This is a genomic window from Paenibacillus sp. FSL F4-0100 (assembly GCF_037993005.1).
Lineage (GTDB): Bacteria > Bacillota > Bacilli > Paenibacillales > Paenibacillaceae > Paenibacillus_AQ.
The window spans coordinates 721,168-778,838 of record NZ_CP150303.1; the positions used below are offsets into that span (position 1 = coordinate 721,168).

Sequence of the window (57,671 nt, forward strand, 5' to 3'; positions counted from 1 at the left end):
GTGAACGGTATGTTGAACAAGATGACAAGGCTGAAAGTGAGGGAGTATCGATGAAAGCACAAGAAACCGTTCAGTCGGCAAAAGGAAGCGGGAGCCCCCCCATTCCCGTGAGATCCAAAACGAAGTGGGGGCGGATATGGTCGGATGTTTCGCGCGACAAATATTTGTACGTGCTGGCCTTGCCGGGTCTGATCTTTTTTATCATTTTCAAATATATTCCGATTACGAATCTCGTAATTGCCTTCCAGGAGTATTCTCCATACTTTGGGGTGCTCGGAAGCCCCTGGGTAGGGTTTGAGCATTTCACCCGGTTTTTCTCCAACCATGATTTCTGGATGCTGCTGCGTAATACGCTGGCGATCAGTTTTCTGAGCTTGATTTTCTTTTTTCCGGCACCGATCATTCTATCTTTGATGCTGAATGAAGTGCGGAACTCCTTCTATAAGCGGACCATTCAATCCCTGGTGTACATCCCCCATTTTTTATCCTGGGTATTGATCTACGGTCTAACCTACCTCATGTTCTCGCAATCGGAGGGCTTGTTTAATAAGTGGCTCATCTCCATGGATTGGGAGACAATCGATATTCTCTCCAACCCGAACTATTTCTGGGGTATGCTGACGGGACAATCCATCTGGAAGGAAGTCGGGTGGGGGACCATCATCTTTCTCGCGGCTATCGCTGGAGTAGACCCGCAATTATATGAAGCAGCCGTCATGGATGGCGCGGGCCGTATGAGACGGATGTGGCATATTACCCTGCCGGCGATGCGCAACGTGATCCTGATTCTGTTGATTCTCCGTCTGGGAACGATTCTGGATACGGGATTCGAACAGATTTATCTGATGATGAATGCACCTGTCACCAATGTAGCCGAAGTGTTCGATACCTATGTATACCGGGTGGGGATTCGGCAGGGTGAGTTCAGCTACAGTACGGCCATCGGATTGTTCAAATCGATTGTCGGCGTCATCCTGGTGGTCACGGCCAACCGGTTGGCGAGACGGTACGGTCAAGAAAGCTTGTACTAAAGGATTGGCGAAGAGACAAGGAGGAGTAAAACATGCATGAGAAAGGATGGAAAACCAGGCTGTTCGGTTTTGTGAATAACGGACTGCTGCTGATCATCGGTTTGGCAACGATATTTCCGATTTACTATACCGTTATTTTGTCGTTTACCGATCCGGTGGAATATTATCAACGAAGCTTGATATTATGGCCGCGGGTTTGGACGCTGGATGCTTACAAGCATTTACTGTCCAACGGATTGTTTGTCACCTCGATTTCCGTGAGCGTGTTCCTGGCTACGGTTGGCACGCTGCTCAGCCTGCTTGTTACCGGGGGCTTGGCTTATGCGGTGTCCCGTAAACGCCTTCGGTTTCGCAAGGCCATCATGATTATGATCCTAATCACCTTTCTCTTTACGCCGGGATTGGTGCCGCTGTATTTGGTCGTCCGCAATGTGGGACTCATTGACAGCGTCTGGTCGCTGATCCTGCCGAGCTTGACCAGCGCATGGTATGTGCTGCTCATGAAGGGATTCTTCGACAGCATTCCGGAAAGTCTGGAGGAAGCCGCGATGATCGACGGCTCGAATGATATCGGCGTATTCTGGCGAATCATTCTGCCGTTGTCGCTGCCGGCGTTGGTGGCGTTTGGATTGTTCTTTGCCGTCGGCTATTGGAATACGTACTTCAACGCACTGATGTTTATTAACGACCAGAAGATGTGGCCGCTGCAAGTATTGCTGCAAAATATGCTTGTGGACCCAACAACGATGGGATCGGGGAGCGGCGGCGGATTCGCCTTCCAAGTGAACCGTCCCGTCCCAACAGAAACGTTGAAGATGGCGGCGGTCGTGATTGCAACCGTTCCGATCATGTTAGTGTATCCATTCCTGCAGAAGCACTTCGCCAAAGGGGCGATGGTAGGCTCTGTCAAGGAATGATCCGATATACGGTCTAACTGCCATCATGATCAGTCAGACGAGATGTAAATTAAAAGGGAGGTCTAATGATGAAAAAAAAGGAAACCAAGCCGGGCAAGTCGTTTTTAAAAATGTCGGGGGTGCTGCTCTTGGCAAGCTCGCTCTTGCTTAGCGCATGCGGCAGCCGAGACGGAAGTGCACCGAGCGATAACGGAAGCGGAACAGACAACAGTGAACCAACCAGCATTACGATACAGACCCTGAATTATGCCACCGAATTTATAGACAACACCAATGTACTATGGAAAGAGCTCGAGAAGCGCACCAATACCAAGCTGAATATTACGTGGCTGTCGCCGTCCACGGCCGAAGAGAAGATCAATGTCATGCTTGCATCCGGCGATCTTCCGGAGGTTACTTTCGTGGAAACGATGCAGAACCCGCAGCTGCAGAAAATGCTGAAGCAGGGCGTCTTCTGGGATCTGACGCCGTTTCTTAAAGACTATCCGAGTTTGAACCGCGAAGAACTGAAGGAAATGTGGGAAATCACCAAGGTGGATGGCAAGAACATCGTCATTCCTCGTTATTATCCTAGCTATGGCGGCGGAGTGTTCCCGATGATCCGCAAGGACTGGCTGGATGCCCTTAAGCTGGAAACGCCCAAAACGCTGGATGAGTTCCATAACGTGTTAAAGGCTTTTAAGGAACAGGATCCGAATGGTAATGGACAGGCCGATGAGATTCCATATGCCGCAAATCCGGGGGCTCTCGCTTATATTTACAATATATTTAATGAAACGCAAGGGTCCTGGAAGCTTCAACCCGATAATACCCTGACTCCGATTATGACGTCGGACGAGTCAAGGGAGGCCATGCTGTGGATCAAACAGGCTTATGACGAGGGCTTGTTCCCCAAAGACTTCGCGATCATGAAGTTCTCGCAGGTGATGGATACGATGCGAAGCGCCAAGGCAGGGGTAGGGGGCATGTCCATGAACCATGCCTGGGTGACCGGCGAAGCCGTGAAAGGCGTTGACCCCAAGGCGGATCTAATGCCGCTTGCTTACTTGGAGAATGCAAACGGGGTGAAGTATACGCCTTCAGGATCGCCGTACTATGGAGTGTACCTGATTCCGAAGAAAGTGCCGGAGGCGAAAGTGAAGAAAATCCTCGAGTTTTTCGATTACGGTTATAGTCAAGAAGGCAATGAGATGCTGACCTACGGAATCGAAGGTGTCCATTATAATGTGGAGAACGGGAAGAAGGTTGCAACGCCGCAGGCCGCCGTGGATAAGACGGGTGACGGCAACTTGAACAATATGATTCACCTCGTCAGCGACGATATGGCCATCAGCGCGGTAGGGATGCCGGATGAAGTATATGAGCGGAACGTAGAGATTGTCACAGAGCGCAAGACGGTCAAGGTTCCGAATCCTTCGGGAGAGCTGTATTCGGAAGCCTATAACAAATACTATCCCGAGATTTCCAAGAAGGTGGAGGATATGCGGGTCATGGTCATCACGGGCAAAGAACCGGTTGAATCGTACGATAAACTGATTGAAACGATCAAGAGTGATCCGAAGATGAAGGAAATTACAGACGAGATGTCAAAGGCGTATCAGGAGAAGTACGTTAAATAATGGAATCCAAAACCACAATGCTGCAACTTGCATTGTGGTTTTTTGGCGTGAATAACAGGAATAGCTCCTCCATGTTATATTTCTGATGTCTAATATTAAACATCCTATAATTTTACATTAAAGCATAAAATATTACATGAGGGGAGGATATAAAGTCATGGAAACGAAGGAAGGCATAAAGTTTAATATCGAGCAAGAACGGCATAAGCTTCATAAGATGAAGCAGCGGTATCGTGATTTTAATCATCCTAAAGTCCTCGGTCAATCGATCGTGCTTGATGAGTTGATTAATCAATATAACCGATTTCTTAAAGAAAACAAGCCGATTGCGTAAACAACCGACTTAAAGCTGAATGAAGATTCTTTTTATAGATCGTAAAGTCTCGCGGCGTTCTCATAAAAAATCCTGCGAGCCTCGGATATGGACAGCCCCTGAAGCTCCGCCCATGCCGCAGCCACAGCAGCCGTCATCCGAGGATGGGTCATCTGTCCGGTGAACGGACCTTCGAACGGCCAAGGACCATCGGTTTCGGTCATGACGAGATGATCCGGATACCTACATGCCATATCCCGAATTTCTTCCTCATAGAGGATGTCAGGCGTGAAGGAAATATAGTATCCGTTACCGGCCATCCGCTGCAAGGTGTCACGGGAGCCCTTGAACCAATGGAAATGGGCACGAGTGACGCCGTATTTTTCGAGCAAATCACATGCGATATCCGCATCTTCATATACAGCGTGCAGAATCACCGGTTTATGATGCTTTTTAGCAAATGCTATAAATTGCTCCAATAGATAGGCGTAAGGGCGGTTATCCCAAGGTCGGCCCTTCGATTCAGCCTCCAGCCTGGCGTAATAGGGGAGACCCACCTCTCCTACGGCGACCATCTCATCGGCATGCTCTGCCATCCAATCCAGCAGCTCTTCGGTTTCGTTAGTGGAAGGGAGGTGCTGCTCCGGATGATAACCGAAAGCCGGCCGCACCATCGGTCCGTACTGCCTGGCCAGCTCCAGGTTTCGCTTGCAGGAAGCCAGATGCATGGAGACGGAGATAACGGATTGAACCTCATGATGACGGATATCCGCGAGAATCGCTTGTTGATCGGATAACGAATAGCTGTCCAGATGAATATGAGTATCCAACAGTGGGAAATTGGCTTCACTTTGCGTAAATGATTTCATCGTTACATAACCTCGCTTGTAAGCTTCCACGAAGCGCTTGGCTAATCATGGATGTATGTATTCCGCTGGCCTTAATCGGTCAGCGCTTATGCTGTTCTTCCCGCATGATGGCGGAAATTTCGGTTTTTAATGCGATGAAGGACGGATCCATCAGGATGTTTTCCCGGCGCGGGCGGGAGAAAGGGACTTCTACCCGTTTCAAGATGGTTCCGGGCCGGGCTGACAGGATATAGATGCTGTCCGAAAGGAGCAGCGCCTCCTCGATATGATGGGTAATCATCAGCACCGAACGGCGCGTATCCTCCCAGATATCGAGCAGCCAGCGCTGCATATCACTGCGCGTCAGCGCATCCAATGCGCTGAACGGTTCGTCCAGGCACATGACTTCCTGGGGACTCATCAGTGCGCGCAGAAAAGCCGCCCGCTGCTGCATTCCGCCTGAAAGGGTGTGCGGATACGCCTTCTCGAAGCCGGTGAGGCCGGCCCGTTCCATCCAGCTGCTGGCATGTTCCCTGGCAGCAGCTTTCGTGGTGCCTCTCAGCTCCTCGGGAAGGAGCACATTGTCCTCCACCGTACGCCAAGGGAACAGGGCTGGCTGTTGAGGCATATAGGCGATGCGGCCTTTTTCCCCGGTCACGTCCTGACCATCCATGAGGACCGAACCCGTATCCGGAGCGGTTAATCCCCCGATGATATGGAAGAGTGTGCTCTTTCCGCTGCCTGAAGGACCGATCAAGGAGACGAATTCCCCGGGTTGTACCTGAAGCGAAAGGCCATCCAGCACATGCACTTCGCTGCGCCGGTCGCGGAAGGTTTTCCGAAGGCTGCGAACCTCGAGGGCAGGTGCTGATGAGACCGACGCAGTGGACGGGTCAGCCCCGTTCTGGAGCGGCAGGGGTATTTGATGTGTCATATCGATAAATGGCCTCCTTTCATATAAGATTCGAAATGTCTATTCACAGGGGGCTCAACCTTTTCGATTCCAGCGGATGAGCCGTTTCTCCAGCAGGGTGATCAGCAGCACCATCAGCAGGCTGAGCAAGACGATGACCAGGATGGCAACAAATACCCGATCCGTGCGGTAGCCGGATTTTTGCAGCATCATGTAGTAGCCGATTCCCCGGTCCGAGCCGATCCATTCCCCGATAACCGCCCCCATGACCGAATAGGTGGCCGCAATTCGAATCCCGGAGAAGATGGAGGGAAGGGCATGCTGCAGCTCCAGCTTGGTGAAAATTTGCCACGAGGTAGCCCCCGCCATCTGCATATAATTCATCATGGTGCGGTCGGTACGTGCGAGTCCATCCAGGGCCGCAACAGCGACAGGGAAGAAGCAGACCAGCGTAATCACGATAACCTTGGGCAGCATGCCGAAGCCGAACCAAATCATGAGAAGCGGGGCTAGGGCGATTGTCGGCACATTTTGGCTAAGAATAAGAAGCGGATAAAGGGCGGTTTTGAGAAAAGGCACCATGTGCAGTGCCAGCGAGATGATTAGACCGATTGCCGTACCGATTATAAAGCCGATCAGGGTTAATTGCAGGGTGGCCGCTGTATGCTGGAAGAGGCCGGAAGCTCCGGTAACGGCCTCATGCCCGATGGCCGTCGGTGCAGGCAAAATAAAGGGTTCAATGTCGAACACGGATACTGCCGCCTGCCATACCACCAAAAAGAAGAGAACCGCCACAACGGGCGGCCAAACAGAACTCCACCAGCTTCTCATGGACGGTATTTCTCAGTCAGCTTATCCATACTGATGCCGCTTGGATGATGCGCGATTTTGACCTGGGATATGATGCTGGGACTGCCCGCATTAACCAGCGCCTCGTGCATGCGCTCAACGATCCTGAGCAGCTCGGAGAGCTCTCCCTCCATGGTCGTTTCGAGTGCATGAACCTCGTATTTCACGCCTGATTCCTGAATAACCTTGATCGCTTCATCTACATAAGGGATGCTGTCGGTCCCGTTTGGCGTTCTCGGTATTACTTGAACGCTCAAGAGAGTATTCGCCATATAAACTCATCCTTTCGTGCAAGCTGTATTGTAATGGAAGAGAGGCGGCCTGCTGCAAAGGCCGTCTCTCTTCTTTTATATAGAAATAACCTTATGGCTTCTCCGGTAAAAATTCATTGGTAAATGCGCTGTCAGCGTCAAGTTCCTTCTCCAGCAGCTTGCGCTCAAACATCCAGTCTGCGTACCCCGACCATACTTCGGCTTTCTGTTCGCCCCAGCGGGATGCATCATCCTGATAACGGGGGCTCAGCCATTTCTGGCTGGCTAGAACCAGTTCGGCATCCAGGTCGGGAACAGCCTTCGTCAGCAGGGCTGCCGCATCTTCGGGATGTTGAATCGTATAGTCGTATCCTTTTGAAGTCGCCCGCATGAACGCTTTGACAAGCTCAGGGTCTTCCTGGATCTGCTTCTCGTTCGTTACGATCACCGGTGTGTAATAATCAAGCTGCTCAGAGTAGTCCTTCACATAAATCATGTCAAGCGGCTCATTGCGAAGCTCGGCTTCAATACCCGTCCAAGCATAGAAGATCCAGGCAAAATCAATGTCGCGTTTGACGGCCGTAAAATAATCGGCATCGCCCATATTGACCATATTCACCTTGCTGACATCGGCACCATCGATCTCCATGATGGACTTCATAACCGCTTCCTCCACAGGCGAGCCCCAGCCGCCATAGGATTTCCCTTCAAAATCGCCTGCCCTCAAGATGCCTTTATCCTTGGGAGCCGCAAAGCCGGATGTATTATGCTGAATGATCGCTGCGATGGAAACGAGCGGCAATCCTTGGGTTCTGGCCAGCGTTACGCCTTCCTGATAACTGATGCCGAACGGCACGTTTCCGGATGCGACCAGCGTGTCCGTTCCGCCTGCTCCCGGCTGGACGATCTGGACATTAAGCCCTTCTTCCTCATAATACCCAAGCTCCTTCGCTGCATACAGGCCGGTGTGATTCGTATTGGCGGACCAATCGAGCATCAGCTGTACGTCACGGAGCTTCCCGGAAGTCTGACTGTCCTCACCTGCTGCGCCTGTCTTCTTGTTCTCTCCGCTTGTACCGCATCCGGACGCAACCATCAGCAGGACGCAAGCGAGAAGCAGCGGAATCCATCTTCCCTTCTTCATCGTTTCTTCTCTCCTTTAAGTTCTCTTTCTATTACCTCGCAACTCCACAAAAAAACGCCCTGATGATATCAGGACGCATGACGGCGTAAGTGTATACCACGGCAAATAAAAGCTGCCGCAAACATGGGCTTCCTACGCTGGCATTACCCAGATCAGGTGTAAGGGTCAGTATCATATCGGATACACTCTCAGCCGGCCAAATTCCAGCTCCCCCGGTATTTATGAAGTTTCGATCATTACATCCGCTATTATAGTCCTAACACAGCAGACCTGTCTAGTTCGAAGAGGCGCGAACGTGACAGGTCTTTGTTAGAACACTAATGAAATGGGAGAATTAATTGATGCTATGAACCTTTCACAAGATAAAGTATTTGAATACGGCTTCTACGCAGAGATTAGCGCTGGAAGAACTCAATCCATTCTCCTTCGGGACCGTGCACGAAGAAATAGCGGTACCCGTTCGGAAGCGTCACGATTTCCTCGTCCAAGTGAGGAACGTCAAGTCCCTGCACACGGGCATATTCCTCTTCAATGTTATCCGTGCTGACTGCAAAATGATGTACAGTTCCTTCCGAAGGGAGCGTGTCGCTGTATCCCTGAATAAGCTCGACTTCCGTCTCGTTGCTGCCGTTAAATCCTAGGAACGCCAGCTGGATAACGCCATTAGTATGGGTCAGGCGGTCCTTCAGCTCAAGTCCGACTACGGATGTATAGAAGGCGATTGTAGCTTCAAGGTCCCGGACAACAATACCAACATGATCCAATCGTTTCTGTGACATGGTTCAACACCCCTTCCGATTCATATAAGATATGACTGAAATATTATCATATAATTCCTATACGTCAAATAGGTTTTATGTTGTTCGTGCACAGACTAATAAGATGATTTTTCTTTCATTTCCTCATCTTTACTTTTGGGTGGGCAAAAAGTATCATGAGAAATAGATATGTTAATTCAAAAGACCTAACACACTTAAAGTGAACCAGCTTACCTTTTGGCCGAGGAGGAATGCTTATGAGTCCAACTCCAGCAGATCATCTGTGGATTCGACTCGCCATAATATATGCATTCATTCAGATAATGATCGCTCTGTGGATGCCTGATGCTTTATCGCTTCAGCGTGTACTAGTCATTATTTCTCCTGCAGCCGCTTCCGTTTATTTAATGCGGCGGATCCGTCGGCGTTTTGAGGTTCATCTTCGCAGGTTTTGGCTTATTGTGAGTCTCGGATTGATGGGGGAGGCAGTGGCCCGAACCCTCCACGCATGCAATATCTGGTTTGGAAAAGAGAGCGCTTTCCTGTCAGTTCTAACCCATTTGTTCTGGGGGCTCGAACTTATCCTGTTCGCAAGTTCTCTCATTTATTTATTCCGGCATGTTCAGGGTTCGTTTCGGGGGCTGCGGTTTATGCTGGATATCGTGATTGTTGGCATAGCGGTCATGACGGTAGGATGGGAATATTTCATCAAGCCTGAGCTTCAGGGTCTGGCCCATGAGGCAGCATGGGGAAACCTTTGGGTGGACATGCTGTATCCACTGTGCGCAATGGTACTTATTTTTTTTACAATGGTGTTGTATTTTAATACCGGACAGTTAAGGAAATGGGCGGCCATCCTGCTATGTCTTGGCGGAAGTACATTTATTGCCGGAGATGTTCTGTACATCTATCTCGTTGATCTTTTGGATATCGAGGTTCGCTCTTACCTGTATCCACTCTATACGTTATCGGTATTTTTCATTAGTTTCGCAGGCGGACATTCCGCTCCTGATACCCGTAATCCATCTGTTGGCGAGCGGGAGCCTCGTTCAACCGGAAACCTGATCGTAAGGTACCTGCTTCCCTACAGCGTGCTCGGCGGGATGTTTGCCCTTATGGCGCAGCATTTTGGAGGGTGGACTGGACTGTTTACCGGCCTTTCCCTGTGCGTTATCCTGATCTTGTTCAGGCAGATTTTGATCCAGTTCGAGAACGACCGATTGTTGGACCGACTGCATGAAAGTCTGATGCAGAGTGAATCCCTGGCACATCGCGATGATCTTACGGGGCTGTATAATCGTCGTTATTTTAATGCAAGGCTGTCAAGTTCGCTGAAGGAGGCGGACCGCACAGGTTCCCGTGTAGGCTTGCTGTATATGGATATGAACCGTTTCAAACGAGTCAATGACCGATACGGCCACCGTGCTGGCGATTTGTTGATACGAAAGGTTGCAGACCGGCTTCAATCACTCGAATCCAAGGGAGTTTTGGTTTCCCGTTTAGGTGGAGACGAATTCACCGTCATGATCCATCCGGCAGGCGATGATCAGGAGCTGATTTGGATGGCGGAGGAGATCTGGACGATGCTTAGTGAGCCGTACGAGTTGGAAGGGCATGAGGTCCGAACCACGCCGAGTATCGGTATTGCGGTTTATCCAGATCATGCCAGAAATGACCAGGAGCTGATTGGTCGTGCGGATGCAGCGATGTATGCGGCGAAGGAACGGAACGCCCCCTGGCATTTTGATGTAGAGCGGACGATGCTGCTGCAGCTTTTGGATCAAAAGGTGAGTAGATGAATGTATGACCATAGTATCGACAATAGGTTGTTAAAAGCAATATAAGTCGATTTTTGTAGAATTTGGCGCAATCATTGCACGAATCTTGCGCATTTCTCTTAAAATAGGTCATAACTTCGATATAAAATCCATAAAATGCAAAGAAATCATATTCAAAATGCCGATAAGAAGCATAGTGAGAGCTAGCTTGCCAAGGAGGACGAACATGATTTGCGACAATTGCAGCACCTTTGAACCGATTGAGGACCAGGGGACCATTCATATGAAGCCTGCAAGTGGTGAGCTTATTCAGTTGCTGGCAGTGAACGGCTACACGGTACAAGAGAACAATGAGGGTTGTGCTGTGAACTACAAGGTACGTGCGGACCTGATCTCTATGATGAAGTGTCTGCAGCCCCTTCCGCTGAAGATTCGTCAAGAGCTGTCCTTCTGTGTTACCGGTGGAGAAGCTCCGCAAATCCGGCATTCGTGGACCCCTATGCAGAAGTTCGAACTGCAGATGGAGCATTACGATATGGTGAGTATCATTTTACATAAGCAGTTTACGAGCTACATGCAGCCCATCGTGGATACATCCGAGCAGATCGTGGCCTACGAATTTCTCCTTCGTCCGGTAGAGTGGGGAGCCAGATTCCAGCCGTATGAGCTGTTTGAGACAGCCCGTAAAACCGGGTTGCATGCATTTCTGGACCGGGCAGCACGAACCAGTGCCATTGAGACGAGTGCCGAGTGGCTTCCTATCGGCGTGAAGCGATTCGTGAACTTCCTGCCATCCTCCATATATGATGCGGAGATGTGTCTAAGCCACACCTTTAATACCATAGACAGGCTCCATCTGGATCCGAGGGATTTCGTATTTGAGGTCGTGGAAACCGAGAAGATTGATGATGTGAAGCATTTGCAATCGATTTTCGAGGTTTATCGCAGTCATGGAATCTCGGTAGCCATGGATGACGTCGGCGCAGGGTATTCCACATTGGAACAGATGATTAAGCTTAAGCCGGATTATGTGAAAATCGACCGGAGTCTGATCGACCATTGCGATCGTAATCCCGCCCAGCAGAAGCAGCTCAAAATGATCACCAACATGGCTCATGATTTTGGGGCCATGGTGCTGGCTGAAGGCATTGAGAGACGGGAGGAGTTTCATTTTTGCCGAGAAATCGGGATCGAGCTCTCGCAGGGGTATTTGTTTGGGAAGCCATCTGAACGGCCTCCGCGTGACCTCATTCTCAACTAATCTATTCATAGCATACATAATCGGCAATTCCCCCGCCATCTTGATGCGGAGCTTTGGCATCTGGTTGCCGGAGCCTTTGGCTGAGTTCAGACAATACAGATGCTTGGCATGGATGAAGACGGGTCCTTCAAGAAGGAGTAATGATGATGTCTGAAGGAGCCCGCTTTCTGTAAAAACAAGAGCCTTGGAGTGTTCTCCAGGGCTCTTGTTTTTACATAGTTCGGGGTAGCCATTGATTGAACAAGCATGCCTGTTATCTTGCGGCTGTTACCTCTCCAAATCCGCTGATACTGTATTCCTTGCCATTCACGTTCAGGACAGCCGGCGTATCCGTTTCGTTCACGATGATGGTTTCCTTGCCTTTGACGTTGACCTTCAGGCGGGACCCGCGGAACATCACCTTGAAGGAGAAGGAAGACCAGTGGCCTGGAATGAATGGATTCAAATGCAATACGCCGTCCTTCACGCGCAAACCGCCGAAGCCATGCACAACGGACATCCAGGTTCCCGCCATACTGGTTGTATGACAGCCGTCCTCGGTATCGTTGTTGTAGTTATCCAGATCCAGGCGAGCTGTACGGAGGTACATCTCGTACGCCTTCTCCTGGTACCCAAGCTCGCACGCGAGAATGGAGTGTACGCATGGCGAGAGGGAGGACTCATGTACCGTGAACGGTTCATAGAAGTCGAAGTTGCGTTTTTTCGTAGCCAAGTCGTACTGATCGCCAAGGAAGAACAATCCTTGCAGCACGTCAGCCTGCTTAATGTATACCGAACGCAGAATGCGGTCCCAGGACCAGTTCTGATTCAGGGGCAGGTGGGCTGGGTCCAATTGCTTCACCGGAACAAGCTCCTTGTTGAGGAATCCGTCCTGCTGCAGGAATACGCCGAGCTCCTCATCTACCGGGTAGTACATTTTGCTGATGATATCCTGCCATTTGGTTGTCTCGACATCCTGCAGCGCAAGCTTCGCCGTAAGCTCGGCATAGCGGGAATTCTCGTTCTCTTTCAAATATTCGAGCACGTCGAGCGTGTATTCCATCGTCCAGCTGGCAATCCGGTTTGTGTACCAGTTGTTGTTCACGTTGTTCTCATACTCGTTCGGACCGGTAACGCCGAGCATCATATACTGATCCTTCGCCGGCACGTAATTCACGCGCTCTTCCCAGAAACGGGAGATTTCCACGAGCACTTCCAGACCGTATTGGCCGAAGTAAGAGAAGTCGCCGGTATAGTTGACATAGTTGTAGATGGCATAGGCAATCGCCCCGTTACGGTGAATTTCCTCAAAGGTAATCTCCCACTCGTTATGACACTCTTCGCCGTTCATCGTCACCATAGGATAGAGAGCGCCTTTGGCAAAGCCGAGCTTCTTGGCGTTTTCCTTCGCTTTTTCCAGGTGCTTATAACGATAAATCAGCAAGTTGCGCGAGATGCTGGCATCCGCGGTGCTCAAGTAGAACGGCAGGCAATACGCCTCGGTATCCCAGTAGGTGCTGCCGCCGTATTTTTCCCCGGTGAAGCCCTTCGGCCCGATGTTCAGGCGGTCGTCTTCGCCGCTGTAGGTTTGGTTCAACTGAAAAATGTTAAAGCGGATCGCTTGCTGGGCCGCCACATCGCCTTCAATGACGATATCGCTTTCCTTCCATTTGTCGCCCCATGCATCCGCCTGCTCCTTCAGCAGCAACTCAAATCCGGTCCGGGCCGCCGGCTCCAGCACAGCACGTGCAGCATCCACCAATTCGCCGAATCCATGATTGCGGGAAGTAACATTAGCCACATATTTATAGATGGTGATGGCTTCACCTTCAGACACCGGCACGCTTACGCGGTTTCCCGCATATTTCTCTTTCTCCACCAGTTCGGCTTGAAGTTCCAGCTTCTCGCCGTTCTTTAAAATCGCATAAGACATGGCGGAGGTTACATGGAAATCAAGCTTCTTGGTTTTTACAGTCAATGCGGCCGAACCTTGCGCAGCTTCCTTGAATACTTCAAGCCAGAATTTCTCGTCATAGTTGGAGTCCTTGTTCTTCACATCGCCATCGAGATATGGCGTTATCGTAAGCTCTCCAGCGAAATTGAGTGGAGTTACGGTATATCGAATGGCACCAATCTCGTGGCGTACAATGCTGACAAAACGAACAGCTTCAACCTTGAGTTCTTTGCCGTCTTCCATGACAGCGGTGAAACTGCGGGAAAGGAAGCCTTCCTTCATGTTCAGCTCACGCACAAAATCCTTCACCGTGCTCTTAGCCAGATCAAGCGGCGCGCCGTCGATTTCAATGCCGATGCCAATCCAGTTAGTGCTGTTCAGCACTTTGGCGAAATATTCAGGATAACCGTTCTTCCACCAGCCTACACGGGTTTTATCCGGGTAATACACGCCGGCCATATAACTGCCTTGCAGGGAGGAGCCGCTGTAGGATTCCTCGAAGTTGGCGCGCTGGCCCATAAATCCATTCCCGATACTGAAGATACTCTCCGAGATCTCATGCGTGTGAGGATCAAAGCCCTCCTCAATAATTGACCATTCATCAAGCTTTAAATATTGTTTCACAATCATCGGCTCCTTTGTTTTTAGGAAAAATGGTTGCAGATCTATATGGGATGAAACTACCAGATGCAGTAAGCATGTGTATGCATTCGCTTACAACTCCTGTAGACGATCCACTGTGAATCCTTCCAGGGAGGGAAGAACGATGTTGGCCCGCCCTAAGGTTTCAGGGGAACCGATGCCGACGCTGCGCATTCCCGCGCGCGTGGCAGCTTCGATACCGGCTTCAGCATCCTCGAATACGACGCAGGCGTCAGGCCGGGCGCCAAGCTCATGAGCGCCCATCGTAAATACCTCTGGATCTGGTTTCGCTTGGGCAGTCTTCGTTCCATCGATAATGGCGTCGAAGTAAGGTGTGAGGCCGGTATTGTTCAGAATTAGCATGGCGTTTTTGCTGGCGGAGCCCAGCGCAACCTTGATGCCGCGGTCCTTCAGCGCTTGGATAAATTCGAGGGCTCCAGGCAAAATCTCGGATTCATCCATGTTGGAAATATACTCGACATACCAGGCGTTCTTCTTCTCGGCCAGTGCCAGCTTGGCGCCTTCATCCAGCTTCACTCCGCCAACCTCGAGCAGAATATCGAGGGAGGCCATGCGGCTTACTCCCTTCAGGCGTTCATTGTCCTGCTCCGTGAATTCAAAGCCGAGTTCCCCGGCAAGACGCTTCCAGGCAATGTAGTGATACTTGGCGGTATCTACCAGAACGCCGTCAAGATCAAATAAACAAGCGGATATGGATGACATGAACATCCTCCTTAACGAATTAGTGCAAACGTTTGAACCAAGCTGCAAAAATAAAGGAAGCACCACGATGCTTCTTTATTTTGAAATACTTCGTGTATCTTCCGCATTTTGGAAACACATTGTGTATCTTCCGCGATTCGATCCGGACCTTAAGATTTCGGCAGCGAAAACATCGAGGATTCGCGGATCATCAACCGGTGCGGAATGATATAACGGTGCGGCAGTATCGTGTTGTCATCGTTTCGAATGGTCTGGATCAGCGCTTGGGAAGCGGTATAACCCAGGTTATAAATCCCGATGTCCACACTGCTTAGCGGCGGGGTCGATAGTTCGGTCAAAGAGATATTGTTGAAACTGATAATGGATACATCTTCGGGTACCTTATACCCCAGCTCGTGCAGTCCCCGAAGCACGCCGAAAGATACAATATCATCAACAATGACAAGCGCCGTCGGACGTTCAGGCAGGTTCATGAAAAAGGACATGGCGCGATAGCCGCTCTCCTGAAGGAACTCGCCTTCCACAATCCACTCTTTTCTCATCTCCAGACCCGCATCGGCAAGCGCTTTGCCATAGCCTTTCATCCGGTCCTGAGATACGATCAGGTTAGGCGGGCCGCTGACAAAGCCAATCCGTTGATGTCCAAGGGAGATTAGATGCTTGGTTGCATCATAGGCAGCCTGCACATTATCGGTATCGACGGATAACAGATCCGGGTATTTCTCGCTCCGGCCGACAAGCACGAACGGATAGTTGTTGGACTTGAGAAAATCAACCACCTTATCGTCCTGCCTGGAGTATAGCAAAATGGCGCCGTCGACGCGGCGACCGTTAAGCAGCCGGGATACGGCTTCGACCTCTTCCTTCTCGTTGCCGCCCGAACTGAGAACGACGTCGTATCCGGAGCGGTTCGCTTGGGTGACGATACCGCGGATCAGTTCCATGAAGAATAAGTTGAGGAACAATTCCTCCGCAGGTTTCGGCAGAATGACGCATATGCTTTCCGTCGTTTTGGAAACAAGGCTTTTGGCCATAATATTGGGATGATAGCCCATTTCCTCCATGATCTCTTTCACCTTACGCGAGGTTTCGCGGCTGATTCTAGGATGATTGGAAAGCACCCGCGAGACGGTGGAGGGGGATACGCCCGCTCGTTTTGCGACATCTTTAATCGTTACAGACATAATAGGACCTCCAGTGGAACCGTTTGCGTTTTTTTGAAAATAAGAAAGCGACTACTGGAGTTCTCTCTTGCTTCAGAAGAGTAACTTCCGCTAATCGCGGACCGTTCTGCTTTATTTAATTGTGGGTCTGTCAGGCCCTGAGTATACATGATACCTATTGATCTAAAGCCATATTGATCCTGTAAGTTAAACGGTTTCACACTGCTATATTAACGTTAATCGATAGGCTTGTAAATACGTATCCAAGTCAGTCCAGCGCAATTATTTCACAAATGCATCAAAAAAGAAGCAAGGGTTAGAAAACTGGAGAAAGGCCGGTATTATGGCCAGAAAAGTCCGGAAAACAACTTAAAACGGCATTGTGCAAACGATTTAACAAAACAAAGAAGTGAGTTATGATATGGATGGATAAAAATGGGCCGCCATCGGCGGAATAAGATGGAATTCAAGTTGGACCACGAAATGTAACCGTTTTACTGGAAAGCACTAGTGGTTTTGAATACAAACGTTTGCGCTTTCCCGGAATGCTGTAGAGATATGAAGAGATACATTTGAATACATAAATGCAGTAACTGGATGAACTTCTGCTGCTGCAGCGAACAGGAGGTAAATAATGTGATACGTTTTACATGGGGAAAACGCAGAGCTCTGCCTATATGGCTTGTCGCCATTACGCTTACCGGAAGTCTGCTGGCAGGCTGTAGCGGTACAGCGGCTCCACCGCAAGAGGACGCCAAGCCGCCAGCGGCGCCGGAAACGAAAGAGTCGGATCCGAAAGCGCCCGCAACAGTGGAGACAGAGGAGGCGGATGAGCAGCCCTCCGACGTCTATTATGAAATTTTCGTGCGCTCATTCTATGATTCCGATGGGGATGGGATCGGTGATTTACAAGGCGTCATTGAGAAGCTGGATTATCTAAATGACGGAAATCCGGACACTACTGACGATCTTGGCGTGACGGGGATTTGGTTGATGCCGATCAATCCTTCGCCAAGCTATCACGGCTATGACGTGACCGACTATCGTTCCATCCATCCGGAGTACGGGATGCTTGATGACTTCAAGACGCTGCTTGCTGAAGCGGATAAGCGCGGGATCAAAATTATTATGGATTTGGTAGTCAATCACACAAGTACGGAGCATGCCTGGTTTAAGCAGGCTGCGAAAGACAAAGCTTCGGCGACCCGCGATTGGTACATCTGGGCCGAGGATCAAGGGAAGACCCCTTCGGGGGCCAGCGCAGCCGGCAGCGGCTCGCCTTGGCATGAGATGAACGGTGCCCATTACATGGGCACGTTCTGGGGCGGAATGCCCGATCTAAACTTCGATCATCCCATGGTCCGCGAGGAGATGAAGGATATCGGGAAGTTCTGGCTGGAGCTCGGTGTCGATGGATTCCGGATCGATGCAGCCAAACATATTTATGAGGATCTGATGTCCGATAAGGGCGAGGCAACCACGGCCAAGAATACGGCCTGGTGGCAGGAATTCCGCGCCAGCATGAATGAGGTGAACCCGGACGCTTATATCGTAGGTGAGATTTGGGATAATTCCGCAGCGGTCATTGCCCCGTATCTCGATAAAGCGTTTGATTCCGGGTTCAATTTTAGCCTGGGCGAGAGCATCATCGGTGCTGCGATGAACGAGAAGGATAACAACCTGGCCTTCACCCTGGAGCGGACTTATGGTTTGTTCAGCCAGGTATCGTACGGCAAGTTTACGGATGCCGCATTCTTGACGAATCATGACATGAACCGTGTCATGTCGCAGCTGAAGGGCGATGAGAACCACGCCAAGATGGCCGCCGGCATTCTGTTGACCATGCCGGGCAATCCGTTTATCTATTACGGAGAAGAGATCGGGATGAAGGGTGCGAAGCCGGACGAACAAATCCGCGAGCCGATGATCTGGTCCAATACGGGCAGCGATAAGAGACAGACGACCTGGGAGCCGCTTAAGCATAACCGGGGCGATCAGGTACAGGGCGTGGAGCAGCAGACGGGCGACCCGGATTCTCTGTTATCCCGGTACCGCACGTTGATCCGTTGGCGGAATGATATGCCTGCGCTGAACAGCGGTACGATTGAATCCTATGCTTCCGGCAATGGGCAGGTGATGGCTTATATCCGCCGTACCCAGGACAACAAAGCCCTTGTTGTCCATAACCTGTCAGGCGAAGAGCAGACGGTCGATTTGGCGGCAAAGAGCGGGGAATCGCCATTCCAATCCTTGTCGAAAACAACGGATGATAGAGCGACATTAAACGGCAGCAGCTTAACGCTGCCGCCTTATACGACCGTCATATTGGAGTAGGTCGCAGCTTGTCTATTGCAGTGGAACACCCAAAGACCCCGAGCCCCTTGGAAGGAGGTATGCTCGGGGTCTTTTTGACCGTTAGGATGCCCTCCGCATGAGCCTGGAAGGCGTAAATGCCTAGGCTTGAAACTGCCGTAAATATCTGGCTGTTAGGGAATGCGGGTTCTTCAGCAGATCGGCCGGTTTGCCAGAGAACAGGATATTCCCGCCGTCTTGCCCCGCGCCGGGTCCCATGTCAATAATCCAATCGGCCTGGCTGATGATATCCAGATTATGCTCGATCACAATGACCGTGCTGTTCTGACGGACAAGGCGGTTGATGATGGACATTAGCCGCTCGCAATCGGACAGATGGAGCCCGGTCGAGGGTTCGTCCAGTACATAAATTTCACCTTGCTTATCAAGCTCGGCCGCCAGCTTCACCCGCTGCCGTTCCCCTCCCGACAGCGTGCTTAAGGGCTGACCGAGCGTCAAGTAGCCCAGTCCAACATGCTGAATGCGCTGAAGTGCGGCCACGATTCCTTGTTCCGTGAAATAATCCAGCGCTTCGTCGGTGGTCATGGCGAGCACGTCACTGATGTTTTTACCGCGAAGTTGATAGCGCAGAACGTCGTCATGAAAACGGCGGCCCCGGCAGGCTTCGCAAACGGTAACAAGGCTGTCCATAAAAGCCAGATCCATCGTAATCGTGCCGGAGCCGTTGCACACCGGACAAGCCCCCTTGGCATTAAAGCTGAACAGGGATGGGCTTACCTGATTCTCGTCGGCGAACAGCTTGCGGATGGCATCAAAAATGCCGGTAAACGTAGCGATATTGGAGCGGTTGGATGCCTGAATCATGTCCTGATTAATAATGATGGCCTCCGGATAAACGTTTGGCAGCACCTGGTTAATGAGCGTGCTTTTTCCTGACCCGGCAACGCCTGTTACCACTGTCAGCACCCCGGCTGGAATGCTCACAGACACCTGCTTCAGATTGTGAAGGGAGGCGTCCTCAATGTGCAGCCATCCGGCCGGCTCCCGCACTGAGGACTTTAACCGGGCGCGTTGACTCAAATATTTACCTGTCAGTGTGTTTGCGTGGCGCAACCCTTCCGGGTCCCCCTCATACACAATCGTACCGCCAGCGGTGCCAGCTCGCGGCCCCATATCTACAATATGATCCGCAATCCGGATGACGTCCGGATCATGCTCCACGATGATGACCGTGTTTCCCTTATCTCGAAGCTGTCGCAGCAGGCGGTTCATGTTGTGCACATCGTGCGGATGCAGGCCGATGCTGGGCTCGTCAAAAATATACGTTAAATCCGTCAAGCTGCTCCCCAGCTGGCGGACCATTTTGATGCGCTGGGACTCGCCGCCGGACAGGGTCGAGGTTTCCCGGTCCATCGTCAGGTAGCCGATCCCGACCAGAAGCAGCTGCTCCAGCCGAGTTATGCAGGTTTCCACGATGGTTGCTGCCGCCGGATCCTGGATTGTGTGCAAAAAGGCGATCAGCTCATTGACCTGCATCCGTGCACAGTCGGCGATGGATGTGTCATTGATTTTGCAAGCGAGCACCTCCTGATTCAGTCTTCCGCCGTGGCATAACGGGCAGGCGGTCTCGGCCACCACTTGTTCAATAGCTTCCCTGTACGTCCTCGCATCCCGCGAATCCTTGCTTATGAATGTTCGCTCCAATCGGGGAATAATGCCTTCATAATACGAGGTGGGCGGCCATTCCTCCGTCGGGTTCGGCGGTTTAAAGCCGGTTTTGTACAGCAGCGTGTCCCATTCTTCCTCGGTGTAATCCTTCAGCTTCTTATCATTATCAAACAGGCCTGTGGCGACATAACGCTTCCAGCGGAACTCTCCCGGCCGGAATGTCGGGAACCGGATGGGGCCTTCGTTCAGCGATTTCTCCTTATCGATCAAGTTCTCGATCCGAAAGCTGTTCACTTTGCCCAGTCCCTCGCAATGAGGGCACATGCCTTGCGGGTTGTTAAAGGAAAATACGTCCGAATATCCGACGAAGGGCCGACCGATCCGGGAGAATAACAAGCGCAGCAAGGAATGGATATCGGTGATGGTTCCAACGGTTGAACGGGCATTGCCGCCGATTCTTTTCTGATTGACTACGATCGCGACCGACAGGTTCTCAACCGAATCGACCTCAGGCTGCCCGTAATGCGGGAGGCGATGACGGATAAAGCTGGAATACGTCTCATTCAGCTGACGCTGGGATTCCGCGGCAATCGTATCGAAGACCATGGCGGATTTGCCGGAACCGGACACGCCGGTGAATACCGTGATTTGTTTTTTGGGAATGGTCAGGCTCACGTTACGCAGGTTTTTGTTTCGGGCACCGTTTACCTTGATGAACTGTTCCATGTGGTTGCACATCATGAGGGCTCCTTTCTTGTATCGTTTTGACCTGGACACAGCAATAGCATATCTTATAAACATGACAATTCTTGTCTAGTTATTGCGTGTGAGGTGGGTATTATGTCAAAAGCGAAACAGCTTATGGATGTCATCATGTATGCCAATGCCAAAAGGAGTTTTACCGCTCAGGAAGTGGCCGATGAATTCGGCGTTTCCGTTCGCACGGCGCACCGATATCTTACCGAAATCAGCGATATGGGCGTTCCCTTATATACGGAGCAAGGTCGGCACGGGGGATACCGTACATTGAAAAGTCGCGTTCTTCCGCCGATCTTATTCGATGAAGATGAAGTGTTTGCTATATTTTTTGCCTTTCAAGCCTTGAAGCGTTATACCTCGTTACCGTTTGAGCTGAATATCGACTCCGCCTCCCGCAAGCTGCTGGCCGGATTTCCGGAGGATACCAAAATGATGATCAGCCGTCTGGAATCGGTGCTGACGTTCTGGAGTCCAAGCAGAACCGCAGGGTCCCCTTATCTAAAAGATGTCATTGAAGCCGCTCTTCATCAGCGGGCTGTACGGATCAGCTATCGTTCCAAATCGGGCACGAGCGACCGGGAAGTGCTGCCGATCGGCGTTTATGCCCAGGATGGTTTATGGTATATGCCCGCGGTGGAGCACCAGAAGGAGGGTGTGCGTGTGTTCCGCATGGATCGGATGGAATTCTTAGCCCTAACCGATCACACCTATGAGGTGGACTTTAGCATGCAAGAATGGCTCGAGGACTATCCCATTCGGGAGCCGGTTCGATTATATGCCGAGCTGACAAGAGAAGGGGCGAGACAGTGCGAGAGCATTGCGTGGCTGGAGAACGAGGTGGTCATGCAAGATGAGCATCAGGGCATTGTGGACACCATCGTAGATCGCAATGATTTTGAATATGTCGCTCAGGTCTTCCTGCGTTTGGGTATGGAGGCGAAAGTCATTGAACCTCAGGAGATCGTGGATATGCTGAGGGAGAAGGCAAGGCAGCTGAGCCTGCATTACGGAGTGGCGGATACATAGGTGCCAGGGTCACCTAAGGGCCGTAAGATCAAGTGGCGTGAAATGTTTGGAGTGAGATTCAGAGAAGGTTGATGAAGGATCAAGGTAGGTTAGCGAATCAGATGCCTGCACGCTTGGTATCCCATGATACAATGACAAATGATGGATCAATATATACATAAATAGATACGGGAGTTTTTTTCCCTAAAAGATATGAATATTGGCACGAGAAAGGAAGATGGATCATGAGCGCATGCATTCTATATATCGAGGACGACCGGGAGATCGGCGGGTGGGTCAGTGAATTTCTCAGGGATAAGGGCTATGAGGTGCGGTGGCTGCTGACTGGAGAGAAGGCCGTAGAGGAAGCGGCTCCGTGTGCGGTCGTTGTTCTGGATGTCATGCTCCCGGGGCTTGACGGTTTTACAATAGGGCAGCGCCTCAAAAAAGCCTATCCTGGACTGCCTATCCTGATGCTGTCGGCCCGCACCTCTATTGACGATAAGCTGCAAGGACTTGAGTTTGCCGATGATTACTTAACGAAGCCTTTTCACCCGGACGAGCTGGCTGCCCGTCTGGAGGTGCTTCTGCGCCGGTCTGTCGTGAAATCAGCGGAGCCCATGAGAGTAAAGCACTTATCCGTATATGAAGCCGAGAATCGGATCGTGAACGAAGATACCGGCGAGGAGACGCTGCTGACCGGCAAGCAGTATCAAATCTTTATGTACCTGCTCCAGCACCAGGGGCGTGTCATGACCAAGGAGCAAATTTACGAATCGGTTTGGGGAGAGTCTTATATTGAGGGGGACAAGACGCTCATGGTCCATATCCGGTATCTGCGCGAGAAGCTGGAACGGGATCCCGCCACTCCGGAGATTATTGAGACGGTTCGCGGGCTTGGTTATCGGGTGAGAGCATGAGATGGAGAAGGAAGCAGGGCAGGTTCCGCAATTCGTTAACCAACCGCTATCTGCTGCTAATCTCAATGGCGATGATCTTCATGCCGATCATGTTTCCGTTAGCGTCGATTTTTTACTGGTTCGTGAATGATACGTTCTCGAATCGGCCGCCGGCCCCTGTCGGAAAGTATACCAGCGGTGCCGTGTTAGAGAAAATGTGGCATGCGGAAGCAGCCGGATTAAGCGGAGCCTCACCGAAGATTATTGAGCAGAAGCTGAATTCGATACGGCAGGAGTATCCGGAAATCTCCATGTTCTGGGTGGACGGCAGCAATGAGACCAGGCTGCAGCTGCCTGTACAGTCTAACATTCCCGAGGTATGGAGCGCGCTTTATACCGTGCAGTTTATGAAAAACTCCCTGGATAGCGACCCGTTCACATCCGTCGCTTTTATCGGGGGAGAGGGATCGGGAGAAGGCTTTATGGTCATGCAGCTGCCGAGAAAATATATCAGCGTCCAGCAGCCCATTGCCAGTGAAACGGCGCTGTACGGCCTGTTCATGGCCTTGATGTCCGGACTGTTCATTCTGGTCTCCTGGCTGTTCTTTGTGCGCATCCGCAAGCGGCTGCTGCGACTTCGCTTTGCCATGACGTCTCCTCATACGGTGACAGGCATTCCGCAGCCGGTTACCTTAACCAAGCATGACGAGATTGGGCAGCTGGAGGCGGGCTATAACGATATGGTCATCCAATTAGAGGAAGGTCAGCGCCGCCAGCGCGAGGAAGAGGAGCTGCGCAAGTCGCTGATTGCCAATCTATCTCATGATCTGAGAACCCCCTTGACGGTGATTCGAAGCCATATTTTCTCCATGGAGCGGGAGCCGCTGAGCGAGAAGGGGAAGGCATCGTTGTCCCTCATCGAATCGAAAATTGCGGATTTAGGCGGGCTGATCGACAACCTGTTGTCCTACAACCTGCTCACCAGCGGCAGAGTGCAGCTGAACATGGAGCTGACCGACGTTCTGCGAATCGTCAAGGAAAGCGCAGCGGCCTGGTACCCCGTATGGGAGAAGGCGGGGATCGAACCCGATATCCAGGTGCGTGACGAACCGCTGAGTTGGAACGTGGACGTGCTGTGGTTCCGAAGGCTTCTTGATAATCTGTTCCAAAATGTCGTCCGCCATGCCAAATCCGGGAAGTACATCGGAATACACACCGAGGAGAGAGAAGGGCTAAGGGGCGTGCTTGTCATTTCGGATCACGGACCGGGAATCGAAAGCGACTCCGGCAACAGAGGAACAGGCATCGGCCTGGCCATCGTGGATCACCTGACAAGGGAAATGAGACTTGGATGCCAAGTGGAAAGCTCGGATGAGGGAACGAGGATCCGCATCTGGAAGCGGTGAGGCAACAAGGGTTGGGCTATCAAGCATCATATCTGGGATGGTTGAGGTCTAGATCGAATATATAAAAAGAGGAACCGGCATTTATAACGGTTCCTCTTTTTTGCTGTCTATAACAGAGACGGGGCACCCTCCCTGTAGGGCGTCCTCATACAATTGTTTTGCTCGAGTTTCACGAGCTCGTTAGGTGAACTGGGTTCATAAGAAAGGCAAGCTACAGTTGCTAGACTGCCTCTTGAACTCATGCAGATACACCAGCGGAGGGGACGGAATCGTTGCTGGAGAAGCGAAGCGTTCGCCTTTAAAACCGGGAAACCACCGCTGGGCAAATTCCAGTTTCCCGGTTTTAACAGCGATCGGAAGAACGATCCGGCCACGCAGCGCCTTAGCTGCACGAACTCACTCTTAGCTTCATGATCTGTAGAACTTCTCCAATGAAACAGACGTTTAAAAGAGACTTCGATAGCCGCATAGCTTTTTTAAAGAAAATTTAAACTTGAGGTCGACCGGCATTTAACCTTGGACATGTAGGATTTATACCTGAGGTGATGAACGTGACGGAACTCGTCATTCAAACAAAAGGCTTATATAAAATATACAAAAAGCGCGCAGCCGTTGTGGATTTGAATCTGGAGATCGCACGCGGTGACATTTATGGCTTCCTCGGACCGAACGGTGCCGGGAAAACAACGACCATCCGCATGCTGCTCGGACTCATTCAACCAACGCGTGGCGCGATTCATTTGTTCGGCAAGGATTTGAAAAGCGAAAAAATGGACATTTTGCGCCGGACCGGATCGCTCGTGGAATACCCATCCTATTACGGCCATTTAACAGCCGTAGAGAATCTGGAAGCCATTCGCCGGATTACCGGCGGATCGAAGTCCCGCATCTCGGAAGTGCTGGAAATCGTCTCCTTGACGAAGGAAGCCAAGCGCCCGGTCAAAGGATACTCCCTTGGGATGAAGCAGCGGCTTGGCATTGCAGCCGCCTTGCTGAACAATCCGGAGCTGCTCATTCTGGACGAGCCGACCAACGGTCTGGATCCATCCGGGATTCATGAAATCCGGGAGCTGATCAAGAATATGCCGCGCCAATACGGAATAACCGTGCTGGTATCCAGTCACCTGCTGGGTGAGGTTGAGCAGATGGCCGATAAAGTCGGCATCATCCGTGAGGGGCGCATGGTGTTCCAGGATACGATCAGCAACCTGGTATCCACGGCGTCCAGCGGCTTCCGTCTATCGGTGTCCGAGCCGGAGTTAGCGCTCGGGTTGGCGCTGGACCTGGGCTGCGAAGGAGTCCTGCGGAACCAGATGCTGGAGCTGGAAAGCATGCAGGACGCGAAGATCGCACTGCTCGTGAAGCGGCTCGTGGAGAATCAGCATGCGGTGTACCGGGTGGAAGAGCAGCGGAGGTCGCTCGAGGATATCTTCATGCAGATCGTAGGGGAGGGAAGCCGGGTATGATGTTCCGTGCGCTTTCCGCCGATTGGCTGAAAATCCGGGGCAAAGGCATTTGGTTTCTCGCTGCGCTCGGTCCCATCGGGCTGGCAGCGATGCAAGGGCTGAACTTCGGACTTCGCTATGATTACCTGATGAAATCCTACGCGGCCGATCCATGGGGCGGGCTGCTGGAGAACGTACTGTTTTTCGTGCCGATTGCCCTCTTTCTTGGGATCACGCTGGTCTGCTCGCTGATGGCCAACGTGGAGCATCAGCTGAGCTCGTGGAAACAGCTGCTCGCATTGCCTATTTCCAGAACGGCAGTATTCAGTGCCAAGTTCGTTCAGGCCTTCCTAATTCTATGCGTATCCTGTCTCCTTCTGTCGATTAGTACTGCCGTGCTCGGCATCATACTGGGGATGGGCGCAGATCAAATGCCGTATCTAGATCTGCTGCGCATCGGTTTTGTGCAATTAATTGCTGCGCTTCCCATGCTGGCCTTTCAGCTGTGGCTCTCATTGACGCTCAAGAACCAGGGGATCGCTGTCGGAATAGGTGTTACCGCCTCCGTTGTATCGATGTTTGCCCTGCAATTCCCCGATTGGATGCCGCTAAAGTGGCCGCTTCTGGCTTATTTGGGGCCGGGGGAAGTCAAGGTCATCGGAGCAGGTTTGCTGCTGGGCGCGGTGATAACGTGCCTTGGCCTGATTCATTTTAACCGAAAGGATGTGGACTAAGATGGCATCCTGTATAAGAGCGGTGTCCGCAGAGTGGCTTAAGCTGTCAAAATCCAAATTGTGGCCGCAGATTTTCCTGTGTGCGATCCTGGTCATGCTGGTGGGCATATTAAATGGAAAGCCTGAGGAGCTGGCGCCATGGGAGCATTTAATCAGCATTATGATCATCCTGCATGCGATGCTGCTGCTTCCGATTCTGACGGGGATTTTTAGTGCCATGGTGTGCCGGTATGAGCATACGGGCGGGGGGTGGAAGCAGCTGCTCGTCCTGCCGGTTTCACGCGGAGCCGTCTATTTTGCGAAATTCTCGGTGGTGGCCATGCTGCTTGCCGTGGTGCAGTTACTGTTCATGGGAGCCGTCCTGGGAGCCGGTTTGATCCATAAGGTGGAAACTCCGATTCCGTGGGAAATGCTGCTGCGCTGCGTGCTGGGCGGATGGGTTGCCTGTTTGCCGCTGGCCGCGCTGCAGCTTGGAGTCTCCACAGCCTGGAGCAGCTTTGCCGCTCCGCTGGCATTGAATGTGGTTTTTACCATACCGAACATGCTGGTGGCCAACTCGCAGACATATGCCCCTTACTATCCGTGGACACAGCCGTTTCTTGCGATGATGCCGGCGGGTCAAGCCGATTTCGGTGCATTCAACCTGCCGTTCGAGAGCCTCATGACCGTCGTGGTTGGCGGGTTTCTACTGTTCTTTCTCGCGGGCTTCATCTATTTTCAGCGGAAAGAAGTGTAATCCAGAACGAGAAAATCCGTGTTTTCATGTAAAAAAAGCTGCCCCGGGCCCTTACGGCCTGCTGGAGCAGCTCTTTTTCTGTGTTTTCTTAAGTGTGACGAACCAGTGGTTACGTTATTGAGGCAATTCTACCCACGTAAATGGCGTGTCAGCTGCCTTTAATCCGTACTCGATAATCGTGATGACAGCAATAGTTTCCGCTGAGTTGACGGCGGGCTTGCCCGATTCGAAGAAGTTCACCAGATTCTCAATGAACAAGGCGAAGAAATTCGAATTAGCGGTGACCTGGGTGAAGCTCCCGGCGTCATTTTTTATCCCTAAGGTAAACGGGCAGTTCTCCCCAAGATGATTCACGGTGGCTTGACGCCCATCCCCAAAATCGATCAGCAGGGCGGGGGAGTCAGGCGTTCCGATGTACATCACCCTCTTCGGGCTGGCCCCCATCAGGCTAACGATCGGCTCGATCTGATGGATCGAGTAATTGGCGAATCCACCGGGGCCCCAGCTGCTGATGGTTTGGATATCGCTCCGTTCCAGCTCCGTATATTCGCTCGCAAAACGAAGGGCCGACGTTGAATACATCGGCGTTCCGTGCTGTGCCGCCAGATCGAACAGGCGGATAGCCGTGTCCCGGTCAGACGCGAACGTTTTATCAATATAGGTTGGTTTGCCGGATTGCAGCGGAAGCTGGGACAGCTCCTCATGGAATTCCGGGTTATCCGGGGACAGCACGATCAGGTAATCGCTGCGCTCCACCACGTCTTCGATCGTGGGCAGCAGCTCAATTCCATTCTCCTTGCTCCAGGCTTCGTTAGTGAGCCCGTTCTCTTTGTCTCTTTTGCCGTAGGCGTACACGACCTTCATGGCACTTTCCGTAGCCTGTTCAATCCAGCCAGGATATTTATTCGCATGGAATTGGTCCAGATGCAGGTCGATGAATCCGATTTTTTTCATGATAAAAGGTCCTCCCTGGCGTTCAAACTATAGGTTAAAGGCTGTTCTGGGCAACGGGCTGCAGCGAAACCTCTGCGCCTTGGTCGGACGAGTCGTAAATCGCCTGGATGATCTGGGAGGAGAGGATGACCGTATCGATATGCGAAGGCTGCTTCTCCCCGGTTTGAATGCAGCGGATGAATCCGTCGATTTCATTCTGGAACATGCTGCCAAGATTGAATTTCGGCGTGGTTTCGATCAATGCGCCGTCCTCCGTAGTGTAGAAGGTGAAGTCTGAGCCGTACTTCAGCCGGATGCCGCCTTTGTCGCCGAGGAAGTCGATGAACATTTCTTCGGCGCCGATATTTTGCGCCCATGCACCGTTCAGGGAAATGGTCGGGCCTTCGGTGCGGACGAGAGCCGTGACAAAATCATCGACGTCATATGTGCCGTCATATTTCGGTGGACCTGCCCACATGTTGAGGAAGGTGTAATTCTCCATATCTTTGCCCAGCTTGCAGTAGGCCTGCCCGGAGACGGTCTTCGGTTTCGGATCGCCCGTACAGTACATCACGACATCGAGGAAGTGAACGCCCCAATCGATCAGCGCGCCGCCGCCAGCGATGGCCTTGGTCGTGAAGGCGCCGCCGAGTCCCGGGATCGAGCGGTGGGAACGGAAGCTGGCATATACGTGATACAGCTCGCCAAGATCGCCGTTTTGGATCATTTTTCTGATTCTGTTTACGCTTTCATTGTAGCGGTTGACCACCCCGATATTAAGCGTCTTGCCCGTTTCGTGCTGAACCTTCTGCATTTCCAGCGCTTCCGGGTAGGTGCGGGCGGCCGGCTTTTCGCATAATACATGCTTGCCTGCGCGTAAACAATCGATGGCGATGGAGGCATGTACGTCATTCGGCGTACAGATGGATACGGCATCGACCTCAGGATCATTTAGAATTTGTTGGTAATCCTCAATGGCTTGACCGCATTCGTATTTGGCGACGGCGGTTTCGGCCCGGTCCTTGACGATATCGCAAAAGTATTTGATCTCGGCGTCTTCGTTGGCCATATAGGCGGGAATATGGGCACTGTTCGCAATCGTGCCGCAGCCAATCACGGCAATTGTAATTTTGTTCATCGGTTCTCCTCCAAAGTCGTGGATTGATGATGCAGGGATTACATGAGCCTGACACTTGATTCTTCGTTATTGCTTGCCCCGAGTATAGCATGGGAACGATCGCTTCGATTTCACTATCGTGTTTATTTATTGGATTATCGTACCGGGGTGTTAGTCCACCGTTTTAAAAGCATTCTTTTTATAGTATGCGGGAGTCGTCCCCGTATATTTCTTAAAAATGCGGCAGAAGTAGGGAAGCTCGTTAAATCCGACCTTGAAGCACACGTCGGTTACCGTGAGTTCAGGCTCCGTGAGCAGCCGCATGGCCATCCGTATCCGGTAGTTGGCCAAGTATTGGCTGAAGGTCCGGCCTGTAACCTCCTTGAATCGGCGGCAAAAATTAGTCCGGGACATCATCGTCCGGGCACACAGATTCTCCAGCCATAGGGGCTGGTCGTAATGGTCATGAATATACTGGACTGATTCCAGGATGGGCTCCCGGTACTGGTCGCTACCGACGGTGATCGATGTATGCTTCCCTTGCTCGGCATACTCGCGGTTCACGATCGCCAGCAGCTTCAGCAGATTGGCTTTCAGCAAAATATCAAAGAATGGACCCCGGCTTCCGTATTCGGCCAGCATTTCGGTTAGGAGCTCCTTCACGGCGAGGTCGCTGCTGCCGGTCAAGGTAATTTTGAACGGTACGTTATCCTCGGTCGTAACAAAAGACTTGATGAAGGAAAGGTCGAACAGCTGCGCCTCGGTCGGCGTCTCATTCAGTCGTTCATTAATGAAGGCCGGCATGAATTCGCACCCCAGCACCTCCAGCTCTTTGCCCGGTATCATCTCCACGCGATGGACGCTATAGGGAGGAAGCACGAATATGTTGCCTTGGACCATTCGGTATTTTTGACCATAGAGCGTATGGATGAACTCGCCTTTGCTGACATACCAGATCTGCAGATAATCGTGCATATGGTCGGACAAACTCCCGAACTTTTCGGTAATTCGGTACATTTTGCAGGGCAGGCCATTCGTCATTTCCAGCTCCGATGTAAAGTAGGCGATTCCTCTTCGGGTACACTCGGCGATATCCGGTGCCAACCAGTGAATAGCCATGATTCATTACCTCCTCATGCGCGTGTTGATCCTGTTATTAACAGCATAACTGATTAAGGACATGAAGGAAGAGAAAAATTGAAAAAGTTAATCGAATGCAAGACGTTCAGGGAGAGAGACGGGAGGGGACGGTACGGTACGTGGTATTAGGCTAGGCTCATTTCTAAAGATCAAATCCTCTTTCGCGTGCGAAGATCAAGTTTCGTCGTGTTGCAAAGAGCCGAGGCGTCCTGAAACACAGGTGCAACCTCGGCTCTTTTTTGTTACGGGCAAAACTCCTTCAGCATCTGCTCCTTCACTTCATCAATGGGGAAGTGCTGGGGATACGTGGATATCATCAGCATAATCCCCTGCAGAGTAGAAGAAAAGTACAAGGAGCGCTTGTGCGGCTCGGGAACTCCGAGGCTTTCGAATATACGGCATTGAATCTCAAACTGTCGTGCAGCCTCTTCCACAAGACGCCTGCTGTAGGGGAACAACTCTTGATCCGCTTCGGGTTGGGTTTGAAGATGCAAGTAAAACCGGAATACTTCCGGCTGCTGATAGACGTTGTCGATGGCTTGCTCCAGAATAAATTTCAGCTGCTCTGCAGGTGCTTGGAGTGAAGCGGCATTCTCTATGACTTCCGCAACGCCTGCGATTCGCTCCTCAACCATGGCGGCCAGTAGTCCTTCCTTGCCTGAAAAATAGTTATAAAGCAACCCTTTGGATATCCCGGCTTGCTTGGCTACATCACTAATGGAAGTGGCATGGTAGCCCTGATGGATAAACAAATCCATGGCGGCTTCTAAAATTTTGTCTTTTGCTATCTGGCGTATGCGCTCGTTCTCGCTGGGTGTGCGTGGCATGAAATCTTCATTCCTTCACAAATTTAGTGATATGGCGGGATAACTCCTCCGGATGCGTTAATGTGACCATGTGATCCGCTCCCGCGATGGTGGCAAAATCAATGCTCGGAACCCTCCGAAATTGTTCTCCTACCTGCTGGTTATCAGGCAGTTCATGATCTCCTATGATAAACAGCGTTTTGGCCGAGATTTCCTGTAATCGCTCCATCGCCGGCGGCTCCGGCCAAATCGAGTCAAAGGTAGACCAGGTAAACGTACGTTCAAAATGGTGCCGAAGCATATGGATCATAAGCTCCCGCTCGGGACGGTTTCTTGTAATTTCATAAGAGGGCGGCTCTATGCACAGCTCGATCATTTTCTCGATGTCAGGGGCAGCAGCGCTTACCCGGAGCATGTAAGTTTGCATTTCCTCAGAATAAGGAAAACCGGACAGGGCTGGTGCAATGACAATCAGTTCCGATACTCTTTCAGGATAATGGATCGCGAACTCCGTGGCAATCCGGCCGCCCATAGAATGTCCGATAACCGCAGCTTGCGAAATATTCAGATGATCAAGAAGAGACAACAGATCTTCAACATAGTTTGGCGGCTGAACGGGAGAGGGAGATCGTCCGGCTCCGCGGCCGTCAAAGGCAATCACGTAAAAGTTCTCGGATAAGAGAGGGACAAGATAGCCCCAATCCCGCATATCCGCTCCACCGCTGTGAACAAGGACGACAGGCTTACCGTTGCCGTGAACTTCGTAGTGCAGATCCAATTGAAAACCTCCATTCGATTTCCAAGCATTTTGCATGGGTTGATGAGTTCATTTTAATATTGAATGAACGATCGGTCAATGAAAAAGCAAGGTCGAATCTTGAGATGCTTTTCGGAGCTGGGATCGTACGGTGAATTTCGCTGTGAATTAATTCACTAATGTTAATTGTGAATTATGTTACAATCGAAAAAAATAAACTTAGCGGATTAGGAGGAACGGACAATGGCTCGTTATTTTAACGGTAAAGAAGTGGAACTGTTGGCTCCTGCCGGAACATTCGAGATATTCAAAACCGTCATTGACGCAAACTGCGATGCCGTATATTTCGGGGGACCATCCCTAAATATGCGCATGATGCGCAAGGGCTATAACTTAAGTTATGAGGAAGTCAGAGAAGCTGTTCAATTGGCCCATGAGCGCGGTAAACGCGCCTACATTACAGTGAACAACCTGATGGATGAAGAGGACCTGGAGGAAGCGAAACGTTACTTCTCCTTTTTGAACGAGGTTGGCCCGGATGCTATTATTGCGCAGGATCTGGCCGTGTTTCCCCTGATTCAAGAGATGAACTACACGAATATTCCGGTTCACTCCTCGGTCATGATGAACGTGCACAATCTTGAGATGATTGAAGCCGTCAAAGCATTGGGCGTTTCCCGCATCGTGGCTTCCCGCGAGATGGACCTGAAGACGGCGGAGGTGCTGCACGCTAAGAGCGGCATGGAGTTCGAGTACTTCGTGCACGGCGATATGTGCACCGTTCACGGTGCGAACTGCCTGTACAGCTCCATGCTGTTTGGCAACAGCTCCAACCGGGGACGATGCATGAAGCCTTGCCGCTGGGATTATCGGGTGAAAAAAGATGGATACCTCTATCCTACCGAGTACCCGCTTGCTGCAAAAGATATGTATATGTACGAGCATATTCCGGAGCTGGTCAAGTCCGGCATTACCAGCTTCAAAATTGAAGGACGCATGAGAGATACCGAATTTTTGCTGATGGTTGTTAATGCTTACGGAGATGCGATCGATCGTTACATTGCGGATCCGATAGGCTTTAACCGCGAAGCCGGGGCAGATACGCTGCATAAAAACCGGAAACGTGATTTCACGACAGCTTATGCTTTTGGCAAGCCGGGACTGGATTTCATCAATCGCCGTTATGAAGGAACAGGCAAGTTTTACAGTACGGGGAAGGTGTTCAGCACGCCTACCGCGGAACGCGAGATGAAGGAGGAACGGGTGCTTCAGGTGAAGGAATCGCTGCATCAAGCGAAGCGTGAGCAGCCGAGCACGTCGATTCCGCAAATTACGGTGCATGTCAACACGGTAGAGCAGGCCCGTGCGGCAATAGAAGAAGGGGCGAACGTCATCTACCTGACAGGTGACGTGTTCCAACCGGATCTTTCATTCGGCCGTGAAGATATCGAAGCTTTGACAGCGGATAAAGGGAACGCCGAAATTATTCTAGGCATGCCCCGCATGATGAATGAGCTTCATATGGAGCAGTATCATCAATTCCTCAGTGCAGGCAAGGAGCATAACCATTATGGTCTGGATGGCTTGCTTGCATCCAACATCGGTGCCATGCACAAGTTTCAATCCCTAGGGCTACCGATGATTGCCGATTTCAGCTTGAATATATACAACCATATGGCGGCTTCGTTCTATCAGAAGCATTTTGGCATATCCAGAATCAATCCGTCCCTTGAGCTTCAGCTCCATGATTTGACGAAATTGCTGCGTCATCCGGAGATTCCCGTGGAGATCATCGTTCATGGATCGCCCATCGTGATGTATCTGGAGCATGACTTATACACCAATGCGGCAGAGTTTGAGCCCATAGCTGAAGAGGATAACCGGTTCGTGGATAACCGTCATCTCGTACTGCTTACGGATAAAGGGGAGAACCCTGTATACCGGGATGCCTCGGGGCGTAACCACTTGGCACTGTCGAAAGAGCTGTGCAATATGCCGTTCTTGAAGGAGCTGCACGAAGCTGGCGTGAATCATTTCCGCATTGAAGGAAAGACGTATACGACGGAGCAGCTTCGCGGCCTGGTGCGGATATATCGCCAAGCTGCCCTGAATCTGGATTCATGCAGCAGGCTGTATGCAGACATGACACCGATCTATGCCGGTTATACACTGGGTTCGCTCCAATTCGGCCATACCCTGCAGCTTGAGCTGACCGAAGTATGAGATGAGCTCCGAAACGGAGAATGAAGATGAGCCCGCATATGGCTATCATTTTTGATATATTTTCACGGAACATAGGAGAAACGAGATCAATTCAAAGAGGTGAATATCCATGACGCATGCAGATCCGACGTATATCGGTCCCGAAGCTATCGTGGCAAAACGTAGGGAGTATGGCTACCCCTGCACGGCTAATTTCTACAAAGAGCCGCCTCAGATCGTCAGCGGCAAGATGCATAAACTTTACGGCCATGATGGCAAAGCGTATGCCGACTTCTTCACGGGGGTGTCGGTTGTCGCCTGTGGTCACTGTAATGAAGCCATTACTGCAAGAACGATTGAACAGTTGCAGATGCTGCAGCATACGTCAACCATTTACCTTACCCAGCCGATGACGGATCTGGCGGAGCGGTTGGCAAACGGTGTTTTGCCTGGCAACCTAAAGCGAACGTTCTTCGTGAACAGCGGCTCCGAAGCGAATGAAGGCGCCCTGCTTGTCGCGCGTCTGCACACGAAACGTCGCAACTTTCTGGCGCTGGAACACAGCCTTCATGGCCGCACCTTCCTGACCATGAACGTGACCGGCATTCCGATGTGGCGTGCCGATGATTTCCTGGACCAGGAGGTGACTACGTTTATTCCGCGTCCTTATGACCCTGCCATGGATCAGGATGCTGCCGCTCGCCGCTCCCTGGATGCGTTGGCGAGTGTGCTCGCTGCGAAAGGAGACACCTTCGCCGCAATGATCGTAGAGCCGATCCAAGGCAACGGGGGAATGATCGTACCGCCGGATTGGTATTTCCATGAGCTGAAGATGATGCTGGAGGAGCATGGGATTCTTCTGATTGTCGATGAAATCCAGACGGGCTGCGGCCGTACAGGACGCATGTTCGCGATCGAGCATTACGGCATCGTGCCCGACATTCTGACCATGGCGAAGGCACTAGGCAATGGCGTGCCCATCGGCGCTTTCTCCACGACGGATGAGATTGCCGCCAGTCTAAACCGACCATCCGCCTCCACTTTCGGCGGCAACCCGGTGTCATCGGCCACGGCGCTTGCCGTATTGGATTACATCGAGCAGGAAGGTTTGGTCGAACGTTCTCTGCGTGTCGGCGGACGGCTCATCAATGGTCTGAGGGAGCTGCAGGGCCGATACGAGCTGATCGCCGATGTCCGAGGCAAGGGCTTTATGGCCGGGGCCGAAATCCGGGGAGCGACAGACGAGGAAAGCGCAGCATGGACGGATATCATTCTGGAGCGCATGAAGGAAGAAGGATTCATTATCGGCAAAAATGGCATCGGCCGAAACGTGCTGGCGTTCCAGCCGGCCATGATGATTCCGGAGGAAGATATCGTGGCCATGCTCAGCGCCTTGGACGAAGTGCTGGCTGGGTTATCCCAATTCGTAAACGAATGAGGTTGGATCCGGATGCAAATGATCAATAAAGTTGTTCATAAGACCAAAATGTTCGGAGAGCTGGTCATGTTCTCCCACACGCTGTTCTCGCTGCCCTTTGCGATCATTTCCATGATCTGGGCTGCGGGCGGCGTACCGTCATGGCATGTCATGCTGTGGTCGTTGATTGCGCTGGTTGCCGCACGCAATGGGGCCAATGCCTTCAACCGCATCGTCGATATGAAGTTCGACGCCGCGAATCCGCGAACGGCGAACCGCCATATGCCGAGAAAACTTCTGCTGCCTCGTGAAGTGTACGTGTTTGTCAGCGTTAATTTTGCCATCTTCATTCTCGCGTCAGGGATGCTGAACCAGCTCTGCTTGTGGCTCTCACCGGCAGCGATTATACTGATCTGCTCGTACTCGTACACGAAGCGCTTCACCTGGCTGTGCCATCTGTACCTGGGCTTCACGATTGCTTCGGCTCCGATCGGGGCTTGGTTTGCCGTAACGGGGCAATTTGCCTTCATTCCGTTTATCATCGGTACCGTTGTGATGCTGTGGATCGCGGGCTTTGATATCATTTACGCAACACAGGATATCGAATTCGATCGCAGCACCGGCTTGTGGAGCATTCCCCGCACGTTTGGGTTAGAGGGCGGACTGCTTATTTCCAGAATGCTGCACGGGATTATGGTCATCCTGCTGGTTTCCCTTTACTTTATCCAAGGCTTGGGCTGGCTCTACTTGACGGGAATTGCTGTCTCGGTGATACTGCTTGCCGTGGAGCATCGCATCATCAAGCCTTCCAGCCGCAGGCGGATGCATCTGGCATCCTATAACCTGAATCAGGTGATTAGTTTGACGATTCTGCTCTTTACCTTGGCCGACCAATTTTTGCTCGGATAAAAAAACTCCCTTCGACTGCCAGCCCGCATACACGGGCCATATGGCACTCAAAGGGAGTTTGATTTTTATTGACCGGCCTTTAAGATGGCAAAGCCATAGGCGGGCAGCTTCACGGTCAACTGGCCTTGCTTCGCGCTAAGGCCTTCGCCGTTCCACAGGTTCGTCCACTGATGATCCAGCACAGGGACGGTCATTGTGTTGCCCGCCTTGTCGTTGTTGACGGCAATGAGGATCGTTTCGTTGTCGTCCTCGCGCAGGTACGCGATTTTACCGCCGTTCTTCTCGGCCTTCAAGAATTTGAAGGTTCCCGTACGGAGAGCGGAATGCTCTTTGCGGAGCTTAATCAGCGTTTGATAGAAATGGAACAGGTCCTTATCATGCTTGGACTCATCCCATTCCATGCATTTGCGGCAGCCCGGATCGTGCCCGCCGTCCATGCCGATTTCGTCGCCGTAATAGATACAAGGCGTGCCGAAATACGTGAACTGGAACATCGCGGCAAGTTTCATCAAGCGTTTGTCGCCGTTCGCCTGCGTTAACAGTCTTGCAGTGTCATGGCTGTCCAGCAGGTTGAACATCACTTCGCTGGCTTGTCTTGGGTAACCGGCAAGCTGTTTGCCAAGCATGAAAGAGAATTTCTCGGCATCGGCGGTACGATTGATGAAGAAGTCCAGTACGGCATTCGTGAACGGGTAGTTCATGACAGCGTCAAACTGGTCGCCTTCCAGCCAGATGGAGGATTCATGCCACACCTCGCCAAGGATGTAAGCATCCGGGTTGGCTTTTTTCACGACTTGGCGGAATTCGCGCCAGAAGCTGTGCCCTACCTCGTTGGCTACATCCAAGCGCCAACCGTCGATACCCGTTTCCTTGATCCAGTACTCGGCAGCCTTGAGCAAGTAAGCCCGAACTTCCGGGTTCTCTGTGTTCAGCTTCGGCATCAGCGGCTCGAATGCAAAGGTATCGTAAGTTGGGATGCCATCCACCACTTCCAGCGGCAGGGAGCGAACGTAGAACCAATCCTTATATTTGGAGTTCATACCGTTCTTCTGCACGTCAACGAACGGCGCAAACGTTCTGCCGGAATGGTTGAAGACTGCATCCAGCAAGACGCGGATTCCGCGTGCATGGCACAGATCGACGAGTTTCTTCAGCGTGTCCTTGTCGCCGAACTGCGGATCGATTTCCATATAGTCTTCGGTATCGTATTTATGGTTTGTTGTTGCCGTGAACAGCGGAGTGAAATAAATCGCGTTAACGCCGAGCTCGCTTAGATAATCGAGATGGTCGATAACCCCCTGAAGATCACCGCCGAAGAAGTTTTTCGGCGTCGGTTCGGCACTGCCCCAAGGCAAAGCGCCTTCCGGGTCGTTGCTTGTATCCCCATTCGCGAAGCGTTCCGGGAAGATTTGATAGAAGATCGCATCTTTGACCCATGCAGGCGGGTGAAAAACGTCATCCGGATTGATGAACGGGTATTCGAACAGGCGGTCCGGATTGGCCGGCGGCTCCGTCAGGAAGTCATATTCGGTCATCCAGCGTTTCTCGTCGCCCTGCTGGAGCAGGAAGCCGTATTTCAAGCGGCGGTAAGGAGGGGTTGCCTCGCACTCCCAATAATCGAACATTTCATCCGAGGACAGCTTGGTCATCGGAATGTATTCCATCGTCTGATCCCACAGGTACTTGTCGCCTGCGAGGGCGTACACTTCGGTAATGTCGTCTTTTTTGGTGCGGATTCTGAGATGGATGGTCGTACCGTTATAGGCATAGGACCAGTTTTTACGCGGACGGTGATAGATGGCTTCCAAGAACATCGATAATTCCTCCTTAAGTAAGTGAAATTAAAAAAAGGCACAGCCAGGACTATGAATAGCCGAGGTTGTACCTTTGTTAAGATAACATTGCCTTTAAATTATGAGGTTTGGATCTGGATGACTATGAATTCATTCGTTATTTAAAAATATACCATGCGCTCTTGGCGTATACAAGCCCTATATCGAAGTTGCTAATGCTATGCAGCAGCGAGCAGCAGGATGCAGATTTTCAAGCGGGAGTTCTGCCGGCGGGGGCAGGTCGTAAGGAAAGAGCGGATGTTTGTTGTATAATATAGGGACAAGGATAAGCCTGACAGTGCAGATACATATTATAGGAGGACAGTCACATGCAATACGACGATCAGATGAAAAACCGGATCAAGCGGATTGAAGGACAGCTTCGCGGCATCTTGAAGATGATGGAGGAGAACAAGGACTGCAGGGAGGTCATCACGCAATTATCCGCTTCGCGTACGGCAATCGACCGGACCATTGGCGTTGTTGTCAGCTCCAACCTGGTGGATTGTGTACGGCAGGCAGAAGCGAACGGTGAGGATACGGAGAAGCTTGTGCAGGATGCCGTTAATCTGCTCGTGAAGAGCAGGTAAACGTTTGAATAGCAGGCAGGGTGAAGGTCTGGATGAACCGCTCCCCTCAGGTATCCGACTCATGATGGAACCACTTCAATTTTAGCGGAACCCTCGAATTAATATGTACCCGAACGCAAAAGGATCACCGGTCGTTAACGGGTCTGGCGCTAGGGCTAGGAAATTTGTAAACGGACAAAATGGGTAAAGATAAGATGACGGTATTTCTTAAAGGAGGGTACTCAGATGTCTGTGAACGAACAAATAATACTAGCCAAAAGGCCGCAAGGCATGCCGGATGAGTCGGATTTTACCTTTGAGGAGCAGCCTTTGCCCGTTCCGCAAGCTGGAGAAGTCCTGGTACGGACCGTATACTTGTCGGGGATCCGTATATGCGGGGCAGAATGAGTGATGCCAAAAGTTACGCGAAGCCCTACGAGGTAGGACAGGTTATCGCTGGAGGCGCAGTAGGGCAGGTGATGGAATCGACGGACCCGACCTATCGGGAAGGCGATTTTGTTGCAGGAACATGGGGCTGGCAGCGCTTTGCCGCCGTGCGGACCGGAACGCTGCGTAAGGTCAACCCGGATCTGGCACCCGTATCGACCGCCTTGGGTGTGCTGGGGATGACCGGTTTGACTGCCTATTTCGGACTGCTGGATATCGGTCAGCCGAAGGAAGGCGAGACGGTGGTGATATCGGGTGCCGCAGGCGCCGTAGGCATGATTGTCGGGCAGATTGCCAAGATCAAAGGAACCCGGGTGATCGGTATTGCCGGTTCTGAAGAGAAAACCAAGTACCTGACGGAGAAGCTGGGGTTTGATGCAGCGATCAATTACCGGACCGAAGATCTGGCATCGGCTTTAGCGGAAGCTTGCCCGAATGGGGTGGACGTCTATTTTGACAATGTCGGCGGTGAGGTTTCCGATGCGGTGCTGCGTCTTATCAACAAAAATGCACGGATTCCGATTTGCGGCCAAATCGCACTCTATAACCTGGAGAAACCCGATACGGGTCCGAGAATCCAGAGCCTGCTGCTGACCAATACGGCACTGATGAAGGGCTTCCTGGTCGGCGACTACGCCAGTCGGTACAATGAGGCATTGCATGAACTGGCCGAATGGCTGAGGGATGGTAAAATTCAGTACGCCGAACATATCGTCGACGGTTTCGAGCAGACTATTGAGGCGTTTCTGGGGCTCTTCTCCGGGGAGAATCTCGGGAAGCAGCTGGTGAAGGTAAGCGAAGAGCAAAGCTAGTCTTTTGACAGACAAAAAATAAAAGAGTGTCGAATTTACGCACTTCGCAAGCCTCCTCATACGGGAGCTCTGCGAGCGGAAGGGTCATAGCCTTCCGGCTTGCGTGATCATCGGCACTCTTTTTTTGTATTATGTAGAAACGAAGTGGTCGCCTTTGCCCCCGGATTTTAACCATGATATGAATGTATCGAAGAAATCTGGGGGCAACAGCGATCGGAAGAATAATCCGCATTCGTAGTGATGCTTAGGCTAAGAATCTTTAGTTCAACTTATATAGTTAACGATGGAACATGTCCGCTATATAGCCGCTTCTGGTGTCGTAAATTGCTGATACTGGCGATACATCGAAATGCGCCAGTGGACAATCATGCCGTAAGCCAGCATGAAGAACAACGCCGCGGTCTGCGGGATGGAAATATGCTGCTCGATATATCCGTGGAGCAGAAGCCGGATTGCCAGCAGGCCGAGCAGAATGTAAATAAAGCTTTTCGATTTCTGCATGAAAATCTGGCCATCGACCTTCTCGAATTTGGTGCTGCGAATCAGTGGATAGGAGAAGATGAACCAGCCTACCAGAAAAGCAATACCCGCCCACCATATAGGGATGCGTACTTGCGGCTCAACGAACATCAGAAACCCGGTGCTCATGGCAACGGGAGGGATGATGATCTTCTTGACGGTGACGGGTCGGTGACTCGCTTTCATACGAATGAAAATAACGGTCAGTGCCATAACCAGCATCACAATCGTAGAGCCTATCTGAAGAATTGGGGAATCGAAATTAACCACAATTCAGAACCTCTTTCCATAAATAAAATGACATGACAATGTGCTGCCTTTTGATTATAGCACATTCTGATGCCAGGCAAAATCAGGCAGGCGCGGGAGGAGCAGCGCTGTTAGCGCCGGCTGTCTTTAAGATTGGAGTCCATCGATGAAAATCTGGATCATAAAATCCAAGCTTTCATCTACATCCAAATCCATGGCGAATTGACCCCCACGTTCCAGAGATGAGAAGCCATGGCAGAGGCTGCGAAGTGTCCGCACGGCATGCAGCGCCTCCGGCTCACTGAGCTGGTAAGGAGCTAAGATTTGGAGCAGAAGCTCGACAATCTGATTGCCTACTTGCTGCGCCTCCTGCTGTTCCGGACGGAGAGGCTGCAATGCGGCTTCGTATAATCCGGGGTGAGATCTGGCAAAGTCAACATAGGTAAGGCATACATAACGCAGGGCATCTTCGCCTGACCGGCCGGCGACAGCCTTCAGCAGCCGATCATGCAATGTCTGGAGGCCATACAGCATAAGGGCGGCATGCAGACCGGGCAGTCCGTCTACGTGGTTATACAGGGAAGGCGACCGAACGCCCAGCTTACCTGCAAGTGCGGCCAAGGTTACGGTATGAAGCCCATCCTGATCCGCTAGTTCGGCAGCGGTTTGAAGCAGTTGAAGCCGATCAATTCCGGGTCTCGGACTCATTTTGCATTCCTCCTTATAATAGATTCCGCATGCGCAACGGCCTGCTGCATGGGAGCCGCCGGATTCTTTAGCATCCGTCCATGGCCAACAGCCAGAACGGCGGGCTTCCGTGCGGTTAGCATTTTGGCGCTTTCCAGAGCCAGATCCTTGCTCCAGGTTGCCATGGCAGGGAAGGGAAACCAGGGCTTGAACACACCGGATACGGCTAATCCGCCCCGTGTCTGCCAAGCATCGCCGGCAATCAGGATACCGCTGCGCTCATCAAGGAATGCCATATGCCCCGGCGTATGTCCGGGAGTGGCGATGGCCTTGAGCGAACCAACGGATTCCCCGTCACCCAGAAGCACATCCGGAACGGTGGTTATGTTCTTGGGAATATCTCCGCGAATCGGAGTTTGCAGCTCTCCAGGTTGGAGCTCGGCATTTCCCTTTAGCAGCAGTGCATCACGCCGCGAGATGTAAACCGAAGCATTCGGAAGCTCTTTCTTTAACCCGTCGAGCCCCCCGACATGGTCGCCGTGAGCATGGGTCAGCACGATCCGGGTGATGGGCTTTCCTATAGCGGAGGCCGCTTGAAGAATTCCCTTTTGGGAAAATGACATACCTGTATCAATCAGCGTAACCCCGTCGTTTTCTTCTACAAGATAGACATTTATCGGGAAAAGACGAGGAAGAAAAGAAATTTGAGTTACGTGTTCAATCGTTGTTATTAACATAATACAATTCCCCTCTCATTCAAAACTAATCATATTAGTATAATAACTAATTATGTTAGTTTTATCAAGTCTGAATTTTAACATTTTCATGAATAGGCTTGTTTAACCCCTAAAATTTTTATAAATTTACCAAATTTTGAGTGCAATTTTCATCATTTTGAGTTACCATAAAGATAGATATACGGAAAAAAATGTAGATTATTGAGATAAAGGGTGAGGGGCGGACGACATGGATATTTTCAAACGCATCGTACTTCTGATGGTGATGTATGCCTTCTCCGCGGTACTTCTGTATGTAGCCAGTCAGCACACGCCATATCTGCTTCCTGTCATCTGGCTTTCTGCGCTTATGCTGCTGTTATGCGGCATCGGATATCTAGGATACCATTACTTTTTTAAAGGACGCAGAAAACGAAGTTAATCGAGAGATACGTTCAAGTCTGCCTGCCAGGGCGGACTTTTTTGTGTGGAAAATAAAAAAACCGTTTGAATCGCTTCGCAGTCTTATATACAGAGATGAATACAAACGAGGTAGGTCGGAGGGGAAGGGTAATCGGATGATGGAAAATAAAGAGCTTGCGGCTGCTGCCTGCAGAGGGGACGAGGAAGCGTTCTATGCACTCGTTACGGAGCACCGAAGGCGCCTATACGGAATTGCGTACAGTTATTTGCATAACGAGAGTGACGCACTGGAGGCATTGCAGGAGACGGTATGCCGGGCGTGGATGAAGTGCCGGAAGCTGAAGCATCCGGAGGCATTTGTTCCTTGGCTCATTCGGATCCTGATTAACTGCTGCGTGGATGAGCAAAAACGAAAAAAGCGCATGGTTCCGGTTGAAGAAGTTCACAGCCGGGAGACGGCTGCCGAGATGGTCAGCGATAGCAAGCTGGATCTGGAGCGCGGGCTCAGCCGCATGAAGCCTAAATACCGCCATGTGCTGATTTTGAAATATTATCAGGACATGACGATTAGTGATATCGCCAAGATTCTCGATGTTCCGGAGGGTACAGTCAAAACCCGGCTGTATCAAGGATTAAAGATGCTTCGGCAAAAAATCGAGCCAGGAGGTGCCATATTCCATGTTTGAGAAGGAAGAGCGAATGCTGAAGGAGATGAATAGGGACGCGGAGATCAGCGCAGCTGTTGTATCCGATGAAGCATTGGACGCGGCGGTGCGAAGCGGGATGCGAAGAGGACGGCGCACGCAGCGGGGCCGGGCACGAATGGCTACCGTCTCTGCCGTGCTTGTAACCGTAGCGGCTGCGCTGCTGTTCGTGGTATGGAGCGGGAACGAAGGGCTGGTGAATCCCCAAAAGCAAATGGCGGCTCAAGGGCCGTATCCGCCATTGACCGGGTTTGATTTCGGAGAAGATATTACGCTGAATACAGCCAACAAACACGGCATGATTCAGCCGGTGAATCAATCGGTGACCAAGGGGGATTATACGGTAACGGTGAACGGGATACTTGTAGGCTCCCAGCAGATGGAGTTGTTCTATACGGTCCAGAACCATGCGGAGAATCCCGCAGACTTAAAGAGGGTGGAGATAAAGCGCCGGGGATCGAGCGAATCGCTGCCTTATAGTATCGGGTCGTCGGGTGGAACTGAGATTAAGCCCGGCCCCGGCAAGCTGTTCCACTCCCGATCAGACATTCATATGGGCGAGAATCACCCTATACCTGAGGAACTGACGTTATCTTTTAGGATCGCCCCCTATTCGACGAATACGGTTTATGAATCCGCTACAGAGAACGAGCAGGTGCTCGATATTAACGTATCCGTTGATATGGAGACCGTTCAGAAGTATACCAGCACCGTTCCGCTCAACAAAATGCTGCAGATTGAGAGCCAGAGGTTCTATTTGAAAGAAGCTGTGTTGTCTCCTGCCGGAATCGTCTTGAAAGCGAACGTCCCATCCAGTAATACGATGAAGGTAACCGGCTTATGGGATGTATATTTGGAAGCTGTGGTTAACGGGGAGAAGATCAGATTGAACAGTGATTCCGCATTCTTACCCGGTGCCGGGGGAGGGGATATGACTTACTTCTTCGACAGCAATATATTGGAGAAGCCAGAATCAATCACGCTGAAAGCAAGCGGATTCCAGGCGGTGGACCCCTCGAAGATGAAACTCGTGGTGGATACGGATAAGAAAGAGATCATCCGTTCACCGGACGGCGACCTTCGGTTCGGAGAGTACACGGGGCATACCCTGACATTTGAATACGAAGAACAGACTGACCGGCATATGGGCAGTGTGTCAATTGAGCCGGAGTTTGTGGATGGAGAGGGGAAAAAGCATAGGATCAATGAAGATGCTGGGGGGCTCAGTTCCTCGTCCCGATCCTCTTCGGATACCGAAGTAAGCCTCATCACACAGTATATCCACCTTAAACCTGGGGACTACCCGCAGCCGCTGACGTTTACGTTAAGCAGCTACCCTGGTGTCATGGAGCAGGCATTCGAGGTGCCGATTCAATAAATTTAGAGATGCTGAAAGCTCATCAGGATAACTACAACGCCGAATGCGATGGTCATTTTGCCAGCGAATTTTAGATACCATATTCTCAAATCGCTGAGTTCAATATCATCCCTCGTTCTTCTGAACCACCATGAATGCGGATTTCTGATGGCGTATAGACCAATCGCGATGAGTACGATGCCCATGAATGCAATAAAAATGAAGTTGAACATGGATTAGTCAGCTCCTTTCTTTAGAGATAATACGTATGGTTAATTAACAAAGTTCCAACATATGTAAAATAACAGAGCATTCTCATTTAAAGTTATGCTCCAGACTTGAGGACACGATTAAGGAACCGCCCCCGACCATGTTGGCCGGAGGACGGTTCCTTTTTTCATTTATGATATCTTCTATCATGGGATTGATTACACGATTCCCTATGCTCGGTAGAGGAGCTGCCTTCAGGTCCCTTAGCATCCAGGAGTTCAATCAAAGCTTTAGGTACCCCGTTAAGCAGCAGCCACTCACGAAGCGTTTCGATGGCGCGGATATGGCCATTTCCTTCATCCCGCCAAGTCAGCAGCTCGACGACCTTGATGACGAGGAGCATCAGTTCCATTTTGTCATGCTCGGTTTGATCCGCGCGGATTTTTTGGAATACGGCTTCTTTCTCCCAATCCAGTAGGATCTCTTCCCCAATGGTTGGTCTCATGAGTGAATAGCTGTAATCGCACTGCGGGCAGAGTACCGTGGTGAACTGTTCTGATTTGAACGTAACCCCGATATCCGCTTGGCACTGACGGCAGTGAAATTGGACTTCAATTGCTGAGTTTGTTTCCATGACTATGATGCCTCCTTCGAAGAGAAAGGTATCTACTTATACCCATTAGTCGGTAACTATGACCCATCTTCCGATGAAAGAGGCCTATGAAACATGAAGAAGGAACCGCCAAATAGAGGCGATTCCTTGAGGATCCAAGCCCAAAATCAGCGTTTCCTTCTATGCGTACTTTTAACATGGGTAAGCACATTATAGAGGAAAGCGAGAATGCCCAGCGTTACCAGAACGCCGCCAACAGCAATGACCGGCTCTACCGATTCCATGCCGCTTACCAGCAGTGCGAGACCGATCATCATGATAGGCAGACCGATATTGTGCAGCCAGAAATGCACTTTGCCTGCGGTGGATTCTCCGGCTGCGGGGAACAGAACATAAATAACACCTGCAAGAGCCAGGGATGCCCAGCCCAGAAGGTTGACATGTGTGTGAACTGAGGCGTAATCGTAGCTGTGGGAGATCGACATGTACATGCCGAGCAATATCCCCAGTACGAAGTATACAGCGGCGATCTTGATTAATTTAACACCCATATAACCCCTCCTCTTATGGATTACTACTATGATATATGTCAGCTTTGGTGAAGTAGACCAAGAGGGAGGAAGATTTAATGAAGAACGATGTTTTATAGCCAGCAAAAAAAGAAACCGTGAATTCCCTTGCCGGGGATTCACGGTTAATCGTTTTACGCACTCGTTATGCCAATGACCTATTCAAGCTCCAGCACATCATAGATCAGCCATTTGCCTTCGGCTTTCTTGAGCCAGTAAAGAGAGGTCGAACGGATGATTTCACCGTCTGCATCATCGCTTTCTTTGGCATAGACAACGGCGTCTTCTCCTTGGAAAAAGACCGTCCGGAGCTCCTCGGACTTGATGTTGAAATTCACCTCATCAAAGATGCCTTCCGCAATGCTGGTTCGGAATATCTCGTGGAAGGCCGATTCCGGATGAATAACCGACATAAGCAGCGGACCATCCTCCTCATTGAAGCCCTTGGACTGGGTATCAATGGTAGCCACGATGGCTGTTTGATCCGCTGCTGGCACTTCTGGACGAGCTTCCAGCAGTTCATCTCCGACCAAATATTCCGTCTCGTAATGGACCAGATCATAGATTTTCCATGCTCCCGAAGCATCTTTCTTCAAAAGATTCTCATAATGGAGTGTAGCATCCCAAGCAAAAGGTCCGCCGGTGCGGTCGAGGGTCACGCTGGTGTAGGCATGGATTGACGTTCCGGCTACGGTTACTTCCCATACATCAGCAGATACATGCAGATCGTTCTTAAATTGGTTCTGATAATATTCTTGCATTTCCGCAAAAATAGGAGATTTCGGATGGAAGGCGCTCATGACAGCATCCAGTTTCTTGGCACTTCCAGCTTCTTCAATTGTATGGTAAAGCTTCTTTACCTCATCGGTGGCTTTATCAATTGCACCCTCACGGTCGATCTTGATGGTACGTGCCTTGGAATCCCACTTCACGGGGAGTCCGGTGGCTTCAGCTACGAAACGAAGGGGAACCAGCGTGTTGCCGCCATCGGTGAATGGGGCAATCTGAAGCGTGGTTGTTGCACCATTGACATAAGCGGTTTTCTGTCCGATGGTCATCTGCAGCTTCTGATCGAGGTATGTACCCGTCACCTGTTTATTCGTGCTGTTCCAATTGACTTTATAATCCAAGGCCTGAAACAGAGGGCGGAATTGCACGAAGGTGACTCCATTCTTCATAATAGGCGCTGCCTGAAATTTGATTTCCTGGTTATCGAGGTAGACCCGGATATTCCCTTGATTATTTGCCGGAGCTGCTTGCGCCGCAGTAGCGAGCAAGAGCAGGAAAGCGATCGTCAGTAGGCTGATTTTTTTCTTCAATTGGCTGTCATCTCCTTCAACGAATGATAGAATAGAGTGGTAATTGTGGTAATCGTACATGATAAAACCAATGCTAGCAATACATTTCTTTATGAGTAATAATTGGTAGATCAACGCGGGGCGGCTTGCCAGATCGAATTGAAAAAAGGCGGTAAGCGCGGAGCCCTGATGGGTAATACATAATAAGAATTAGACCGGTTCACCGGATCATTCATTAGACAAAGGAGTGGATCACATGACAGCAGGACAGGAACTGATATTTTACATAGGAACCTATGGTTCGGAGGAAGAGAATCGAATTCATTGGGGGGCGATGGATCGAGGTACGGGCGAGCTGCGTATCTTAGGTGGTACGGCTGGAATAGAAAACCCTACCTATCTGGATTTCGATGATTCGATCTCTGTATTGTATGCAGCGAGCGAGAAGGGCGAAAGCGATGTGTCGGCTTATTCGGCCAATCTGGTCACCGGTGAATTAACGCTGCTGAACGCTCAGTCTACCGGCTCGTCCGGGGCATGTCATGTATCCCGTACATCGGACGGGAAGTATCTGCTTACGACAGGGTATAGCGATGGACATATATCGGTGCTGGCATTAGAAGGAGACGGCCGGGTTGGAGAGCTGGCCTCCAAGATCAAGCACAGCGGACGCGGTCTTCACGATGACCGTCAATCCGAAGCGCATCCGCATTCGATATTTGAAGACCCCGTCAGCAAGTATATCGTGGTCAGTGACCTGGGCATGGATGATGTGAACCTGTATCGGCTGGAGGAAGGCAAGCTGGTGACCCACCGCGAGATCAGTCTGCCGCCAGGCTCGGGCCCGAGGCATGTGTCTTTTCATCCATCAGGCAAGTGGGTGTATGGCACGAATGAGCTGAACAGTACGGTAACGGCTTACGCAAACGATGGAACATTTGGGGATTTGAAAATATTGCAGCATATATCGACCTTGCCAGAAGACGTAGTGATGGATAACAACACATCGGCCCATCTGCTGGTATCTCCTTGCGGCCGTTATCTGTACGCCTCCAACCGGGGCCATGACAGCATCGTTCAATATGTAATCGACCAGGAGACCGGTACGCTCCGTGCCGTCAACTGGGTGTCTTCCGGCGGTAAAACGCCGCGCCACTTCAATATTATGCCGGACGGCTTCCTGCTGACGGCGAATCAGGACAATGGTTTGATCGCAAGTTATCGGATCGATCCGGACACGGGCAATCTGGTTTCTACGGGTTATACACTAGAAGTTACGCACCCGGTATGCATCTGTCCCGTGGAGAAGGTAAAGGCGTAAGAGCTGTTAGATGGGCTAAATGAATGAAGCTCATAGCCCAAATGAGTGCTTTGCGGGGAATCTTAGTTTAGACAGAAGGGCTGCCGAGTGTGGCCCTTTGTTCATGTTTAGCAAGGTTAATAGAAGAGCGGCGTATGATTTAACAGTATAACGAATTCAAGGCATCATTCATAAGGAGGAAGCATCATGGAGGACTTTATGCGGGCGGCGGGCCGTTTTGTGGAGGCCCGCTTTGGTGAACGAGCAGCGAATCTCACCCCTCTCGCTTCCGGGGATTGGTCAAGTGCCTATTCTTTCATCCTCGATGGGGAAGATATGGTTATTCGCTTCGGGGCTTATTCTGGTGATTTCGAGAAGGATCGGGCGATGGGTGCCTATTCCTCCGAAATACTTCCGATCCCGAAGGTTCTTGAGGTTGGCGAGACGGAGAGCGGCTACTATGCTGTATCCAGGCTGGTATCGGGAAAGCATCTCGATGAGCTGAGCGGGCCTGAGATTCGGGTAGTACTGCCGCAATTGATAGACGCTCTTCATGAATTTCAGAAGTTTGACTTCGCAGCTACACAGAAAGCTGGCATTTGGCACCCTGAGGGGGCGGGGCCCAGCTGGGGGGCCTGGCTTCTCTCTGTTGCTGAGCCAAGAGACCGGCTGCCAGGCTGGCGCGAACGACTGGATGCTTCGCCTTACGAGGCGAAGATCTTCGACGCCGGCATCGAAAGATTGCGTCAGCGCTTACCGCAGCTTCAGGAGTATCGGGGAATTGTTCATAGTGATCTTTTGAACCGAAATGTGCTGGTGAGTGATGGAAGGTTGTCCGGGGTCATCGACTGGGGCAATGCATTCTATGGCGATCCTCTCTATGACATAGCTTGGCTTCTGTACTGGTGGACCTGGTATCCGGAATGGGAGGACATCGATCTGGAGGGAATTTTAGAACGCCACTGGGATAAGTACGGAGACCGGCCCCCGCAGATGGAAGACCGTCTGCTATGCTGCCTTATTCACATCGGCCTGGATCATATCGCCTACAGTGCATTCAGACAGCGTCCTGAGGATATGAGACGTAACGCCAACCAATTGTTGACTTACATCTAGGTAAAAGGCTGGACTCTTATGCCTTCTAATGATAGTAGTAGTGGCAGGTATAAGAGATAGATTGAATAATTGTCACAGAAGATATTATCTATTCAGTAGAAGAAGCAGCTTGAGGCCGTTGATTGGGCTTCAAGCTGCTTCTTTATAATAGTTAACGAGGTTAATAGCGGATTCATTGGTTTAAAGATTCATTCGATGAATCATTAATGAGCAAAAATATGATTGCCGATCTGCAGCACTTGCGGTCTGGACCAGATCCATTTGCTGGTCGCTGTTTTAGGATTGAAATAATAAAGGGATTCATAAGTCGGATCCCAGCCGCGAACGGCATCCAATGCAGCAAGATAGGCAGCCCGGTTCGGAGTCAACCAGTATTGTCCGTCATCTACGGCTGTAAAGGCCCCTTTTTGAAAGACGACGCCCCGAATATCATTCGGAAATTCGCTGGATTGAATGCGGTTCATGACAACAGCCCCGACGGCAACTTGTCCTTTGTAAGGCTCACCGCGGGCTTCGCTATAAATGACTCTGGCCATGACATCCATTTCGGATTGATTTAACGTATATTTTTTCAGCTGTCTCCAGGTTTGTGCGCCGGTAACTCCATCGGCTGGCACACCGTATTCTTTTTGGAAACGGGTAACGGCTGTTTTCGTGTTTGCGCCATATTTGCCATCCAGCGGCTGCGTGTAGAAGTCCAGCGTTTTCAGGCGATATTGAAGCTCCCAGACATCCCCGTTTTCATTGCCAGGCTTTAACACCGGAGCTGCCTCCGTCGTTTGGGCAAATGCAGGCATGAACAGAAGAATACTAAGGAAAAGAGCAGAAATTATTTTTCGATTTGGCTTTCTTATGGTGATCAACTCCCTTTGGGGTAGAATTATAAGGTTGGAAGCGGGTTCATACAACCATCAGTAAATGGAAATCCGCGTCGTGACTGCGTTCGTTGCACCAAAAATGGTTCTATGGTCCGTGTGGTCCTAAACTTGAAATTTTTTGAAAAAAGGTTTGACAGCAGGAGAGGGACTTATTACAATAGCAACATAACATACTAAACAGGTAGGAATTATAATGTATTGTTCTCACCGTATCGACGGAGGAACGCTCGAAGACTAAGAGCAGGCACGGTTGCAAACCGGCTTGACTCTGTTCTGATGAGCTTTCCTCCGTCTTTTTTTGCCATACGGCCTGTTTAGTAGAGAATAATAGGGGGAGTGATCCATATGAAAAAGGTGTTGAAGCAAGGGGTTCTCATCGGATTAACAGTGATGCTGACGGCGGCACTTACAGCTTGCGGTGCAGAGAAAACAGAGACAGTCGCAACCGCCAACGGAGACGCGCCTGCTTCGGGTTCAAGCAAGCCGAGCGTGGAACTGCTCAATGTTTCTTACGATCCGACCCGAGAGTTATATGACCAATACAATAAAGCATTCGCGGCGCATTGGGAGAAGGAACAAGGCCAGAAGGTAACATTTAAGCAATCGCACGGGGGTTCAGGCAAGCAAAGCCGTTCGGTTATCGACGGTTTGGAGGCGGATGTGGTGACACTGGCCCTCGGATACGATATCGATGCGATCCGTCAGGCCGGATTGATCAATGAAGGCTGGGAGAGCAAGTTTGAGCATAACAGTGCGCCTTATACCTCAACCATCGTTTTCCTCGTCCGCAAAGGCAACCCGAAAGGCATCAAGGATTGGCCGGACCTGATCAAGGAGGGCGTGGAGGTGATCACGCCGAATCCACAGACCTCCGGCGGTGCTCGGTGGAACTACCTGGCGGCGTGGGGGTACGCACTCAAGGTTAACAATAACGATGAAGCGAAGGCACAGGAATTTGTGAAAGAGCTGTTCACCCACGTACCGGTGCTGGACAGCGGAGCCCGCGGTGCGACAACCACTTTTGTAGAACGCGGAATCGGGGACGTGCTGTTGGCTTGGGAGAATGAAGCTTATCTCTCGATTAACGAGCTGGGACCCGACAAATTCGAGATCGTGAATCCGTCCGTCAGTATTTTGGCGGAGCCTCCGGTTGCCGTCGTGGATAAGAACGTTGACAAACGTGGGACCCGCGAGGTAGCGGAAGCCTACCTGCAATATCTTTACAGTGAAGAGGGGCAGACGATTGCGGCTGAGAACTACTACCGTCCAACGCTTGCCAGCGTGGCTGACAAGTACAAGGAGAAATTCCCGGCTATCGAATTGTTTACGCTCAAGGATGTGTTTGGAACATGGGAAGAGACACAAACGAAGCATTTCAATGACGGCGGCATCTTTAATCAGATTTACGTGCCAGGGAGCTGATCGGCATAACCGCCGAAGGCAGGAAAGGATGAGTGGATATGGCAGTACTCCCCGAACAGAAGCAAAGCAGAAACAATCGCAGCGTACTCCCGGGTTTTGGAATCGGCATGGGACTGACCGTCCTTTATATGAGCTTGGTTGTGCTCGTGCCGCTGTCGGCGCTGCTTCTCAATCAAACCGGACTAACCTGGGAGAAGTTCTGGTCGGTTGCAACCGATCCGAGGGTACTGGCCTCCTACCGGGTTAGTCTGACGACAGCGGCGCTGGCCGCATTCGCGGATACGATATTGGGGCTGCTGCTGGCTTGGGTGCTGGTGCGGTATGATTTCCCCGGCAAAAAATTGTGGGATGCCCTGATCGATTTGCCCTTCGCCCTGCCAACGGCAGTAGCGGGGGTGGCTTTAACCGCGATCTATTCCGCTAACGGCTGGATTGGATCGCTGCTGGAGCCGCTGGGGATCAAGGCGGCATTTTCTCCCTTAGGCATCACGCTGGCCCTCATGTTCATCGGCATACCGTTCGTTGTGCGGACGGTACAGCCGGTGCTGGAGGACGCGGAGCGGGATACGGAAGAGGCGGCTGCAACGCTCGGGGCACGCCGATGGCGCACGTTTTGCACCATCATTCTGCCGACCTTGATTCCGCCGCTGCTGACCGGATTTGCGCTTGCTTTTGCCAGAGGCATCGGTGAATATGGCTCCGTGGTTTTCATATCGGGGAATATGCCGATGAAGACGGAGATTGCGCCGCTGTTAATCATGACGAAGCTGGAGCAGTTTGATTATGCCGGCGCGACGGCGGTTGCCTTGATCTTGCTGCTCATCTCTTTCGCACTGCTGCTCGGCATCAATATACTACAACATTGGACACGGAAAACCGCCCGTTAAGGAGGGGATACTAATGGCTGGAACTGTACCTGCCGCTCCTGCAGCGAAACGAAACACGCCGTCCTCTCTGGCGGCTGCGGAGAAGCCGTGGGTGAAATGGACATTCATAAGCTTGGCTGGGCTTGTGCTGCTGTGGCTTATTGTGCTGCCTCTGATTACGGTGATGTCGGAGGCGCTTAAGAAGGGCTGGGAGGTCTATGTAGCCGCCTTATCCGATCCTGATGCTCTGTCTGCGCTTCAGCTGACTTTACTGGTGGCGGCTATTGCGGTACCGCTGAATTCGATATTCGGCGTTATTGCAGCATGGACCATAACGAAGTTTCGTTTTAAAGGCAAAAATCTGTTGATTACACTGCTGGATCTGCCGTTTGCGGTATCCCCTGTGATCGGGGGGTTAATCTTCGTGCTGATCTTCGGTCGGCAGGGATGGTTTGGCCCTTGGCTTGAAAGCCATGATATCAAGATTATTTTTGCCGTGCCCGGCATTGTGCTGGCTACATTATTTGTCACGTTTCCCTTTGTGGCAAAGGAACTGATCCCGCTGATGGAAGACCAAGGGACAAAGGAAGAGGAGGCGGCAGTAACGCTGGGCGCCAAGGGCTGGCAAATATTCTGGAGGGTCACCCTGCCCAATATCAAGTGGGGGCTATTGTACGGCATCATATTGTGTAACGCCAGAGCCATGGGCGAGTTTGGGGCCGTGTCTGTTGTATCCGGCCATATCCGCGGCGAGACCAATACGCTGCCCCTTCATGTCGAAATTTTGTACAATGAGTATCAGTTTTCGGCATCGTTCGCGGTGGCCTCATTATTGCTGTTATTAGCCGTCGTAACCCTGCTGCTGAAAAATTGGTTTACGCGAAAAAATGCCCATTGACAGTCGTTTCCAACCCATGCTAATGTTAATTCATACTATGTAGGTTGGAAAAGAATGAATAATGCACGCGTGCAGGTAAAATGTCACTTCGACTTGTGGGGATGAGTAAATATATTTGGGCTTTGCCCGGTGAGGAGGCGTATCCATGGCTAAACCTTTAAAAGTGGATGAAATGTGGCTCGAACGCATAGCCAGCCTGCTGAACGACATGGAATTCGGTTCGCTGCAAATTGTAGTGCATGAGGGTCAAATCGTTCAGATGGAACGAACGGAGCGCAAGCGTTTTGAGAATACGGCCTCCGGAGCGGTCAAGACGTCAGGACCGTCCCGGGCATCCGGCCAACAACGAAGAACGAATGCAAGATGATCCCTAAAGGGTTATCGAGTACCGAGAGAAGAATTTCCTTAGATGCCATAAGCACACTTTACCCAGTAGACTTTGGGGAACACCCTGAGTGTTAACCGATGTAGACTATAGGAGTGTGCTTCGGTAATCATACGGGAATTCTTTTTTTTGTATGAACACAGGGATCCAGGATTGTGGTAGGTAAGAGCGTAATATCGGGTAATGACTGCCTGCCGCACAAGGATTGCGAAGATATAATAACAGCCCGGCCGTTGAATTCGGCACGGGCTGTATCTCGTAATATTCATGTCGTTGCTATCTTATCTGGATCGCAGAGGGCTGTTAGTGATCTCTGGATCGCAGGAACCTCCCGTCTCATTAAGAGGGTCATTCTCTCCCGTAGGATGAAGGAATTGTTCCATTAGTTCCGGGTGTCCGGCATAGGGCCGTTCACGGCGCTTGCGGGTGGCTGTAACCCGGAAACCCGCCAGATACAGCAAGCATTGGGTAGCCAAAACGTATGGTGAGGCCTCGTTCCAGATCAGATTAAACAGGGCTGAAGCTACAATCAGCAGATGCAGTATGGTATAGATCACACCATGCGTTCTTCTTCTGGAATCCATCAATAGTCGGTAGAAGGAGATTGTGGCAATCATGTTGGAGAGCCATAAGCACCATACCTCGGGGTTTGTCCAGGCAGGGGATTGCCTTAGTTCCTGGACGAGAATCGTCGTCCATAGGATCGCGGCACCCAGTGAAAGGGCAGGTACGGCAGGTTTCAAGAGCAGCCACAATCCCATACCCCAACCGGGTTTCTCGAGCCGCCCAACCAGTTCGTCGCGCTCCTTCATAAGTCTGTTGATCTCGCGGTCCAGCAGCTTGTGTAGCGTTGTTAATCTGGATTCATCACGATCGCTAAGAAAGGTATCAATCTGTTCGTGGAGCTCCCGCGTCAACAGGTCAGCGGATTTGCATTCCTGCAGAAGCCGGATCAACAGGTCGTCGGGGACAGCCGTTCGGGTCGGTCGATTGATGAGGGTTCCCAGAGGTCCGGCCAGTCTGGTATAAATCGTCAAGGATTGACGAATGCGAGCGAGTGAATCCTTCCGTGCACCCAATAGCCGGGATGCACTGTATATGTACAGGCCCGAAAATATTGCAGTGGCAAGAAGCACGGCCACGAGCGTGTCCAGTGAGCCCAAGATATCAACCATCCATTCCGTAAGGGACAAGCGGACCCCTCCTTCAATATTCTACCTTTCACTATTGCACAACAAGGGAGGGATTTCAAGCCGATTCGGTAACAGGCAGCTAGGGAGAGCATAGGGGGTTGCGTATAACGTTACGTCATATCCTATAGTCATCTTAGGAGGGGATTGAAGTGAAACGAAAAAAAGGATGGGTGATCTTAGGTAGCATTCTCATTGCGATACTAGCTATACTGACGGTAATAGGCTTTCTATTCAGAGATGACGGGTCGTTAAGCGGTTTTGTTACAGAGGATGGGCAGAAGGAATATGCGGTGGCTTATGATGAGGCGATGAATCACTTACCAGAACCGGTTGAATCGATTATATTTAATACCGATTTTGGCGTGGTGCAGCTCTACAAGTTCCGGGAGAGCGATACACCGTATAAAACACCCTTGTTGCTGCTTCCTGGAAAAGGATCTGCTACACCCATGTGGGAGGCCAATCTAAGCGGTTTTTTAGAACACCGGACTGTATATACCCTTGATTTGATAGGAGAGCCGGGTTTAAGCACAGAAACCAGACGGATTGAAACTGCTGCGGACCAAGCAGCATGGTTAGGGCAAGTGCTGGATCAGCTGCCGGAATCAGAGATCCACCTGTTAGGGCTGTCGTTCGGCGGGTGGAGTGCGGCGAATGTGGCGCTCAAGCATCCTGAGAAGATTCAATCGCTCATATTGCTGGACCCTGTCTATGTGTTTGGCCCCATTCCACTGAAAATGATACTGGTATCCATTCCGGCGTCTGTGCCCATGGTACCCAAACCGATCCGGGAGAAAATGCTCAGCTATATATCCGGCGGGGCTGAAGTTGATGACAGCGACCCGACCGCCAAATTAATCGAAACCGGTATGCGGACATTCAAGAGCAAGCTGCCCATGCCGGAAGCCATCAAGCCTGAACGATTAGCTGAGCTGACGATACCGGTGCTCGGTATTTTAGCTGGACAATCGACGATGCACCATGCTGAAAAGTCGTATCAAACGGGGATGGATTCCCTGAAAGACCTTAATAGCGAGATGGTCGTATTTGAAGATGCCTCGCATGCAATTAACGGGGAATACCCTAAAGAGTTACTGGAAACGATAGAAGCTTTTTTAGCAAAAGTCGAGTAAGGGACGGGAAGGGATGGGTTCATGGGAAGAAAATATTCCGTAAAAGAAATCAGTCAATTGTCGGGAATAACTCCGCGAACCATTCAGTATTACGATAATGAAGGGATTCTTAAGGCGGAACGAGATGAGCTGGGGCATAGAGTATATTATGATAAACAGCTGTATGTACTTGAACAGATTATGTTCTATAGAGCCATCGGTTTCTCTATAAGAAGGATCAAAGAACAATTGATCGTGGGCACCGAGGAGCAGGATATCGAGAACATTCTAGATTACCAGGCATCGGTCCTCTATTCACAGAAAGAGAGTATCCAGGCCAAGCTTGACGGATTGCATGTCGCAAAGGAAATGATGAAAGAAGGTTACAACGTACCCTGGGAGCTGTTAGCCCATCTCATGCGTTCGTTGAATGAGGTCGATATGTCGGCTTGGAAAGAATACGAATTTTCGGAGGAAGACTGGCGGCTATTTCAAAAGGTATTTAACTCTGAGCAGGCGGCATTGGATTTTTACAATACGTTCCGAAAAATATCGCTGCAAGCTGCAGCTTATAAGGCTTCAAACGTTCCGATCGAGTCCCGTTTAGCCAGGACCTTGGCCCAAGAATGGCATCGGATGGTTCAACGTGTGACACATGGCGACGAACAGATTCATGCTGCCTTCTTAGCAGTCGATAGAAATCGGGATCAATGGAACGCTGGAGAGCGTCAGCTTGTAATGGAAGCAGAACAATATTTGCAGGACGTCTTGAAGCGCTATCCTGATCGTGAATGAGCTGCATTGCAGCTCGGGTTCTGCTTCCTATGCAGGAAGCTTAAATCGTATTCTACTGTTTACATGGCTAATCGGTTTTTTTCTTGGCAAACAATTTTTCCTCAAGGCAACATAAGAGACCGAGCCGCATATAGTATATGAATAAGACGGTAGCATCGAAAGAGAGGGAGGGGCCGGGGTGATGGAAGTGCAGGTAAAAAAAGCGCCGCTGCAACGCGCGAAATTGACGGTCGGTTATGTACTGCTTCTCATGTTGACGGTTTAAGAGCGATCAGGCCTTTACCCGGGTGGAGAGGATGAGTTCCTTCATCT

53 protein-coding genes, 1 pseudogene and 1 riboswitch are annotated in these 57,671 nt (G+C 51.0%); of the genes and pseudogenes, 29 read left to right on the plus strand and 25 right to left on the minus strand.

Going from position 1 to position 57,671, the window contains the following annotated elements; genetic code table 11:
• The first annotated feature begins 50 nt into the window (after positions 1-50).
• The 4 genes from MHH48_RS03170 to MHH48_RS03185 all read left to right on the plus strand — a co-directional run bounded on the left by MHH48_RS03170 (position 51) and on the right by MHH48_RS03185 (position 3,901).
• Entirely contained in the window at positions 51-1,031 is a 981-nt protein-coding gene (locus MHH48_RS03170; RefSeq protein WP_076322677.1) for an ABC transporter permease subunit, read from the plus strand.
• A gap of 32 nt (positions 1,032-1,063) precedes the next feature.
• Positions 1,064-1,948 (plus strand): carbohydrate ABC transporter permease, encoded by an 885-nt coding sequence (locus MHH48_RS03175; RefSeq protein WP_076322305.1) that lies wholly within the window; start codon positions 1,064-1,066, stop codon positions 1,946-1,948.
• Positions 1,949-2,016: 68 nt separating this feature from the next.
• Positions 2,017-3,567 carry an extracellular solute-binding protein gene (locus tag MHH48_RS03180; RefSeq protein WP_076322304.1) on the plus strand — a complete coding sequence of 517 codons (1,551 nt, stop codon included), beginning with the start codon at positions 2,017-2,019 and terminating at the stop codon, positions 3,565-3,567.
• Between the two features lie 157 nt (positions 3,568-3,724).
• Positions 3,725-3,901 (plus strand): aspartyl-phosphate phosphatase Spo0E family protein, encoded by a 177-nt coding sequence (locus MHH48_RS03185; RefSeq protein ID WP_076322303.1) that lies wholly within the window; start codon positions 3,725-3,727, stop codon positions 3,899-3,901.
• A gap of 32 nt (positions 3,902-3,933) precedes the next feature.
• On the opposite strand, the gene MHH48_RS03190 is transcribed toward MHH48_RS03185, so the two are convergent.
• From MHH48_RS03190 to MHH48_RS03215, 6 genes are all read right to left on the minus strand, one after another.
• Complete coding sequence (locus MHH48_RS03190) at positions 3,934-4,749, minus strand: TatD family hydrolase (protein ID WP_076322302.1); 816 nt, start codon at positions 4,747-4,749, stop codon at positions 3,934-3,936.
• 79 nt (positions 4,750-4,828) lie between these two features.
• On the minus strand, positions 4,829-5,662 hold the full coding sequence (locus tag MHH48_RS03195) for an ABC transporter ATP-binding protein (RefSeq protein ID WP_076322301.1): 834 nt from the start codon (positions 5,660-5,662) through the stop codon (positions 4,829-4,831).
• Between the two features lie 54 nt (positions 5,663-5,716).
• Positions 5,717-6,472, minus strand: a complete 756-nt coding sequence (locus MHH48_RS03200; RefSeq protein ID WP_076322300.1) for an ABC transporter permease — start codon at positions 6,470-6,472, stop codon at positions 5,717-5,719.
• Positions 6,469-6,762, minus strand: coding sequence for an MTH1187 family thiamine-binding protein (locus MHH48_RS03205; RefSeq protein WP_076322299.1), 294 nt, complete (start codon positions 6,760-6,762; stop codon positions 6,469-6,471). The genes MHH48_RS03200 and MHH48_RS03205 overlap by 4 nt, the downstream gene beginning before the upstream one ends.
• A gap of 91 nt (positions 6,763-6,853) precedes the next feature.
• A complete protein-coding gene (locus tag MHH48_RS03210) occupies positions 6,854-7,885 on the minus strand; it encodes an ABC transporter substrate-binding protein (protein WP_076322298.1) in 1,032 nt (343 codons plus the stop codon).
• Between the two features lie 112 nt (positions 7,886-7,997).
• Positions 7,998-8,109: riboswitch (TPP riboswitch) on the minus strand.
• Between the two features lie 171 nt (positions 8,110-8,280).
• Positions 8,281-8,664 carry a VOC family protein gene (locus MHH48_RS03215; protein ID WP_076322297.1) on the minus strand — a complete coding sequence of 128 codons (384 nt, stop codon included), beginning with the start codon at positions 8,662-8,664 and terminating at the stop codon, positions 8,281-8,283.
• Positions 8,665-8,900: 236 nt separating this feature from the next.
• Here MHH48_RS03215 and MHH48_RS03220 point away from each other — a divergent pair, with 236 nt between their 5' ends.
• Entirely contained in the window at positions 8,901-10,442 is a 1,542-nt protein-coding gene (locus tag MHH48_RS03220) for a GGDEF domain-containing protein (RefSeq protein WP_076322296.1), read from the plus strand.
• 205 nt (positions 10,443-10,647) lie between these two features.
• Positions 10,648-11,682: an EAL domain-containing protein gene (locus MHH48_RS03225; protein ID WP_076322295.1), complete on the plus strand. Its 1,035-nt coding sequence runs from the start codon at positions 10,648-10,650 to the stop codon at positions 11,680-11,682.
• A 253-nt stretch (positions 11,683-11,935) separates the two neighbouring features.
• Here the strand turns inward: MHH48_RS03225 and MHH48_RS03230 are convergent, their stop codons facing one another.
• The 3 genes from MHH48_RS03230 to MHH48_RS03240 form a co-directional block, all read right to left on the minus strand.
• Positions 11,936-14,239 (minus strand): glycoside hydrolase family 65 protein, encoded by a 2,304-nt coding sequence (locus tag MHH48_RS03230; protein WP_076322676.1) that lies wholly within the window; start codon positions 14,237-14,239, stop codon positions 11,936-11,938.
• 90 nt (positions 14,240-14,329) lie between these two features.
• Positions 14,330-14,980: a beta-phosphoglucomutase gene (gene pgmB, locus MHH48_RS03235; protein WP_076322294.1), complete on the minus strand. Its 651-nt coding sequence runs from the start codon at positions 14,978-14,980 to the stop codon at positions 14,330-14,332.
• Positions 14,981-15,129: 149 nt separating this feature from the next.
• Positions 15,130-16,164: a LacI family DNA-binding transcriptional regulator gene (locus MHH48_RS03240; protein ID WP_076322293.1), complete on the minus strand. Its 1,035-nt coding sequence runs from the start codon at positions 16,162-16,164 to the stop codon at positions 15,130-15,132.
• Between the two features lie 615 nt (positions 16,165-16,779).
• On the opposite strand from MHH48_RS03240, the gene MHH48_RS03245 reads away from it, so the two are divergent.
• Entirely contained in the window at positions 16,780-18,477 is a 1,698-nt protein-coding gene (locus MHH48_RS03245; RefSeq protein WP_076322292.1) for an alpha-amylase family glycosyl hydrolase, read from the plus strand.
• A gap of 120 nt (positions 18,478-18,597) precedes the next feature.
• On the opposite strand, the gene MHH48_RS03250 is transcribed toward MHH48_RS03245, so the two are convergent.
• The gene (locus tag MHH48_RS03250) at positions 18,598-20,865 is read right to left on the minus strand and encodes an excinuclease ABC subunit UvrA (protein ID WP_076322291.1); all 2,268 of its coding nucleotides are present in this window, start codon (positions 20,863-20,865) and stop codon (positions 18,598-18,600) included.
• Between the two features lie 99 nt (positions 20,866-20,964).
• Between MHH48_RS03250 and MHH48_RS03255 the strand changes: the two genes are divergently transcribed.
• The 6 genes from MHH48_RS03255 to MHH48_RS03280 all read left to right on the plus strand — a co-directional run bounded on the left by MHH48_RS03255 (position 20,965) and on the right by MHH48_RS03280 (position 27,108).
• The gene (locus tag MHH48_RS03255) at positions 20,965-21,909 is read left to right on the plus strand and encodes a YafY family protein (RefSeq protein WP_076322290.1); all 945 of its coding nucleotides are present in this window, start codon (positions 20,965-20,967) and stop codon (positions 21,907-21,909) included.
• 224 nt (positions 21,910-22,133) lie between these two features.
• Positions 22,134-22,808 carry a response regulator transcription factor gene (locus MHH48_RS03260; protein WP_076322289.1) on the plus strand — a complete coding sequence of 225 codons (675 nt, stop codon included), beginning with the start codon at positions 22,134-22,136 and terminating at the stop codon, positions 22,806-22,808.
• Positions 22,805-24,193, plus strand: coding sequence for a HAMP domain-containing sensor histidine kinase (locus tag MHH48_RS03265; protein WP_076322288.1), 1,389 nt, complete (start codon positions 22,805-22,807; stop codon positions 24,191-24,193). Before MHH48_RS03260 ends, MHH48_RS03265 begins: the two co-directional genes overlap by 4 nt.
• Positions 24,194-24,744: 551 nt before the next feature.
• Entirely contained in the window at positions 24,745-25,659 is a 915-nt protein-coding gene (locus MHH48_RS03270) for an ABC transporter ATP-binding protein (RefSeq protein WP_076322675.1), read from the plus strand.
• Entirely contained in the window at positions 25,656-26,372 is a 717-nt protein-coding gene (locus tag MHH48_RS03275) for an ABC transporter permease (protein WP_076322287.1), read from the plus strand. Before MHH48_RS03270 ends, MHH48_RS03275 begins: the two co-directional genes overlap by 4 nt.
• 1 nt (position 26,373) lies before the next feature.
• Positions 26,374-27,108, plus strand: a complete 735-nt coding sequence (locus MHH48_RS03280) for an ABC transporter permease (protein ID WP_076322286.1) — start codon at positions 26,374-26,376, stop codon at positions 27,106-27,108.
• A 114-nt stretch (positions 27,109-27,222) separates the two neighbouring features.
• Here MHH48_RS03280 and MHH48_RS03285 read toward each other — a convergent pair whose 3' ends face one another.
• The 5 genes from MHH48_RS03285 to MHH48_RS03305 all read right to left on the minus strand — a co-directional run bounded on the left by MHH48_RS03285 (position 27,223) and on the right by MHH48_RS03305 (position 31,882).
• Positions 27,223-28,062 (minus strand): hypothetical protein, encoded by an 840-nt coding sequence (locus tag MHH48_RS03285; RefSeq protein ID WP_076322285.1) that lies wholly within the window; start codon positions 28,060-28,062, stop codon positions 27,223-27,225.
• A gap of 34 nt (positions 28,063-28,096) precedes the next feature.
• Positions 28,097-29,179 (minus strand): Gfo/Idh/MocA family oxidoreductase, encoded by a 1,083-nt coding sequence (locus MHH48_RS03290; RefSeq protein WP_076322284.1) that lies wholly within the window; start codon positions 29,177-29,179, stop codon positions 28,097-28,099.
• A gap of 150 nt (positions 29,180-29,329) precedes the next feature.
• Positions 29,330-30,277 (minus strand): AraC family transcriptional regulator, encoded by a 948-nt coding sequence (locus MHH48_RS03295; protein WP_076322283.1) that lies wholly within the window; start codon positions 30,275-30,277, stop codon positions 29,330-29,332.
• A 263-nt stretch (positions 30,278-30,540) separates the two neighbouring features.
• Complete coding sequence (locus MHH48_RS03300) at positions 30,541-31,125, minus strand: TetR/AcrR family transcriptional regulator (RefSeq protein ID WP_076322282.1); 585 nt, start codon at positions 31,123-31,125, stop codon at positions 30,541-30,543.
• 7 nt (positions 31,126-31,132) lie between these two features.
• Positions 31,133-31,882: an alpha/beta hydrolase gene (locus MHH48_RS03305; protein ID WP_076322281.1), complete on the minus strand. Its 750-nt coding sequence runs from the start codon at positions 31,880-31,882 to the stop codon at positions 31,133-31,135.
• Between the two features lie 222 nt (positions 31,883-32,104).
• Between MHH48_RS03305 and MHH48_RS03310 the strand changes: the two genes are divergently transcribed.
• The 3 genes from MHH48_RS03310 (at position 32,105) to MHH48_RS03320 (ending at position 36,389) form a co-directional block, all read left to right on the plus strand.
• Complete coding sequence (locus MHH48_RS03310) at positions 32,105-34,084, plus strand: U32 family peptidase (RefSeq protein ID WP_076322280.1); 1,980 nt, start codon at positions 32,105-32,107, stop codon at positions 34,082-34,084.
• Between the two features lie 109 nt (positions 34,085-34,193).
• Positions 34,194-35,501 (plus strand): aspartate aminotransferase family protein, encoded by a 1,308-nt coding sequence (locus MHH48_RS03315; protein ID WP_076322279.1) that lies wholly within the window; start codon positions 34,194-34,196, stop codon positions 35,499-35,501.
• Positions 35,502-35,513: 12 nt separating this feature from the next.
• On the plus strand, positions 35,514-36,389 hold the full coding sequence (locus MHH48_RS03320; protein WP_076322278.1) for a UbiA-like polyprenyltransferase: 876 nt from the start codon (positions 35,514-35,516) through the stop codon (positions 36,387-36,389).
• 65 nt (positions 36,390-36,454) lie between these two features.
• On the opposite strand, the gene MHH48_RS03325 is transcribed toward MHH48_RS03320, so the two are convergent.
• Positions 36,455-38,203: an alpha-glycosidase gene (locus tag MHH48_RS03325; RefSeq protein ID WP_076322277.1), complete on the minus strand. Its 1,749-nt coding sequence runs from the start codon at positions 38,201-38,203 to the stop codon at positions 36,455-36,457.
• Between the two features lie 347 nt (positions 38,204-38,550).
• Here MHH48_RS03325 and MHH48_RS03330 point away from each other — a divergent pair, with 347 nt between their 5' ends.
• Together MHH48_RS03330 and MHH48_RS03335 are read left to right on the plus strand one after the other, a co-directional pair.
• Positions 38,551-38,811, plus strand: coding sequence for a metal-sensitive transcriptional regulator (locus MHH48_RS03330; protein ID WP_076322276.1), 261 nt, complete (start codon positions 38,551-38,553; stop codon positions 38,809-38,811).
• Between the two features lie 225 nt (positions 38,812-39,036).
• Positions 39,037-40,049 (plus strand): annotated as a pseudogene (locus MHH48_RS03335) (NADP-dependent oxidoreductase).
• A gap of 297 nt (positions 40,050-40,346) precedes the next feature.
• On the opposite strand, the gene MHH48_RS03340 reads toward MHH48_RS03335, so the two are convergent.
• The 3 genes from MHH48_RS03340 to MHH48_RS03350 all read right to left on the minus strand — a co-directional run bounded on the left by MHH48_RS03340 (position 40,347) and on the right by MHH48_RS03350 (position 42,241).
• Positions 40,347-40,838 (minus strand): cytochrome c biogenesis protein CcdC, encoded by a 492-nt coding sequence (locus MHH48_RS03340; RefSeq protein WP_076322275.1) that lies wholly within the window; start codon positions 40,836-40,838, stop codon positions 40,347-40,349.
• 126 nt (positions 40,839-40,964) lie between these two features.
• A complete protein-coding gene (locus MHH48_RS03345) occupies positions 40,965-41,525 on the minus strand; it encodes a TetR/AcrR family transcriptional regulator (RefSeq protein ID WP_076322274.1) in 561 nt (186 codons plus the stop codon).
• Positions 41,522-42,241 (minus strand): MBL fold metallo-hydrolase, encoded by a 720-nt coding sequence (locus MHH48_RS03350; RefSeq protein WP_076322273.1) that lies wholly within the window; start codon positions 42,239-42,241, stop codon positions 41,522-41,524. Before MHH48_RS03350 ends, MHH48_RS03345 begins: the two co-directional genes overlap by 4 nt.
• A 229-nt stretch (positions 42,242-42,470) precedes the next feature.
• Here MHH48_RS03350 and MHH48_RS03355 point away from each other — a divergent pair, with 229 nt between their 5' ends.
• The 3 genes from MHH48_RS03355 to MHH48_RS03365 all read left to right on the plus strand — a co-directional run bounded on the left by MHH48_RS03355 (position 42,471) and on the right by MHH48_RS03365 (position 44,725).
• Positions 42,471-42,662, plus strand: a complete 192-nt coding sequence (locus MHH48_RS03355) for a hypothetical protein (protein WP_076322272.1) — start codon at positions 42,471-42,473, stop codon at positions 42,660-42,662.
• A 136-nt stretch (positions 42,663-42,798) separates the two neighbouring features.
• A complete protein-coding gene (locus MHH48_RS03360; protein ID WP_076322271.1) occupies positions 42,799-43,329 on the plus strand; it encodes a sigma-70 family RNA polymerase sigma factor in 531 nt (176 codons plus the stop codon).
• On the plus strand, positions 43,322-44,725 hold the full coding sequence (locus tag MHH48_RS03365; protein WP_076322270.1) for a DUF4179 domain-containing protein: 1,404 nt from the start codon (positions 43,322-43,324) through the stop codon (positions 44,723-44,725). The genes MHH48_RS03360 and MHH48_RS03365 overlap by 8 nt, the downstream gene beginning before the upstream one ends.
• Positions 44,726-44,727: 2 nt before the next feature.
• On the opposite strand, the gene MHH48_RS03370 is transcribed toward MHH48_RS03365, so the two are convergent.
• From MHH48_RS03370 to MHH48_RS03385, 4 genes are all read right to left on the minus strand, one after another.
• The gene (locus MHH48_RS03370; RefSeq protein ID WP_076322269.1) at positions 44,728-44,937 is read right to left on the minus strand and encodes a hypothetical protein; all 210 of its coding nucleotides are present in this window, start codon (positions 44,935-44,937) and stop codon (positions 44,728-44,730) included.
• A gap of 164 nt (positions 44,938-45,101) precedes the next feature.
• Positions 45,102-45,548 carry a hypothetical protein gene (locus tag MHH48_RS03375; protein WP_076322268.1) on the minus strand — a complete coding sequence of 149 codons (447 nt, stop codon included), beginning with the start codon at positions 45,546-45,548 and terminating at the stop codon, positions 45,102-45,104.
• Between the two features lie 146 nt (positions 45,549-45,694).
• Positions 45,695-46,078: a cytochrome-c oxidase gene (locus tag MHH48_RS03380; RefSeq protein ID WP_076322267.1), complete on the minus strand. Its 384-nt coding sequence runs from the start codon at positions 46,076-46,078 to the stop codon at positions 45,695-45,697.
• 176 nt (positions 46,079-46,254) lie between these two features.
• The gene (locus tag MHH48_RS03385) at positions 46,255-47,415 is read right to left on the minus strand and encodes a copper amine oxidase N-terminal domain-containing protein (RefSeq protein ID WP_076322266.1); all 1,161 of its coding nucleotides are present in this window, start codon (positions 47,413-47,415) and stop codon (positions 46,255-46,257) included.
• A 235-nt stretch (positions 47,416-47,650) separates the two neighbouring features.
• Here MHH48_RS03385 and MHH48_RS03390 point away from each other — a divergent pair, with 235 nt between their 5' ends.
• Positions 47,651-48,715: a lactonase family protein gene (locus tag MHH48_RS03390; protein WP_076322265.1), complete on the plus strand. Its 1,065-nt coding sequence runs from the start codon at positions 47,651-47,653 to the stop codon at positions 48,713-48,715.
• 186 nt (positions 48,716-48,901) lie between these two features.
• Positions 48,902-49,810: an aminoglycoside phosphotransferase family protein gene (locus MHH48_RS03395; protein WP_083659632.1), complete on the plus strand. Its 909-nt coding sequence runs from the start codon at positions 48,902-48,904 to the stop codon at positions 49,808-49,810.
• A gap of 203 nt (positions 49,811-50,013) precedes the next feature.
• Here the strand turns inward: MHH48_RS03395 and sleB are convergent, their stop codons facing one another.
• Positions 50,014-50,673, minus strand: a complete 660-nt coding sequence (gene sleB, locus MHH48_RS03400; RefSeq protein WP_076322264.1) for a spore cortex-lytic enzyme — start codon at positions 50,671-50,673, stop codon at positions 50,014-50,016.
• Positions 50,674-51,033: 360 nt separating this feature from the next.
• Here sleB and MHH48_RS03405 point away from each other — a divergent pair, with 360 nt between their 5' ends.
• The 4 genes from MHH48_RS03405 (at position 51,034) to MHH48_RS03420 (ending at position 54,241) form a co-directional block, all read left to right on the plus strand.
• Positions 51,034-52,110 (plus strand): sulfate ABC transporter substrate-binding protein, encoded by a 1,077-nt coding sequence (locus MHH48_RS03405; RefSeq protein ID WP_076322263.1) that lies wholly within the window; start codon positions 51,034-51,036, stop codon positions 52,108-52,110.
• A 38-nt stretch (positions 52,111-52,148) separates the two neighbouring features.
• Positions 52,149-52,997 (plus strand): sulfate ABC transporter permease subunit CysT, encoded by an 849-nt coding sequence (cysT, locus tag MHH48_RS03410; protein ID WP_076322262.1) that lies wholly within the window; start codon positions 52,149-52,151, stop codon positions 52,995-52,997.
• A gap of 13 nt (positions 52,998-53,010) precedes the next feature.
• A complete protein-coding gene (gene cysW, locus MHH48_RS03415; RefSeq protein ID WP_076322261.1) occupies positions 53,011-53,874 on the plus strand; it encodes a sulfate ABC transporter permease subunit CysW in 864 nt (287 codons plus the stop codon).
• Positions 53,875-54,019: 145 nt separating this feature from the next.
• Positions 54,020-54,241, plus strand: a complete 222-nt coding sequence (locus tag MHH48_RS03420) for a YezD family protein (RefSeq protein ID WP_076322260.1) — start codon at positions 54,020-54,022, stop codon at positions 54,239-54,241.
• Between the two features lie 299 nt (positions 54,242-54,540).
• Here the strand turns inward: MHH48_RS03420 and MHH48_RS03425 are convergent, their stop codons facing one another.
• Positions 54,541-55,452 (minus strand): hypothetical protein, encoded by a 912-nt coding sequence (locus MHH48_RS03425; RefSeq protein WP_076322259.1) that lies wholly within the window; start codon positions 55,450-55,452, stop codon positions 54,541-54,543.
• A gap of 149 nt (positions 55,453-55,601) precedes the next feature.
• Between MHH48_RS03425 and MHH48_RS03430 the strand changes: the two genes are divergently transcribed.
• Positions 55,602-56,585, plus strand: a complete 984-nt coding sequence (locus MHH48_RS03430; RefSeq protein WP_076322258.1) for an alpha/beta hydrolase — start codon at positions 55,602-55,604, stop codon at positions 56,583-56,585.
• Between the two features lie 21 nt (positions 56,586-56,606).
• Positions 56,607-57,359, plus strand: a complete 753-nt coding sequence (locus MHH48_RS03435) for a MerR family transcriptional regulator (RefSeq protein ID WP_076322257.1) — start codon at positions 56,607-56,609, stop codon at positions 57,357-57,359.
• Positions 57,360-57,671: the final 312 nt, after the last annotated feature.

Bases quoted from the DNA above. Each gene is read 5' to 3' on its own strand.
- MHH48_RS03170 (WP_076322677.1), top strand. From the start codon at position 51: ATGAAAGCACAAGAAACCGTTCAGTCGGCAAAAGGAAGCGGGAGCCCC.
- MHH48_RS03175 (WP_076322305.1), top strand. From the start codon at position 1,064: ATGCATGAGAAAGGATGGAAAACCAGGCTGTTCGGTTTTGTGAATAAC.
- MHH48_RS03180 (WP_076322304.1), top strand. From the start codon at position 2,017: ATGAAAAAAAAGGAAACCAAGCCGGGCAAGTCGTTTTTAAAAATGTCG.
- MHH48_RS03185 (WP_076322303.1), top strand. From the start codon at position 3,725: ATGGAAACGAAGGAAGGCATAAAGTTTAATATCGAGCAAGAACGGCAT.
- MHH48_RS03190 (WP_076322302.1), bottom strand. From the start codon at position 4,749: ATGAAATCATTTACGCAAAGTGAAGCCAATTTCCCACTGTTGGATACT.
- MHH48_RS03195 (WP_076322301.1), bottom strand. From the start codon at position 5,662: ATGACACATCAAATACCCCTGCCGCTCCAGAACGGGGCTGACCCGTCC.
- MHH48_RS03200 (WP_076322300.1), bottom strand. From the start codon at position 6,472: ATGAGAAGCTGGTGGAGTTCTGTTTGGCCGCCCGTTGTGGCGGTTCTC.
- MHH48_RS03205 (WP_076322299.1), bottom strand. From the start codon at position 6,762: ATGGCGAATACTCTCTTGAGCGTTCAAGTAATACCGAGAACGCCAAAC.
- MHH48_RS03210 (WP_076322298.1), bottom strand. From the start codon at position 7,885: ATGAAGAAGGGAAGATGGATTCCGCTGCTTCTCGCTTGCGTCCTGCTG.
- MHH48_RS03215 (WP_076322297.1), bottom strand. From the start codon at position 8,664: ATGTCACAGAAACGATTGGATCATGTTGGTATTGTTGTCCGGGACCTT.
- MHH48_RS03220 (WP_076322296.1), top strand. From the start codon at position 8,901: ATGAGTCCAACTCCAGCAGATCATCTGTGGATTCGACTCGCCATAATA.
- MHH48_RS03225 (WP_076322295.1), top strand. From the start codon at position 10,648: ATGATTTGCGACAATTGCAGCACCTTTGAACCGATTGAGGACCAGGGG.
- pgmB (WP_076322294.1), bottom strand. From the start codon at position 14,980: ATGTCATCCATATCCGCTTGTTTATTTGATCTTGACGGCGTTCTGGTA.
- MHH48_RS03240 (WP_076322293.1), bottom strand. From the start codon at position 16,164: ATGTCTGTAACGATTAAAGATGTCGCAAAACGAGCGGGCGTATCCCCC.
- MHH48_RS03250 (WP_076322291.1), bottom strand. From the start codon at position 20,865: ATGATGTGCAACCACATGGAACAGTTCATCAAGGTAAACGGTGCCCGA.
- MHH48_RS03255 (WP_076322290.1), top strand. From the start codon at position 20,965: ATGTCAAAAGCGAAACAGCTTATGGATGTCATCATGTATGCCAATGCC.
- MHH48_RS03260 (WP_076322289.1), top strand. From the start codon at position 22,134: ATGAGCGCATGCATTCTATATATCGAGGACGACCGGGAGATCGGCGGG.
- MHH48_RS03265 (WP_076322288.1), top strand. From the start codon at position 22,805: ATGAGATGGAGAAGGAAGCAGGGCAGGTTCCGCAATTCGTTAACCAAC.
- MHH48_RS03275 (WP_076322287.1), top strand. From the start codon at position 25,656: ATGATGTTCCGTGCGCTTTCCGCCGATTGGCTGAAAATCCGGGGCAAA.
- MHH48_RS03280 (WP_076322286.1), top strand. From the start codon at position 26,374: ATGGCATCCTGTATAAGAGCGGTGTCCGCAGAGTGGCTTAAGCTGTCA.
- MHH48_RS03285 (WP_076322285.1), bottom strand. From the start codon at position 28,062: ATGAAAAAAATCGGATTCATCGACCTGCATCTGGACCAATTCCATGCG.
- MHH48_RS03290 (WP_076322284.1), bottom strand. From the start codon at position 29,179: ATGAACAAAATTACAATTGCCGTGATTGGCTGCGGCACGATTGCGAAC.
- MHH48_RS03295 (WP_076322283.1), bottom strand. From the start codon at position 30,277: ATGGCTATTCACTGGTTGGCACCGGATATCGCCGAGTGTACCCGAAGA.
- MHH48_RS03300 (WP_076322282.1), bottom strand. From the start codon at position 31,125: ATGCCACGCACACCCAGCGAGAACGAGCGCATACGCCAGATAGCAAAA.
- MHH48_RS03310 (WP_076322280.1), top strand. From the start codon at position 32,105: ATGGCTCGTTATTTTAACGGTAAAGAAGTGGAACTGTTGGCTCCTGCC.
- MHH48_RS03315 (WP_076322279.1), top strand. From the start codon at position 34,194: ATGACGCATGCAGATCCGACGTATATCGGTCCCGAAGCTATCGTGGCA.
- MHH48_RS03320 (WP_076322278.1), top strand. From the start codon at position 35,514: ATGCAAATGATCAATAAAGTTGTTCATAAGACCAAAATGTTCGGAGAG.
- MHH48_RS03325 (WP_076322277.1), bottom strand. From the start codon at position 38,203: ATGTTCTTGGAAGCCATCTATCACCGTCCGCGTAAAAACTGGTCCTAT.
- MHH48_RS03330 (WP_076322276.1), top strand. From the start codon at position 38,551: ATGCAATACGACGATCAGATGAAAAACCGGATCAAGCGGATTGAAGGA.
- MHH48_RS03345 (WP_076322274.1), bottom strand. From the start codon at position 41,525: ATGAGTCCGAGACCCGGAATTGATCGGCTTCAACTGCTTCAAACCGCT.
- MHH48_RS03350 (WP_076322273.1), bottom strand. From the start codon at position 42,241: ATGTTAATAACAACGATTGAACACGTAACTCAAATTTCTTTTCTTCCT.
- MHH48_RS03355 (WP_076322272.1), top strand. From the start codon at position 42,471: ATGGATATTTTCAAACGCATCGTACTTCTGATGGTGATGTATGCCTTC.
- MHH48_RS03360 (WP_076322271.1), top strand. From the start codon at position 42,799: ATGATGGAAAATAAAGAGCTTGCGGCTGCTGCCTGCAGAGGGGACGAG.
- MHH48_RS03365 (WP_076322270.1), top strand. From the start codon at position 43,322: ATGTTTGAGAAGGAAGAGCGAATGCTGAAGGAGATGAATAGGGACGCG.
- MHH48_RS03370 (WP_076322269.1), bottom strand. From the start codon at position 44,937: ATGTTCAACTTCATTTTTATTGCATTCATGGGCATCGTACTCATCGCG.
- MHH48_RS03375 (WP_076322268.1), bottom strand. From the start codon at position 45,548: ATGGAAACAAACTCAGCAATTGAAGTCCAATTTCACTGCCGTCAGTGC.
- MHH48_RS03380 (WP_076322267.1), bottom strand. From the start codon at position 46,078: ATGGGTGTTAAATTAATCAAGATCGCCGCTGTATACTTCGTACTGGGG.
- MHH48_RS03390 (WP_076322265.1), top strand. From the start codon at position 47,651: ATGACAGCAGGACAGGAACTGATATTTTACATAGGAACCTATGGTTCG.
- MHH48_RS03395 (WP_083659632.1), top strand. From the start codon at position 48,902: ATGGAGGACTTTATGCGGGCGGCGGGCCGTTTTGTGGAGGCCCGCTTT.
- MHH48_RS03405 (WP_076322263.1), top strand. From the start codon at position 51,034: ATGAAAAAGGTGTTGAAGCAAGGGGTTCTCATCGGATTAACAGTGATG.
- cysT (WP_076322262.1), top strand. From the start codon at position 52,149: ATGGCAGTACTCCCCGAACAGAAGCAAAGCAGAAACAATCGCAGCGTA.
- cysW (WP_076322261.1), top strand. From the start codon at position 53,011: ATGGCTGGAACTGTACCTGCCGCTCCTGCAGCGAAACGAAACACGCCG.
- MHH48_RS03420 (WP_076322260.1), top strand. From the start codon at position 54,020: ATGGCTAAACCTTTAAAAGTGGATGAAATGTGGCTCGAACGCATAGCC.
- MHH48_RS03435 (WP_076322257.1), top strand. From the start codon at position 56,607: ATGGGAAGAAAATATTCCGTAAAAGAAATCAGTCAATTGTCGGGAATA.